This is a genomic window from Caballeronia grimmiae (assembly GCF_000698555.1).
Taxonomy (GTDB): Bacteria; Pseudomonadota; Gammaproteobacteria; order Burkholderiales; family Burkholderiaceae; genus Caballeronia; species Caballeronia grimmiae.
This window is the reverse complement of record NZ_JFHE01000035.1, coordinates 1-57,273: the sequence shown is the minus strand read 5'-3', so window position 1 is coordinate 57,273 and position 57,273 is coordinate 1. Positions and strand designations below refer to the sequence as shown.

Below are 57,273 nucleotides of genomic sequence, written 5' to 3'. Positions count from 1 at the left end.
CGTGCAGGCTGATCGTGTTGTAGTACAGCGCGACCGGCCCCTGCACTTGCGCGCGCTGCGCGTACCAGCCGGCGAGTACGCCGTAGTCCTCGCGGATCGGCGAATCGTCGAAGGAGCGCATCTGGACCGGCGCGGCGCCGTTCGGCAGGAACGGCACGTTCGGCGCGCCGGTGTTGCGCGCAACCGTCTGCGCGAAATCCCCGAAATGGCCATCGTGATTGAGCAGCACTTGCGGCGAGTAGCCCGCGAGGGCGAGCGCGCTCATAAGGTAGCACTCGGCATCGGCGGGTTCGTACAGCTTCTGGTGCGGCTCCTGCCCGCACGCCGCACGCAACACGCGCACGGCCGCCGGGCCGCTATAGCTCGCCGCCGTGCTGAAGTTGGTGAACACATAGTCGAAGTGACTGAGCATTGGATGCTCGCGCGCCTTCGATACGTCGAGATCGTTCCACGACAGCGAGCACACATGCAGCACGATGATGTCGAACTGCGCGCCGGTATCGCTCGTGAGATGCGGGAAGCTCACGCGGCGCTTCGATTCTTCGGTGCGAAAAGCGGCAAGTTCGGTGTCGTGGCCCGCCGCGCCGGGCTGCCCCGTTGCGTTGCCCGCGCGCATCTTCTCGGAAAGCGCCTGCGGCGACGTTCCGGCGGGCGAGGCCGCATTCCCCGGCAACTGGATCGCACGGCCCAGTTCATAGACCGGCGCGGTGATCAGCGCCGCGATCACGAGCGTCGACACGCGCACCCATCGATTCACCACGACATACACGACGACCGCCCCCACGCCTGCAACCAGAAGCGTTGGCGGCACGAAGCGCTGCGCCAGTTCGAGCCAGTAACCGGCGCTGAAGTGCAGCATCGCGCCAAGCTCGCTCACGAGCCGCGAGAACGGCGGCAGCTTCGACTCGCTGTACATCAGCGGCAGCGCGATTGCGAGCGCAACGACAAAGCGTGCGATGCGCGCCAGCCGCGCGCGCCAGAACGACGTGGCGCCGAGCGTCAGCGCAAACGCGAGATTGGCTAGCCAGACCGGCGTCAGATGGCCGCTCGCCCACAGATACAGCTTTAGGATGAAGTAGAGATTCCAGAACGCCATCGCTTCGTGCTCCGGTTCATGTCATGCGCGTGCTCATCGGCGTGCTCGTCGTCGTGCTTACGGGCGTGCTCATGATCGTGCTCTTGCAGCCGCGAACCACGCTCGCGTCGCGCGCACCGCATCGTGTCCGAGCCGTCCATAGCCGCGCACGCCGACGCCGACGACATCGCGCAATCCGCGCAGCGGCCTGTCGGCAAGCTCCGTGTCGTGCCATTTGATCCACGCATCCGCGCGGCCCATCGTCAGTTGCACGAGCCGCCGCTCAGCTTCGAGATCGAGCTGTTCGAGCTTGACGCCGAGTTGCGTGCCCGCTTGCCAGACCGCGCGCACCGGAAAGCTGAACTCCTGCTCGGGACGCCTCACGCACACGGACATCGGCTCGTCCCTGGCGAAACGCTGTCCCTCGGGCAGCGAGAGGCCGAAGCCGCCCATCGAACAGTCGCGCGTGGTGCAGGCGATCGAGCGGCCATCGGCGAGCACGAGCGTCGCGGGCAGGCGCATCGCGATGCGCTGATTCGCCCGCGTCTGCTTCGCCTCGCGCGCCACGCACAGCGCGCCGCCGAGCAGCACGAGGTTGTAGGTGGTCCAGAGCATGTTCATCAGCACCGTCGGCACCTCGTAGGGATCGCCCGCGACGAGCGACCAGCAGCCGACCGCGAGCGCCAGCGCGTTCAACGCGACGAGCAGGATGTACGGGCGCGACACGGACCAGTCGAAATAGCCCTGATCGATGCGCCCGCCCTTGTCGGTGACGTTGAACTTGCCGTGCTTCGGACTGAGCACGGCGATGGTCGTCGGCAGCGCGACGTACCACGCCAGCACCGACTCGTAGACTTCGGCCCAGAACGAATGCCGGAAGCCGCCCTGAAGCCGCGAGTTCGCGACGTTCGCCAGCGCGATATACGGCAGCACGTACGCGACGATCGCGGGCGCGGGTGCGTGGATGAAATGCATGTGGAAGAAGAGATAGGCCATCGGCATCGTCAGAAAGACGAGGCGCGGGATGCCATAGAAGAAATGCAGCATCGCATTGCCGTAGCACAGCCGCTGAAAGATGCTCAGGCCGCGCCCGAAAAACGGATTGTCGATGCGAAAAATCTGCGCCATGCCGCGCGCCCATCGCACGCGCTGCCGGATATGGCTCGCGAGGCTCTCGGTCGCGAGGCCCGCCGCCTGCACGGTCGGCAGATACGCCGTCGTGTAGCCCCGGCGATGCAGCTTGAGCGCCGTATGCGCGTCCTCGGTCACGGTTTCGACCGCCACGCCGCCGACCTCCTCGAGCGCGCTGCGCTTGATGATCGCGCACGAGCCGCAGAAGAACGACGCGTTCCACAGATCGTTGCCCGCCTGCACGAGCCCGTAGAACAGATAACCCTCGTTCGGCACGCGATGAAACGTCGCGAGATTGCGCTCAAACGGATCGGGCGAGAAGAAGTGATGCGGCGTCTGCACCATCGCGCATTTCGGCTCGCGCAGGAAGGTGCCCATCGTCGTTTGCAGGAACGAGCGCGCGGGCACGTGATCGCAGTCGAAAATGGCGATGTACTCGCCGTGCGTGCGCTCCAGCGCGCGATTGATGTTGCCCGCCTTCGCGTGATGGTTGTCGTCGCGGACCAGATATTCGATGCCCGCCGCGTGCGCGAACGCGCGGAACTCGGGACGGCGGCCATCGTCGAGCAGATAGATGCGCAGCTTGTCCGCCGGCCAGTCGATGCCTTGCGCGGCGAACACCGTCGGCCGCACGACCGAAAGCGGTTCGTTATACGTAGGAATATAGACATCGACGGTCGGCCATGCCGCGGGGTCCGGCGGCATCGGCACGATCGCGCGCTGGAGCGGCCAGGCGGTCTGGATGAAGCCGAACAACTGGATCATCCACGTGTACGCTTCCGCGCCGAAGAGCGCATAGCCGACGAGCGTATCGCCGGGCGAGCGAAAATCGAGCGTCGCGGTGGCGCGCCAGTAGGCATAGCGCGCGGTCATCAGCAGCGCGAGCGACGACAGCAGCAAGAGCGGCAGCCGGCCCGGCATGCGCCGAATGAGCAGCGACGCCGCGAGCGACACCGCGCCGAACTGCAACTGCGCGGTGGTCGAGAGCGGCGCGGTGCTGGCCAGCACGAAAAGCGCGCCACCCGTCAGCACGACCACGACCATCGCGAGCCGCCCGCGGCCCGCGACACGGCTTGCGCCTTCCAGTGCGGCCGATAGCGGCGCCCACGGCAGCCGCGCGAGGGCGGCATCGAAGCGGCGCTGCTGACGATGCGCGAAGGCGGTCGCCATGCTCCACACGAGCGACGCTCCCGCGATGCCCGCCCGCACCGACGTCCTCACGCCGCCCGCGCGCGCCGGTTTCACGAACGCGCGCCACAACCACACCGGCAGCGGCGCACGCGCTGGAATCTGCCACTCGCTCGCGAGCCGCGCGACGAACGCGGCGATCACGAGCTGCGGCACATCGCGGCGGCCGGGGCGCGGCGCATGAAACAGCAGCCGCACGAGCCAGTCGGCTGGCGTGCGCGTGCCGTCGAGACCGAGGCGCGGCGCAAGCCAGTTCGCGAATCTCGAACGTAGCGATGGACGGGCGGCGTGGATGGGCTGCATGGCGCATCAACCCGTTTCGGCGTGCGCGGACAGCCAGCCGTCGAGCCAGCGGGCGAGGCCGTGCAGGTCGTGGGAAATCTGCGCATGGGGCGCGGCGTCGAAGACCCACGCGCCGCGTGCGAACGCATCGGGCAACGCCGCATCGCGATGCAGCCGCTGCGGCAGGATCACCCCGTCGCCGACGCGCGCCCGCAGCAAGGCCAGCGCATCGCGATGCATCTCGTGCGTCGGATGCAACTGGTTCACGACGATGAAAAACGCCGCGCCGCCCCGCCGCATCGGTCCGATCGACGCCGCCAGCGACACGCATCCCGCCGGCTCCGGCGTCGTCACGCACAGCACGAGATCGGCGGCGCGTATCGCCTGTTCGGCCTGCTGCGACGGATAACGCGCGGCGTCAATCAGCACGGCGGCATCCGGCCGCTGGTCGATGTCGCCGAGCGCGCCCGCGAGCCAGCCGGGAAACGCGGCGAACGCGGCTTCGCTCGCACCGATCTGCTCCGCGTCGAGCGCGCCGTAGGGCACGAACATCACGCCGTCGTCGTTGCGGAACGACTCCGCGTGCCAGTCGGCGCTGCTGTCGAGCAACGCGTGGACGAGTCCGCGCGGCGCAAGCGTTTCGAGGCCCAGATACGCCCCGAGGATGTTTTGCGCGTCCAGCTCGATCGCGAAAACCTGACGCGCCCGCCGCGCGAGCAGCACCGCAAGCGCGCTGCATATCGTCGTGCGCCCCGCCCCGCCCGCCGTCGAGACCACTGCGATCACGGTCATCGCGGGTTCCCGTCTGGCTGGCTGCTTGCGCCGCCCTCGGCGCGCACGAGCCGCGTCTCGCTGACGACGCGCTCGAGCCGCGGTTCAGGCAGCGCGTCCCGGCGCGCCCGCCGTCGATGGCCGAGGAGACAGAGCGGTATCGCAATGGCGACGCCCGCGCCGACGCAGGCGAGCAGCATCCCCATCATGCGTCCACCTCTCGCCGGATCGGCAGCGCGCAGCGCTTTGCATGCCGTGATCGGCCCGGCTCGTGCTCCGGCGCCGCCACGCCAGCGACAGGCGCCCAATCCAGCACACGCGACGACGCACCGCCGCTCAATGGCGCACGCGGCATCGATGCCGGCGCGATCGGCAGCACGTCGCTGTAGTCGGGCGCGTGGGCATGGCGGGCGCGTTCGCGCATCGCCTCGATCTGCCGCGCAATGGCGCTGCCCGCGTACAGCTTGCGTTCGGCGAAGAAGCTGGCGGCAGACGCGCCGAGCATCTGCGCGAGACGTTCCTGCGCGTCGGGCGGCTCGCACGCGAAGAGAAACAGGTAGACCCGCGTGGCGTCGACGGTTGCAAGCCGCCCCGGTTGCCGCGACAGCGTGGCGCACAGCGCATCGAGATGCGACACATCGGGGCCGAGCGTCAACTCGACGAGCACATGCGGCAGCGCGAGCAGCGCACTGCGTTGCAGCACCGCCGCGACGCGATCGCAGAAGCGCGCGAGCGGCGCATAACCGCCGACCGGGTCCGGCTGCGCGGCGGCGAGCGCGGCGGCGGGATCGTCGACGGTCGCGCCGGTGTGAACATGCCCCTGCAGCGAGCGCAGCGTGCAGAGCAATCGCGAAATGGACAGGTCACGGTTGGCGAGCACCGCGTCCGCGCCTACGCGCAGCAGCAGCAATTCGTGATTCAGCGCGATGGCGTCGCTGCGTTCCGCGACGGCGATCTTGAGGGCGCCGCCGCATTGCTTGCGCAGCGCGTGGATCATCGAGCACAACTCTCCCAGCGACGACTGCGCGTCGAGCGTGAAGAACACCGAGGCGGCCCGCGCCTCGGCGCACGCCGAAAACACCGACGCGTTGTCTGCGTGCAGTTCCCAGTCGCCCGGAAACCATGCTTCGGTATTCGCGAGCGCACGCGGCATGACCACGCGATGCTCATCGTCGGTGAAGGGCTTCGAAGGAATGCGTCCATGCGACGGCGACTCCGGCTGCGCGACGAGCGCATCCGCCGCACCGAGCCGCAGCGCGCACGTCTCGTTGGCGACGAGCGTCTGCCCGGTGCGCCAGAAGTCGACGTGCCAGCGCAATTCGCCTGCCATCTCGCCCATCCGCGCGACGCCCGCGAAACGCACGTGAAGCGTCTCGGAACTAGCGTAGGCGCGCGCCGGCGGCTCGGCGCGAAACACGAGGATCATCGAGACGCGGCGCTTCGCGCACCAGCGCGCGAGGAACTCGCCCTCACGGCTGAGCGCGGCCGGATCGTCCCAACTGAACCAGCGCTCCGCGCCCTCGATGATCGACAGCGAATGCGAGCGCAAGCCGCGCTTGCACAGCGCGCGCAAGGCTGCGCGAAGCGGCGTGTCGATATCGTCGGGAGGCATCGCCAGCACGGTCAGATGGCGCGGCCAGCCCGGCGCGCGTTCGTCGGCGGACAAGCCGCGCGCGCGCAGTTGCGCTGCGATCTCCCCGCTCGCAAGCGCGCGCACGACCGTCACGTGCTCGGCCCCGGCCTTGCGCGCCGTGTTCCAGATGAGCGCATCGCAGGCGCGGGCGCCGGGCGTCGTGTAGATGCCGTGCACCCCGCCGCGTGCGAGCGTCGACCACCTGTCCGGCAAGCCGTCGATGCCCAGACGTTCCATGTGCCCCGCGTGCGGCAGGCGTTGCACCGAGGCGCGTAAGCCGGCGAGCCATCCCGTTGGCCTCGTGGTCGTCCGGCTATAACTGGCGCAGGTCGCGTCGTTCATGATTTATTTCCCTCGTTCTATGAGTTTTCGTTAGTAGCTCGAATAAAGACGGACGGGCCGCGTCTGCATGCCCGTGTCGCGTTTGCGGGCATCGAAGTCGTATCGCACGTAGACCATGCCCGCGCTCGGCATGTAATCGTGCGAATGTTCGATCGAGAGCCGCACGCCCGCGACGAGCTTCGGATTGAAGCGATACTCCAGCACGCCTCGAAACGCATACGAAAAGCCGCCGCCCGAGCCGCCCTTGAACACGTTGTTGCCGCCGCCCTGGACATTCGCCGACGCGGGCAGGCCAATCGGGAAATACGGCGAATCGCGTTCGTAAGTCCACGACATGCCGACGACCGCCTCCACGTCCCACGTGAACGCGTTGCGCCGTCCCGTCCATTCGACCGGCACGCCGAGCGCGAGATAGCGCTGCGGGCTGTAATAGCCGCCTTGTCCGTAGGTATAGAAGCGCAGGTTGTTCGTGTAGTGCCACGCATTACCGACGAGACCCGTCGATACGCGCATGTCCGGGCGCTCGTAGACCGGCACTTCGAAGCCGGCGCGCGCCGTCACTTCCTGATTGGTCTTGACGTTGTGCCCGGTCAGCACGCCGCCGCCGATGCTCGCGAACACGTTGATCTTGCCGATATCGATGGAGCCGCGCACGTCGATGCCATCGCGCCGCACGCCGCCCCACACGACGCCCGTCACCGGATCGCGCGCCCCGGCGTACGACAGCTCGCTGCTCGTTTCCGGCCGCCGCGACGCGCTGACGGTGACGCTCGCCTTGTCGGTCTCGAAGCGATACCGGAGGCCCGCGACGACGTACTGCACCGGGAAGCCGAGCGGCGTCGTGCCGAGATCGAAGCGCCACGCGTCCGACTGGTAGCCCGCCCCGATCGCGACGCCGAACGCGCGCTGATGCACCGAGGCGACGAGCGGCGTGCCGGCGGCACGCGCGGCGAAGGTGCCGAACGTGTTGCGGGTATAACTGTCGATGTCGGGATTCTGAAGCGTGCCCGCGTCGAGGTGCACGGTGTCGACGTGCGCGAACAGATGGCCCGCGTAGCCGATCGGCACCTGTCCGTACACCGGCACCTGCTGCGCGTGGTAATTGGAAATGCCCGCATCGCCCGATTTGTAGGCGAACAACAGGCCCGCTTCCACGTCCGGCTCGCGCCGCGCTTCGAGCTGATCGAGCGCGCGCTGCGCGGGCGACGTGCCGCGATCGGCGGCAAGCCCGGTCGCCGTTTCCTGCGCGATCGCCGTCTTGTAGAGCGATGCCGCTTCGTCGAAGTGATACGCGCGCTGCGCGAGCCGCCCGGCCTGCACCGTCACGTCGGGCCGCTGCGGATATTCCTGCCGCAAGCCCGCCGTGACCGCCCGCGCCTCGTCCGTCTCCTTGAGCGATGCCAGCCGGCGCACCGCGCCGAGCCGCGTGTCGACGTCATCGGGCGGCACTTGCGACAGCACGCGGCGCGTCACCGTCAGCGCCTCCGCGCGCTCGCCGCTGTCTTCGAGCACGCGGGCGAGCGCGAGTTGCGCTTCGGCATCGTCGGGGGCTTTCGCGAGCACCGGTTCGAGCTGCTCCCGTGCCACCGCGAAATTGCCCTGCCTGCGCTCGACATCCGCGAGTTCCAGCGTGTAGCGCCGGTCCGCCCGGCCCGCCGGACTCACCGACGCGAGCACCTTGCGCGCGCGTTCGAAGTCGTCGTTCTCCAGGGCTTCGTCGGTCTGTCGCAGCGCGAGCCGCAGCGCCTGATCTTCCAGACGCGCGAGCTGGCGTTTATTCAGTCCGCCGCGCTCGCGCAACGCATAGAGCCACGCCTGCAACTCGCGGTCGCGGTGCGAACTGCTCAGGAGATCGCCGTAGCGCAGGCGGATGTCGGCATCGGCGGCGTTCGGGTGTGCGTCGATCCAGTCGCGCAGCAGCACGACGCCCCGGTCCGGCTCGCCCTGATCGATATACGCCGCGCCGACCGACGCGAGCAGATACGGGTCGTCGCCCGCCTTGTCGCGTGCTTCCTTCAGCGCGGCGGCGGCGCGTTCGCGTTCTCCGTGCGATGCCGCCTCGCGCGACGTTTCCAGCGCCTCGTGCACGTCGAGCTTGCGGACCAGTTCGCGCATGCCGTCGGTGCGCTCGCTCTCGGGCAGCGGCGCGACCAGCGCCTTCGCGCTGCGGACGTCGTCGAGCGAGTTGTCGTAGAGCGCGGCGGCGTAGCGCATCGAGGGCGCCTGACTCGCAGCGAGCCCGTCTTCCATCACGCGGCGGCCCAGGTCCGGCGAACCGAGATCGCGATACAGCCGCGCCAGCGCGAAGCGCGTCCAGGCGGCGTCGGGATTGAGCCTGAGCGCGGCTTCGTAGTGATCGGCGGCGGGACCGTCACGGCCATCGGCGTGGAATCGCTCGGCCTGCTTGACGAGCAGCTCCGCGCGCATCTGCGCGATCTCCTGTTTCTCCTTCGGCGACGTGACGCGGCGCTGCAGCGAATCGAACAGGCTATCCAGCTCGGCGGTGCGGCCGGTCCGCTCGTACACGACGCGCAGCGGCGCGACCGCGTCCAGATTCGGCTTGCGCGCGGCCAGCAGACCGCGCAGGATCGGCTCCGCGTCGGTCCATCGCTGCTGGGCGACGAGCGCGTTCGCGAGCAGGAGGCGCGCGTCGTCGTTCTTCGGCTGGATGCGCAGCGCCGCGCGGGCGGCGCGTTCGGCATCGGCGGGACGGCCGTTCGCCAGCGCCTCGCGGCTTTTGGCGAGCGCGCCCCAGAGTTCGGTCGTGCGCGCGAGGCCGACCCATTTGCTGCGATTGTCCGGCGCATGTTCCGCCGCGCGCATGAAGAGCGCGTGCGCGGCGTCCTGATCGCCGGTGCGAAGGCGCAGCAGTCCGAGTCCGCCGACGGCGTCGGGATCGTCCGGACGGGCCGCCGCCGCGCGCACGAGCAACGGCTCCGCGCGCGCCAGATCGCCCTGGGCAAGCGCCGCGAGGCCATGCTGGCGCGCGATATACGCGGGATCGCGTTCGGCGCGCAGTTGGGCGCCGACAGCCGTTTCGAGCCCGGCAAGCCGCTCGCGCATCTGATCGTCGTCGGGGACCATCTCGACATACGCGCGCAACGACGGCAAAAAGACTGGCTCATCCGATCCCGCCTTCAGCACGCGCCGCCAGACATCGAGCGATACTTCGCGGCTCACGTCGTCGCGCCCGACGAGCCCATGCGCGATGCGTTCGGCTTCCGGGCGCGTCGCGCGTTCGTTGAGCAGGACGGACAGCACGAGCGCGGCGTCGACGTCGTTCGGATTCGCGGCCAGCGCGCGGCGCAGCGCGGCAACCGCCTGCGGACGGCCGGCATCGGTCGAGCCGAGAATTTTGTTGTACTCCGCGCCGAGCGGCCCGCACGGCGCGCCGTTCGGAAAGAACGCCTTCAGCCGGCGCAGGGCTTCGTCCGCGCGGCCGCTGCGCGCCAGCAGGCGGATGCCCGCCATCTCCTGACGGCCCGTGGTCGCCACCCGATATTCTTCTTCGATGCAGCGCGTCTCCACGGCATCAGGAGAACGTTTGCGCAAGCCGTCGAGAATGGCCTTCGCCGGGTCCGGCTGGCCGAGCCGCAACAGAATGCGGATCTGTTCGGCGAGCAGCATCGGATCGTCCGGGGCGATCAGCAGCGCCTTCTGGAGCTGCGACAGCGCGAGATCGTCGCGATGCTTCGCCGCCCACATCCGCGACATGTCGTAGAAGCGGCCGGCATCCTCGGGCAATGCGTCCGGCGGCGATGCGCCCGACGCTCGCCCCGCGCCCGGAGCGAGGAGCAACGCCGCGACAGCGCCTCCGCAGGCGCCCTGTTTCACCGTGGCGTGCATGTGGCGCTCCATGCGGGACGCAGCGTGCCGTCGGCGGCAAAGCGATAGCGCCCCTCGTACCAGCCGATGCCGAACAGCGTCAGCACGCTCGTGTAGTAGCCCGGTGCGCTCTCCGCGTTCAGCCGGGCGACGCGGGCGGCCTGTCCCGCCGCCAGCGCACGCTGCCCGAGTGACACGAGGAACGGCACCGCCGACGCCGAGAAGCCCGCGTTGCCGTCGTTGGCTGCTGCCGCGCCGGTCGCGGCATCGACCTTTTCGGGCGGCGTGCCGCGCGCCGCGATGAAGTCGGCGAACGGCACGAAATGGCGGCGCAGCGCGTCAGCGCGCGGGTCGTCCGCATCGAGCATTCCGGCCCACAGATAGACGCGAATTGCGTTGTAGGAGCCGGTGGTGTCGTCGGTGGCGGTTGCGTCACGGTCGAACGCATGGCCCGCGCGATACGTCGCCCAGTCGGGCGCGAGGCCGCGCGGCGCGGAATCCCGCAGCATCACGGCGCTGCCATCGACGAGTTGCTGCCAGCGGCGCTCGGCCGGAAAACGCGTCGCAAGTGCGCGCAGCACTTGCAACGGCGCGTAACTCGGATTCACGATCCACGTGTTGTCGGTCGGATGAAATCCCGTCGTGCCCGGCAACAGGAACCGCCCCACGCCCGCGACGGGAAACGTCTCGTCTTCGAGCACCCGCGCCGCGAGCCGCGCGCCACGCAGCGAATAGGCGCGCTCGCCCCACAGCGCGCCGGCTTCGAGCAGCGCGTAGGCGATCCACAAATCCGCGTCCGAAGCGGGGTTCGAATCGAGCACGGTCCACGAGCCGTCGTTCGCGCGTCCCCACAGCCACGCCGGGAGATGGCCGGTCAGGTCGCCATCCGCGAGATTGTTCTCGGTCCAGTGCATGATCCTGTCGAAGGCGGCGCGGTCGCCGGCGACCAGCGCCAAGAAGAGCGCGTACGACTGCCCTTCCGACACGGTGCGCCGGTCGGCTTCGCTGGCGTCGATCACGCGGCCATCGTCCGACAGGAAATCGCGCTTGAACTGCTCCCACGCGGGCCACGGGCCGCAGCCCTCGGCCGCTTCGGCGCGCGCGGCGGGCGCGAGGACGAGCGCAAGAAAGAGCCCGGCCACGCCGATCAACAGCCAGAAACTAAGAGGGGACGCGGGGCGGCGGTTCATCGCTCAGAACTCCTGTCGACGCTGCGCGAGACGCTGCAGGAAGTTGAACGCGCCCACCGCGAGCAGCAGGCCCGCCAGCACGCCGAGGATGCCGAGCAGCACCGGATGCCGCGACGCGAAGCCCAGCACCCGGTCGCGCCAGGGCACATGCCCCACCGCATAGCGTTCGCCGATGCGCGCGCTCTCGACGCTGTCGCGCTGGATCACGGCGACATCGTCGCGGATGAGGCCGACGAGTTGCGGGTCGTCGAACGCATCGAGCAGTTCGCGGGCGCGGGTCGCGTCGCTCGCCACCAGCGCGACGACCGAGCGCCCCTTCGCCGCAGGCGACTGGAAGCCATACACCGCCGACAGCGCCGCGTCGACGTTGAGGCGCAGCGCGCCGGCTCCCGCTTGCTGCGCCTTCGAGAAGCCGACGCGCTTCACATCGGCGGCGCGGGTATCGACGGCGAGCGGGACCGACTCGCTCCATGCGCTGACGAGCGGCGCGGCCGGCGATCCGCCGATCATCAGCACGTCCTTGTCTGCAAAGCGCGCGGTTTCCGACGGACGCGCGACCTGCACGCGTAACGCGGGATAGCCGGTCGATTTGCCGATACGGCCCAAGATCGTGAGCATGGTTTCGAGTTCGTGAGGCGCGGGATGGACGGGCACGACGACGACCGTCTGCGACAGGTCGGCCATGCGCGAGAACGGGAAGCCGCTGTTGGCGAAGTACGCGAGATTCGGCATCGATGCGTAGTGCACGAAGCGGCTGAAGTCGATGGTCGATTCGGGATCGATGGACGCGCGCGCCGGATTGCCGGTCGCGCCAGCGCACAGCGTGCTCTTCTCGGAATCGAGATTGAAGCGGAAATCGAGCTGGTTATCGCCGACGAGCTGATAGGCCGGCACTTCCAGTTCAGCCGTCGAGCCACGCGCACCGGACGATTTCACACCGGCTGTGTCGCCGTTCGGCGTCAGGCGATACGACTTGATTAACTGCTTGTTCATCTCGATCGACAACGCGGAGTTGTTCTGCACGCTCGGCGCGGTGTAGCGGTAGCGCACGTCGAGCGGCGCACCGACTTCGTTCCACGACGTGAGGTCAACCGGCACGCGCAATTCCAGGCTGATGGTTTCGAGCGCGCCGCCTAGCGATTGCAATTGTTCAGGACGCTTGACTATTTCAGCGAAACGAACGGGCCGGTCGACGGGCGTCCAGCGCGGAGCGTCATAGGGCTTGCGCTCGGGTTCGGGATCGCGGCGGCCAATGTTCGCAACCGGCCCCGACAGGCCCGGCGTGCGCAGCACCAGTGCATAGGCGGCGCTGTCGACATCCTGTGCATTCGCCCCTGTGACGATCAGCAGCTTGTGGCCGGGCGCGGCGGGGTTGTCGGTGATGACGAGCGCCGGTCCGCTGACGCCGACGGGACGAACGTTCGGCGGCAGGTCGTCGAGGCGGCCGACGAGCACGGCGTGATCGTCCTTCGGCAAGTCGGGCGTGACTGGGAAGCGGGCCTTGCGGTAATCCGCGAGCGATCCGAACCACGATGCGATCACCGATGCGGTGCGCAGAGTGGCATCGCTTGCATTCGACGGCAGCACGAACGTGAGCCGCAACGGGTTGACGTCGTGTTCGTCGAAGAACGGCGCGGGCAAGAGCGCGAGTTCGTTGGGCAACGTGATCGGAACTTCGTCGAGCACGATCTCGCTGTTTGAACTGATATCGGCCCACAAACCAGTGTTGCCCGGGTCTTCACAGTGCTCCATCGAATAGTGCGCGATCAGCTTCAGCTGCAACGCGCTGTAATCGGTCATCAGACGCGGATCGATCTCGATGTCCTGCGTCACCGTCCGCCCCGCGCTTTCAGGCGCGAACCGCAGCGTCGCGACGACCTGGTCGTTCATCGACACCTTCAGATGCGACATCGGGAACAGCAATGCTGGCGAATACGAATAAACAAGCCGCAGACGTGCAGCCTTGACGATGCGATCGCGCCTCACGCCCACGTTCACCGTGCGTACGTCTTCCAGTCCGCGAAGACTTAGCGTGCGGTATGCGCCCAGCGCAGAGAAAGGAATGTGAACTTTGCCGTCGCTCGCGTCCCCGGTCCCCGCGAGCGATGCTTGCGTAGCGTTCGGTGCTGCGAAAGCGGAAGGTGTCAGGACGGCCGCAAGCCACGCGATCATCGTGACAACCAACGAGAAGCCGAACCTTTCCGTTATCCAGACTAACGGCCGAACTGCCGGTTTAGAGCGCACGTTCGGACGCGCGCCCGCCCCGCCCCCGCGCCCCTTCCGTTTTATTTCAATCGTTAGCATGACTAATTCCGAACTCGTTTTTGCGGGCCTGTCTTCAAAGCTCTCAGTCTTTCTTACCGCTTAGCCCGTGCAATCTCGAGTTCGTTGGCGTGGGCGTCCCGGAAACAACTCTATAAACACAGGATAAGCGGCAATGTGCGGTTCCGCACACAGGCTTACGAATTGTCATTTCCTTTCGCACGTTTGTCAAAAAGAAGTGGAAAAGGTGTAAGGCGTCTTGCCTAAATCGGCAATAACGATGTGTCGTCCTAAGTGGACTGATTCGACTCCATTTACGCCGGCATTAAATGCTTGGGGCAGCTAATACCCCGCCGGATGAATCGCTCGGAGCAATCGTTGATGATAGGAAAACGACGGAAAGTAGCGCCGCGTTTAGTTTCTGTTTGCTCTGCGAAATTTTGGTGAAGTCTTTAAGCGAGCCCCAAGAACGCTCGCTTCTGTTCAGTTGTCACCGCCGCCATTTTCGCGCCATTAATCGTTGTCCTTGACATGCACCGCCCTTACCCATTCCCCTGTATCACCCGCATTAATCAACGTAAGCCGTTAAACGGTAAATCAATCGCATTTAGCGGACCGGATGACCGATTTTACGAACGCCGGGATTGCGGGCAAGGGCTCGTTACTAATGCTTGCATCGTTCCGCTCGGGTTCGGGCTACGATCTACATTCAGGTATTAACGCGTTGGCTAATTCCGTACGCACGACCGTCCTCTTAATGCAAGGTCAGACGAATAACGCCATGTCTGTGCGATACCGCGCACGGCGCAAGCGGATGCATTTTCAGGTAGTCAAACCGTTGCCTAATTTACAAACGTAAGTATCATTTGTTCGATCACTGACACAACGACACACCGCGTCCTATCCGGGAGAAAGAATGTCGCTTTCCAAAAGGTTGGTCGACGGCGCCAAGGACTGGCTGCCCGATAGCGTATTTTTGCGCATCGCCCATTTGCACAAGGTCGGCCGTTTTCCTAATATCAAAGCGCCGAAAACCTTCAACGAGAAGATTCTTTACCGCTGCCTGTATCCGGACCCGAGGTTCGTCGATCTGACGGACAAGCTGACCGTGCGCGATTATGTTCGCAGCAAGATCGGCGATGAGCACTTGCCGAAGCTCTACGCCGCGCCGGACAAGTTCACGCGCGATGTCTTCGACGCCCTCCCCGATCGCTTCGTGATGAAGGCGAATCACGGAAGCGGCTTCGTCAAGCTGGTCCGCAACAAGTCGGAGACGACCTTCGAAGAACTGCATGCGCTGGCGCAGCAGTGGCTGGCAACGGACTTTTATCGCGTGGCGCGCGAACGCCACTACCGCACCATCAGCCCGCGGATTTTCTTCGAGGAGCTGCTGCTCGAGCAGACCGGCATCGTGCCCGCGGACATCAAGATGCATTGCTTCTTCCGCGCAGGCGAGAGCAAGCCGACGGTCTTTACCGCGCTCATTTCGGACCGCTTCGGCGAACATCCGCGCGGCGATATGTACGACGGCGACTGGAACCGGCTCGACATCGCCATTGGCCATTACGCGCGCAGCGATGTGCCGCTGCCGCGTCCGGACAACTTCGACAAGCTGCTTTCGATCGCGACCGCGCTTGCCGAAGGCTTCGAATATGTGCGAGTCGATCTCTATGCACCCGGCGACAAGATCTACTTCGGCGAATTGACGTTCACGCCGGGGGCTGGCGTGTTTCCGATGCGTCCCGATGCCGTCGACTATGAATGGGGCCGGTTGATGAGCTGACGTGCGGCGGGCAGCGCATGACGCGTCGCGGTACATGCGGCGCCGCTTGCGCGATGCGATCGAGTTCATCGCGCACCGCCGTCATGTCGCACATGTCCTGGCCGTTCGTGCTGCGCACGAGCATCGCTTCCAGTCGTCGCCGGACAGCGCCATAGCGAGCGCCGGCTCTTCGATGAAGATCGGCGCGCTCGCTAAAGCGCAAGAAGGTCTGCAGCGAAGCGAGAACGGCCGCGCCCATGCTCGTCATCCCGACGATGATTCTCAACTCGGGCGACACGGCGGTCGACACCAGCGATAGAAACGACGACGTACCCGTTAGCGCGGTCATTCCGATCACTGCAAGCCCGAGGTGTCTTCCATATGCCGATAGCCGGTCCGCCATTGCATAGTGGCGGATTTGCGCATCGCGCGCGCGTCTTATCCATTGAAGCAGTAATGATCGGGTATCGTCCGGCGGATGATATCTGAGGCTGTCTTTAGCCTGTTCCGTGCTCGTCGCAAAGTCAGTCATGTTTGAAGCACTTTATGGTTAATGACTGACACCTTGCATGAGGACAGAGACATTTATCGTCTCTTATGTGCTTCGCTTGGGATGGCCTAGCGCTTGCTCTATCGGCCAGTAGTTCCATTTCATGGAGGGCCTATGTCAACACATGCAGGCGGGTCGCAGGAAGATCGCATCGCGGCGCGCGAAGGCGAGAAACTACCGTCGCAAGAGCAGGCAGGCGGCGATATGGCGGTCGAAGGCACGGAGGCGGGCAAGAATTCGAGCAGCGGCGAACTGTCCGAGGCGGGCAAGGACGTCTGGCGTCAGGGAAGCACCATCGACGAGGAAGGGCCGCTTCCGCCGGATCAAAAGCCAGACTGAGTCGGATATGGGCACAGGCCTTGCACCAGCGTTGCACTCGACAACGCTGGAGTAGCCATGCATATCGTTTGCCACATGATGTCGTCGGTCGATGGCCGCAGCCTGACCGATGGCTGGCATCTCAGCTTCGCCTCCCCCTGCTATGAAGAAACCGCTGCCACGTTCAAGGCCGACGCGTGGGCGTGCGGCCGCGTGACGATGCAGGAAATCTCACACGGCAAGGACCGGGACTATCCGCGCGGCCTGGCTAAAGAGCCGATTCCACGCACCGACCACTTCGCCACGCGCGACGCCAGTCAATACGCCATTTCCATCGATCCCAAGGGACGTGTCGCATGGAAAAGCAGCACCGCACTCGATTCTCATATCGTCGAAGTGCTTGCCGAAACGGTGGAGGACGACTATCTCGCCTATTTGCAATCCATTGGCGCGTCGTATGTGTTCGGCGGGAAAGAAGATATCGATCTCAAACGCGTCGTCGACACGCTGGAGCGCGAACTGCGAGTCGATAAGCTGATCGTCGAAGGAGGCGGCCACGTGTCGGGCGCTTTCGTGAATGCGGGCTTGGCCGACGAAGTCAGCGTACTGCTGATTCCACTCGTCGACGGACGGGAAGCGCATCCGTCGTCGTTTGAAGTCGCAATGAACAAGTGGCAAAAGCCGGCATATCTGAAACTGGAGTCAGTGCAGACGCTCGACAATGATGTCGTCTGGCTGCGCTATACACGCAAGGCCTGATGGCCTCACGAAGCGGCGGATAATCCGCCGCTTCCAGAACGACCTAGCTCTTGCGCACGGCATCCGGCAAGTCACGGCCGTGGTACTTCTTGTAGATCGTATTGAGATTGCCGTTCTGCATGTTCGTGTGAACCCAGTTGTTCACCCACTCCTTCAGACGCGGCTGGTCCTTGTTCATCGCAATGCCAAGATCGAAATTCTTCTGCTCGAATTTCATCTCGATGTGGCGTTGCGGCGCGCGGCGCTGCATTTCCTGCAGGTTCGACGGCGTGCTCGAGAACACGTCGATCTGGCCTGTCACCATCGACGTGATGAGCGTCGCGTCGTCTTCATAGCGCTGAATCTGCGCGCCCTTGGCGAGCTGCGTCGTCAGCGTGTCGTTGACGGTTGCACGCGTGAGGCCGACCGTCTTGCCATCGAGATCCGCATAGTCCTTCACCTTCGCGCTATTGATGCCGCCCACGATGATCGTGATGACCGCGTACGGCGTCGAGAAATCGACTACCTTTGCACGCTCCGGCGTGATGGAAAGATCAGCGATGACGAGGTCCGCGCGCTTCGCCTGTAAGGTCGGCACGCGCGCCGCGTTGGTGATCTGCACGAGTTCCAGCTTCACGCCGAGGTCTTTGGCAAGCGCCGCAGCGGTATCGACATCAGAGCCGGCCGGCTTGAGGTTCTCGTCGGCATAGCTGAAAAGCGGCGTGCCCATGGCGATGGCGACGCGAACCACGCCCGCTTTCTTGATGTCGTCGAGTTGATCGGCCATCGCGCTATGCATCGCGCCCGCGAACATGAAGGTTGCCAAAGCAGCGCGTGCAATGAATTTACTGGCTTTCAAGTGGTGTCTCCGTCGTTATGAATGTGCAAGAAGTTGAAGCCGATTAAAGACCGTTATCGAGGAACGCTCGCAGTTCGGGCGTGCGCGGGGCGTCCAGCATCCCGCCATCGCCCACCTCCCAGACCTTGCCGTGATGCATGTAGATGATGCGATCCGCCACGCGCTTGGCGAAGGCCATTTCATGCGTGACGAGCAGCATCGTCATGCCGTCCGCGGCGAGGTCCTCCATCACGCGCAGCACTTCGCCCGTGAGTTGCGGGTCCAGTGCGGAGGTCACTTCGTCGAACAGCATGACCTTCGGCGACATGGCAAGCGAACGCGCAATCGCCACGCGCTGCTGCTGTCCGCCCGATAACTGTTCGGGATACGCATCGGCCTTTGGCCCGAGTCCCACTTGCTCCAGCACGTTCAACGCAATGCGCCGCGCTTCGTCGCGCGGCATTTTTTTGACGTGCCGCAGCGCGAGCATGATGTTCTCTTCGACCGTCAGGTGCAGGAACAGGTTATAGCTTTGAAATACGATGCCGACTTCGCGCCTCAAGTGATGCAAATCGACCTTGGGATCATCGACGCGAATGCCGCACACTTCGATTTGCCCCTGATCCACGGTCTCGAGCCGGTCGATGCAGCGCAAGGCCGTGCTCTTGCCGGAGCCGCTCGCGCCGATCACAGCAATCATCTCGCCCTTGTTGACCTCGAAGGAAACGCCCTTGAGCACGTGATTGGAGCCGAAGCTCTTGTGAATATCGTCGACCTTAACGATTGCTGACATTGAGCTTGTTCTCCATCGATTGGCTCCAGCGCGAGAGCGGATAGCACAGCAGGAAATAGAACACGCCGACCAATCCGAAGATGAGGAATGGCTGGAAGATCGAGTTGTTGATGATCTGGCCCGCACGCGTCAATTCAATGAAGCCGATCACCGAAGCAAGCGACGTCATCTTGATGAGCTGCACGAGAAAGCCGACCGTCGGCGGCAAGGCGAGGCGCATGGCCTGCGGAATGATCACGAGCCGCAGGCTTTGCCAGCGCGAAAGCGACAGGCACTCGGCGGCTTCCCATTGCGGCTTCGGCATCGCTTCGATACAGCCGCGCCAGATATCGCCGAGATAAGCGCTCGAATAGACCATCAACGCCATGCCTGCCGCGACGAGGGCGGGCACTTGATAGCCATAGACCGACAGCCCGAAGTACACGATGAACAACAGAATCAGCAACGGGATGCCCTGAATCGCTTCGATGAACACGAGCGCCGCCCGCGCGAGCCACCGGCGCGGCGAGATGCGCGCGAGCATCACGGCGAAGCCGCCTATTCCTCCGAGCACGAACGCAAGCGCGGACAGCACCAGCGTCCAGCCGATGGATTGCACCAGATAGACGAGATGAGAGTATGTGAATCCGCCGCTCATGCCGCGCCCCCGGGAATGACCGTGTCGATGCGCTGCTGATCCGGCGGCGTCTTGCCCGCACGTTTGGCCGCAAGGCGGATCGCGCGGCGGCGCTTGAACACATGCTCGCCGATGGCCCACGCAATGAGTTTGATGAGCAAGGACAGCGCCAGATAGAGCGCAGCCACCACGATGTAAGTTTCCAGTGAGCGGAACGTATCGGACTGCACTGTGTTGGCGACGGCCGTGAGCTCTTCAGCCGATATCTGCGAGGCAATCGCGGAGGCTTGCATCATCAGCAAGAACTGGCTGGTGAGTGCCGGATACACCTTTTCGATCGACGGCTGCAGCATCACATGCCAGCCGATACGCCACTTCGGCAGCCCAAGACATTCGGCGGCTTCGATCTGTCCGCGAGGCACCGATTCGAGACCGGCACGAATGATCTCGGCTGCGTAAGCGCCGATGTTGATGGTCATCGCAAGCGCGGCAGCCGCAAAGGTCGGCATGCGTAAGCCGATGCTCGCCAGCCCGAAGTACAGCAGGAAGATCTGCACGAGAAACGGCGTGTTGCGCACGGCCTCGACATAAACGATGCAGAGGCGCGACACGACGGGTACTTTCGCGCGTTTGGCGAAGGCCACGGCCATGCCGAGTATCAGGCCGAAGAACACGGCCACGCACGTCATCTTGAGCGTGAGCCAGGCACCCAGAAGGAACGTCGGCCAGTACGGCAGCAATGGAGAGAAGTCGAGAGAAAACATGGCAGCGATGTCCTTTGACAGGGCGCAGACTTCGGTTCGGCCAGCTATGCCAAACGAGCGTAGTTGACGTATGACGACTGACTACGCGCGATGGCATTCAGCATGTTGCATGCGGCATGCATTAAACCGGCGGCAGCGGATCGAACGGCCCGATCGTCGTGAATGCGCCGCCTTGAAGGACGGCGACCGGGTCGTCGGCGGCGGGCGGCGGCGTCGCTTCCACCTTCGCGCGGAACTGCTCGGACGAGTCTCGCGGGGTGAATCCCAGATGCGCGGCGTCGCGGTTGTCCCACCAGGTGTACGCGTTCGCGGACGTCCCGAACACGATCGTGTGCCCCACGTCCGGCGTGAAAAGCGCGCGCCGCAGGAGGTCGTGGAAGTCGTCGTAGCTCATCCACGTCGCCATCATGCGGCGGTCCTTCGGCTCCGGAAACACCGAGCCGATGCGAATGCTCACGGTCTCGATGCCGTAGCGGTCGAAGTACAGCTGGGCCATGTCTTCGCCGAAAGACTTCGACAGTCCGTAGTAGCCATCGGGCCGCTTGCGCGCGCTGGCATCGATCCGTTCATCCTGCCGATAAAACCCGGTGACGTGGTTCGAGCTTGCGAACACAATGCGCTTCACGCCATGACGGCGCGCCGCTTCGTAAAGATGGAAAACGCCCTTGATGTTCGCTTCCAGAATTTCCTCGAAGGGCCGCTCCACCGATACGCCCCCGAGATGAACGATCGCATCGCAACCGGCGACGAGTGCGTCCACTGCCTGGCGGTCTGCGAGATCGCAGGGCACGACTTCCTCGTGCGGCGCGGCGTCGTTCGAGATCGCGCCCGGTAAATCCGAGATTCGAATGCCTTGTGCGAACTCGGCCACGCGATGCCGGATTGCCTTGCCGATGCCACCCGCTGCGCCCGTCAGCAGCAAGCGTGTAAAGCCGTCGCCTTGCCCTGGCGCGTCTGTTTGGTATGCCATGCGAATTTTGTCTCCTGCATTCACGACTAGGGATTACCCTGCGCGCGTTTCTTGTACGTTGTCATATCACAACATGGCGCATATCATCACTTACCGGACGATTTGTCAACGCTTGTCAAAACCACACAGGAGCGCCGTGACGCCACCGCCCGATTCGTTTGTCTTCGCCAATGCAGCGATATCACACGCGCCCGGTGCGCGGCGCAGTCTGACGACACAACTCGTCGATGCGCTGCGCGCGCAGATCGAATCGCACGCGCTATCGGCGGGTAGCAGGATCGCGACGGAAGCCGAGATGGTGCAACGCTACGGCGTGAGCCGGACTGTCGTGCGCGAAGCCTTGTCGCGGTTGCAGGCAGCGGGGCTCGTGGAGACGCGGCATGGCATCGGCACGTTCGTGTGTGAAGCGGCGGCATCACCGCTTTTGCAACTCGATCCCGCCGATGTTGCCGGCTCGATGGATGCGCTCGCGATCCTAGAATTGCGCATCAGTCTGGAGACCGAATCCGCGGGCCTTGCGGCCATGCGCAGCGATGCCGCGAGGCTCACGAAGATGCGCGCCGCGCTCGACGATTTCGCGGGCAGCGTGGACAGCGCGGCGGACACGGTCTCACCGGACTTTCGCTTCCATCTCGAGATCGCGCACGCGACGGGCAATCGCTATTTCGTCGAAATCATGGAGCATCTCGGCTTGCGCATGTTCCCGCGCACGCGGCTGACGGCCACGGCGATTCCGCACGACGAGTACGCCGATTATCTGCTGCGCGTGAATCGCGAGCACGAGCAGATCGCGGACGCGATCGAGCGCAACGACGCCGATTCGGCCCGCACCGCGATGCGTCTGCATCTCATCAACAGCAGGGAGCGACTGCGGCGCGCGCAGAGCTGACGCGTTACTTAGCGCCAGGTGCTCACAGTGCGAGCACGTTCACCGCCACATCGACGTGATGCGAACCGCCGCCCAATATCATGCCGCGCAACAACGAGACGTCGCTGTAATCGCGGCCCGTCGCTAATGTCACGTGATCGAGATCGGCAAGGACATCGTTAGTGGGATCGAGGTCGATCCATCCGCTTTGCGGGCAATGCAGTGAAATCCACGCATGAGAGGCATCGGCGCCGATCAGACGTGGATGGCCCGGCGGCGGATCGTTGCGCAAATAGCCGCTGACATAGCGCGCAGGCAGGCCCAAAGCACGCAGACATCCGATCATCACTTGTGCGAAGTCCTGACATACGCCGTGTTTGAGTTCGAATGCACGTGTGGCCGGCGTGTCGAATGCCGTCGACAAGGGACGGTATTCGAAGTCGGCATGAATGCGATGCATGAGGTCGATCGCGCCCGCAATCAGCGGCGTGCCCTTCGTGAAGCTCGCTCGTGCGTAATCGCGCAGTGCTTCATTCATCACGATGTTGGGCGACGCATAGCAGTACTCGCTCTCCGCCACGAAAGCCGCGCCCGCGCAAAAGCGCAGCCTGTGCGCGACTTCTTCCCAGGCTGGCGTCGCATTCGGATCGAGCTTGTTCCAGCGCGGACTCAGACGCACCGTGGTTTCGCTCGTCATCGAAAGGCGTTCGTGCGGCGCATCGAGCGAGAAGTAAAGCACGTCGTTGCCGAATGCATCGACACGGCTGTGCACATACGACGGCGGCGGTTCGATGCGCTCCGTATGTGCGATCACCTGCTGCCACGGACAATGCAACGGACGAATGGTCGCCAGATGCTGCGCGATTTCGACAGGCGTCGAATAGCGATAGGTCGTGCGATGGGTGACTGCAAGCGTCGTGGATTTATCGCTGGCGTCGAGCGTCCCGTTCATGATGAAACCTGCGCAGCAAGCGGGTTGGCATGACTGAAATAACGCGCGCTGATCTCGCTCGACGCGGCGCTCACCGATGCGATCATCGAGTTGCATAAGCGAACGAGATTGACATGGCGGCCGTCGTCGTCCGTTTCGCAAAGCGCTTCGAGTGGAGGCAACGCATTCAGTTCGTTAAGGATTCCAGAGAAACTTCCGTGCCGACTCCCTCCCGCCGCAGCGGCTATTTCATCGAGCTTCGCACACAGGCGTGCATAGACGCCATAGAGTCCGCGCGGATTGGTCCGATCCACCACGATCAGATCGATGAGCGCAGGCACTTCTATTCGCCCCGGATAAAGCGAGCGATACGTCAACGTACTGTCGAAGAGCTGCAATAGCAGATCGAAGCCCGCGGGCAAACCGAGCGTGCTGTGCTCGGCGGCGACGCGTAAGAAGGTCGCCATCGTCGATACGCGTTCGATCATCCGCCCGATGAAGATGAGCCGCCATGCCTGATCGCGCGTCATGCGATCGCCTTGCGCGCCGCTGATCGCAAGGAGCTGCGTCGCAAGATGTTCGAGCGCGCCGGCGAGCATCACCCGGTCATAATCGGCGCCCGCTTCCGGCGATGCCAGGCCGAGACGCGCAAGCGCATCGCGAAAGTCGTTGCGCGATGCGAGGATGGTGCGCCAGTGATCGGTCGAAAGCCTGTCGCGTATCTCGCCGCATGCGCGCGTCTGATCCGCGAGATTGCCGCCGATGCTCGTCGCCGTCGCATGCTCCGCCAGCCCCGCAACGAGCAGACGCTCGAACGCATGCGGCGAACTACGTGCGAGCGTGTCGATCGACGGGATGAGGCCGCATTGCGTCGCAAGTTCGACGAGCGTACTGAACATCGCATCGGCGTCGCTCGTATCGAGTGAACCGAGCAACAGGCGGCACAGGCGCACGTTGTTTTCTGCGCGTTCGCCATAGCGGCCTGCCCAGAAAAGATTCTCGGCGGCACGGCTCGATACGATGCGATGCTTGCGCAGATCACCGGGCTGCATCGAAGGGCGCAGCGGCGCAGCCGGTACGGCATGGCTCGACAGCACCCATGTATCGACGCTGCTGCCGCCGAACTGCATGGATACCGTCGCACGTTGATCGGCTGCAAGGCGCGTGAAGCCTCCGGGCATGACGCGCCATGTCCCGTCGATATCGGCGATCGCGTAGGCGCGCATTACGCACGGACGCGCGCCGAGCGCGCCATCGTGGAAGCGCGGCGCGCACGAGAACGGCAAGTTCTCCTGCACCGTAAACCCATCGGGCGCATGCTCGATACGCTCGCGCCATTGCGCGAGCTGCTGCACGCCCGCTTCGATACCGGGCACATGATCCGCCTGCACACCCGGCCACGTCGGCACGAGCAACGCGGCATCGAGCTGTTCGAACGCTTCACGGCGGGCCGCCTCTTCGCCGCACCACCATGTGGGAACCGTCGGCAGTTCGAGGGCTTCATCCAGCAACGCATCGGCGATGCCGGGCAAGAACGCATTGAACGCCGGCGATTCGGCGAAGCCCGCGCCCGGCACGTTCGATATCGCCACGTTGCCCGCACGCATCACCTGCAAAAGACCGGGCACGCCGATGCTCGAGTCCGCGCGCAGTTCGACCGGGTCGCAGAACGCATCGTCGAGACGGCGCAGCACGGCATGCACACGCGAAAGGCCCACAAGCGTCTTGAGGTAGAGCTTGTCCTGACGTACCGTCAGGTCCTTGCCTTCGACGAGCGTCACGCCGAGATAGCGCGCGAGAAACACATGCTCGAAATAGGTCTCGCTGAAAGGGCCCGGACTCAGCAACGCAATGTGCGGCGCATCGTTGCGATCGGCTTCGTCGTCGCGCATCGTCGCGCGTGCCGCTTGCGCGAGCGTAGCCACGAGTTGCGAATACATCGATGCGAGGCGGCTTACGCGCATCGCACGGAAAGGCTCGGTGAAGAGGCTGGCGACGATCAGCCGGTTCTCCAGTGCATAGCCCAGTCCGGAAGGCGCTTCCGTGCGATGCGCGATGACCGTCCATGCACCCGATGGCGATCGCGCGAGATCGACCGCGACGATCTGCAGGAAGCGCCCGTTCGGCGGCACGAAGCCCTTCACCGAACGCAGATAGCCGGGATGCCCGAACACGAGCGCACCCGGTAGAAGCCCGCGTTCAAGGAGCGTTTGAGGACCATAGACATCCGCGACGATGGCCTCCAACAGACGCGCCCGCTGCGCCACGCCGCGTTCGATAGCGGCCCATTCGTCCTCGTCGATCACGAGCGGCAGCAGATCGAGCGACCATGCTCGGGGCTCGCCGTTATCGGCATAGACGTTGTACGTGATGTCGTTGTCGCGGACCTGTTGCGCGACTGCGGCGACGTTATCGTCGAGACGCGCGATGCCCTGTTCGCCCAGCAGATCGAAGAAGTGACGCCACGGCTCGCGCAGCTGTCCCGATGCATCGCGCAGTTCGTCCCAGCGGCCTTCGCGAGCGGGCAACGCTCGCAATAGCGTGAGCGGGTCGATGCGCGAGGCCGTCGCATCGAATGGCAGTGTCGATTGAAACGCCAAGGTCGTCTCTTCCGTGTGGTATGCGTGCGCTGTTCGCTATGTTCAAAGACGGCGCATGTCGAGTGTGAACGGAAACTCGATACTGCGTTCCAGCGGCTCCGTCTCCACGCGCCCCGGCGTATGGCCGCTCGCGAAGAAGCGTGCTCGCCGGCGGCTTTCCGCTTCATAGGCGTTGACGGGGAACGTCGCATAGTTTCGCCCGCCCGGATGCGCCACATGATACTGGCAGCCGCCGATCGAGCGGCCTGTCCATGTATCGACGATATCGAACGTGAGCGGCGCATGGGCGTCGATTGTCGGATGCAGCGATTGCGCCTGACTCCACGCACGAAAGCGCACGCCCGCGACGTATTCGCTCACACGCCCCGTCGATTGCAGCGGCAGCCGCTCGCCGTTGACGGTCACCACATGGCGGTTATCGTTCATGCCGATGACACGCACTTCGAGCCGCTCCACGGACGAGTCGACGTAACGCACCGTGCCCCCGATCGCCCCCGTCTCGCCCAGCACATGCCAGGGCTCGAGCGCATTGCGGATGCTGAGCGAGAGGCCGTTCGTATCGTATTCACCCACGAGCGGAAAACGGAATTCAAAATGCGGATTGAACCAGTTGCGCTCCAATGCGAAGCCCGCGTCGCGCAGGTCGGTCAGCACGTCGTCGAAGTCCATCTGCACGAAAGTGCTGAGCATGAAGCGGTCATGCAATTCCGTGCCCCAGCGCGTGAGGCGCGCGGTGTACGGCGTCTGCCAGAACCGGGCGACGAGCGCACGCAACAGCAACTGCTGCACGAGACTCATGCGCGCATGCGGCGGCATCTCGAAGCCGCGCAGTTCCAGCAGCCCGAGCCGGCCGGTCGAACCGTCTGGTGAATACAATTTGTCGATGCAAAATTCCGCGCGATGCGTGTTGCCCGTCACGTCGATCAGGATGTTGCGCAGAATGCGATCGATGAGCCACGGCGGCACGGCCGCGCTGTCGCGCCCGCCGAGCAGGTCGATCTGTCGCTGAAGTTCCGCGAATGCAATCTCGAGCTCGTAGACCTGATCGTTGCGCGCCTCGTCGACGCGCGGCGCCTGACTCGTCGGGCCGATGAATAGACCGGAGAACAGCATCGACAGCGACGGATGGTTGTGCCAGTACGCGATGAGGCTCGCGAGCAGATCGGGGCGTCGCAGGAACGGACTATCGGGCGGCGTGGCGCCGCCGAGCACGAAGTGATTGCCGCCGCCCGTTCCGGTGTGCCGGCCATCGAGCATGAATTTCTCGGGACTCAGATACGACTCGTGCGCTGCGTTGTAGAGAAACTCGGTGTGATCGACCAGTTCCTTCCAGTTCGACGCCGGATGAATGTTCACTTCGATCACGCCAGGATCGGGCGTGACTTGCAGCACTTTGAGCCGCGCATCGCGCGGCGGCGGATAGCCTTCGATGATGACGGGAACCTCAAGCTCTGCAGCGGTCGCTTCGACGGCGGCGAGCAAGTCCAGATAATCGTCGATACCCGTCAGCGGCGGCATGAAGACATGAATCAGCTTGCTGCCCTGGCCGCCCTTCTCCAACGCCTGCGCTTCGGCCTTCGGGCCAGCAGCGCGTGCGGGATCGCGTGCTTCGACGCACACTGCTGTGCGTGCGACCCATGCGGCCGATTCGCCATGCGCAGGCATGCGCTCGGTGTTCGCCGTTGTCGAATCCGCTTGCATGCGGTTTTTTGAATGCCGCATGCCGGATGCCGCATTCAAATCCGCATATTGCACGCGAAGCTCGGCGGCCCGTCGCAGCGGGACTGATGGCGCGAACGGATCGTGCTCGTGTTGCCAAGGGTAGTCGCCTTCCGACACCCACGGCAGCGAATCGAGGGGCAAGCGGTAACCCATCGGGGAATCGCCCGGAACAAGGTACATGCGTTCGTCGCGCAGAAACCACGGACCGCTCGTCCATCGCGCGGGCTGCGCGGCATCGGCTTCGACGCGCGCAATCGGCAACGCATAGCCGATCACCGATGGCAAACCCGCATCGAAGACGCGGCGCAGGCGCACGCGTTCCAGTTCATCGTCGAGGCGGGAGTCGAAAGGATCGACGTTGACGGGCAGCCGGCGTTCGCGCCACAGGTAGTACCACGTGTCTTCGTAGCCGGGCTGAATGAATTCTGAATTCAATGACAGCTTGCCGGCCAGATGCTCGATGAAACGGGCGGCGTCGTCGGACGTATAGTTCGCCGGATGCCTTTCGTCGGCAAAAAGCGCGGGGTTGGTCCAGCATGGCTCGCCATCCGCGCGCCAGTAAAGCGACAACGCCCAGCGCGGCAACTGCTCACCCGGATACCACTTGCCCTGACCGATGTGCAGAAAGCCGCCATCGCCATACTGCGCGCGCAGCTTGTTCATCAGCGATACCGCGTACGCGCGCTTGGTCGGCCCGAGCGCGTCGGTGTTCCATTCGGGTGCATCGCGATCGCGTACCGAGACGTAGGTCGGCTCGCCGCCCATCGTCAGGCGTACGTCCGAGGCGTCGAGTTGCGCATCGACCTGCGCGCCCATGTGCAGCACCGCGTCCCATTCCTCCTCGCTATAAGGTTTCGTGACGCGCGGTGTTTCGAGCACGCGTTCGATCGACATCGCGTGACTGAACTCGACTTCGCACTTTTCGACGGCGCCGGACACCGGCGCTGCGCTGTCCGGTTCCGGCGTACAGGCAACGGGGATATGCCCCTCGCCCGCCAGCAATCCAGAAGTCGGATCGAAGCCGATCCAGCCTGCGCCGGGCAGGAAGACTTCGCACCAGGCGTGCAAGTCGGTGAAATCGACTTCCGTGCCGCTCGGACCATCGAGCGACTTCGTGTCGGGCGCGAGTTGCAGCAGATAGCCCGATACAAAACGCGCCGCCAGCCCCAGATGCCGCAGCGTTTCCACGAGCAGCCATCCCGAATCGCGGCATGATCCTGCTGCGCGCGCAAGCGTCTCCTCCGGCGTCTGCACGCCCGGCTCCATGCGAATCAGATAGCGAATGTCCTGCGACAGGCGTTGATTCAGTTCGACGAGAAAGTCCACCGTAGGATGTGCCGACGAGCGGTCGATGCTCTCGATGAAGGCCGCAAAGCGCGGCGTCAACTCACGCTTGATCATGTAAGGCGCGAGGTCGTGCCTTAGATCCGGCGCGTAGCTAAAGGGAAACGTTTCCGCAGACGGTTCGAGGAAGAAATCGAATGGATTGTAGACGGCCATCTCCGCGACGAGATCGACCGTCACCTTGAATTCCCGTGTTTTCTCGGGGAAAACGAGCCGCGCCTGATAGTTCGCGAACGCGTCCTGTTGCCAGTTGATGAAGTGCTCTTCTGGCTCGACGCGCAACGAATACGAAAGCACTGGCGTACGGCAATGCGGTGCGGGCCGCAAGCGCACTACTTGCGGCGAGAGGCCGACCAGGCGGTCATAGTGGTAATGCGTGACATGGTTCAACGCGACGCGAATAGACACACGCAACTCCTCGATCAGTTCTCTTTCTGTTAGCGGGCTCGGGCATCGCCGGGCGAGCGGCACGCTCCTTGCAACCATCGCGCTGGCCCACCGCGCAATATTCGGCCCGATCCCTCCTTCCGGTCCCCAACATGAAGACCTTCCATTGCAATCGATGCAATCAACTCGTGTTCTTCGAAAACACGCACTGCGAAAAATGCGGCGCACGGCTCGGGTTCGTGCCCGAGTTGAGTCAGATCAGCGCCTTCGAGGAGAATGAAGACGGCCGCTGGAAAAGCCTGCATCCGCTCGCTCAAGATTCGTTCTATAAGCCCTGTCACAACTATTCCGTGGAGAATGTCTGCAACTGGGTCATTCCTGCGGACTCCGACGATACGTTGTGCTGTTCCTGTCAGTTGACGAGCACCATCCCCAATCTCACGCAGCCCAACAACCGTCTTTACTGGTATCGGCTCGAGAACGCGAAGCGTCGTCTGCTTTACACGCTCGACGAGCTCGGCCTCGATGTAAAGTCTCGTCAGGAAGATCCGGAGCACGGGCTCGAATTCCAGTTCCTCGAAGCCGATGCGGAAGGCAAAGGCGTGATGACGGGCCATGACAATGGCCTCATTACGCTGAACATCGCCGAGGCCGACGACGCCCATCGCGAGAAGGTCCGCTCTTCGCTTCACGAACCGTATCGCACGCTGCTCGGCCATTTCCGCCATGAAACAGGGCACTATTTCTTCGATCGCCTGATCGCGGATACGCCCCGCGTCAAGGCATTCCGCACCGCTTTCGGCGACGAACAGCAAGACTATTCGGCGGCGCTCGACCGCCATTACAAGGAAGGTCCGCCGCCCAACTGGGCCGACAACTACATCAGCGCCTACGCAACGATGCACCCCTGGGAAGACTGGGCGGAGACGTGGGCGCATTATCTGCATATCGTCGATACGCTCGATACGGCCGTGTCCTGCGGTCTCGTGCTGGTGCCGGACAGTCCGAATGAACCGACGCTCACCGATCAAACGCCTATCGAAGAAACTACGTTCGATAACCTCATGACTCGCTGGTTTCCGCTCACGTATGTACTGAACAGCCTGAACCGCAGTCTCGGCATGCCGGACGGTTATCCGTTCGCGCTTGCGCCGCCCGTGATCGACAAATTGCGTTTCGTGCATCGTGTCGTGGCGGCGGCGGCCAGGCGATAAGAGCACGTTCAACTCGACGAGCTTTGCGATTGTGACTGCGACTGTGTCGGCGTCGGCGAAGACGCCGGCGCTTGCGGTGTCTCCGTCGTTTCCGGTGCAATAGGCAGCAGGAACTCGCGGCTGATCTGACTTGCGAGATCATTCACTCGCGCAAGAAAGTGAACGAGATAGGCGTGCAGATCGCCTTGCAGGATCGCGCCGATGTCGCCGTTCTTTAATTCCGCACTCAATTGCGCGGCTAAATGTGCGGCGTCCGATTCGCGGCCTTTCGTGACTCGCGCGATCAGTTCTTCGACTTCGGCGATGCTCGCGGCCATCGAACGCGGCCAGTCACGATAAAGAATCAGCAAGCCGGCGACGCGCTCCGGTGTGATGACATCGCGATATACCCTGCGATAAACCTCGAAGCCGGATACCGAACCGAGCACCGCTGTCCAATGGTGATAGTCGAAGGGCTGCGCGGATGTGTCGGCTCGCTGCTCCATCATCTCGAACTTGACATCGAGGATGCGCGCCGTGTTGTCCGCACGTTCGATGAACGTGCCCAGCCGCATGAAATAAAACGCATCGTCCTTGACGAGCGTGCCGAGCTGAACGCCGCGCGACAAGTGCGAGCGGAACTTCACCCATTCGAAGAACGTATACGGCTCGCGATCGAGGATGCCATCGGCAAGCATGCGCTGACCATCGAGCCACGTCGTATTGAGCGTTTCCCACAGTTCGCTGTTCGTCGAGCTGCGGACCGCGCGTGCATTTTCCCGCGCGGCGCGCAGGCAACTGAGAATCGACGACGGATTCATCATGTCGCGCGCCATGAAGTCAATGACCTCCCGGCTCTTCATCCCGTGATGCGCCGCCGAGTAGGTGCCGCTCAACTCGGAGATCGACAGCATTGCGCGCCAGCCGAGTTCCGCGTATTCGTCCGATTGCGGCAAGAGCGAGAGTTGATAGTTTGCGTCGAGCATGCGCGCGGTGTTCTCGGCGCGCTCGGTATAACGCGCCATCCAGAAGAGATGATCCGCGGTGCGGCTTAGCATGGGTTTTCTCGCTTTGTGTCTTGGTGGTCCATCCGCCCTTCAGCGCCTTAGTGTTCTTAGCGTTCCAACACCCACGTGTCCTTGGTGCCCCCGCCTTGCGACGAATTGACGACGAGCGAGCCTTCTCGCAACGCAACGCGCGTCAGGCCGCCAGGAACCATCCGCACTTCGGTCCCGGACAAGACGAAGGGTCGCAAGTCGATATGGCGCGGCGCGATGCCCGTTTCGACATAAGTAGGGCAAGTGGAAAGCGCGAGCGTCGGCTGCGCGATGTACTTCTCCGGATTGGCTTCGAGCACGGCGCGGAATTCTTCGATCTGCGCCGTTGTCGATGCCGGTCCGACAAGCATTCCGTAACCGCCCGCGCCGTGCGTCTCCTTGACGACCAGTTCGGGCAGATGCGCGAGCACGTACTTCAGATCATCGGGCTTGCGGCACATCCATGTGGGTACGTTGTTCAGTATCGGCTCTTCACCGAGATAGAAGCGCACCATGTCCGGGACATACGGATAGATGGATTTGTCATCCGCGATGCCCGTGCCTACCGCATTGCAAAGCGACACCTTGCCCGCGCGATACGCGGAAATCAGTCCCGCGACGCCTAAAGCGGAGTCCGAGCGAAACACGAGCGGATCGAGAAAGTCATCGTCGATGCGGCGATAGATAACGTCTACACGCTGCGGCCCTTGCGTCGTGCGCATATAGACGTAACCGCCATCGACGAACAGGTCTTGTCCCTCGACCAGTTCCACGCCCATCTGCTGCGCCAGAAACGCATGCTCGAAATACGCGGAGTTGTACATGCCCGGTGTCATCACGACGACATTGGGGTTGTCCGCTCCGGCAGGCGCCGCGGCGCGCAAGGTATCGAGCAACAAGTCGGGATAGTGCGCGACCGGCGCCACGCGATTGCGCGCAAAGAGATCGGGAAAGAGCCGCATCATCATCTTGCGGTTTTCCAGCATGTACGACACGCCGGACGGCACGCGCAGGTTATCTTCGAGCACGTAGAACTCGCCCTGTCCCGCACGCACGATATCGATGCCGGCGATATGCGCGTAGATATCTCGCGCCACGTCGACACCGCGCATCTGCGGCCGATACTGCGCGTTACCGACGATCTGCGCTTCGGGAATGATGCCCGCGCGGACGATGTCCTGATCGTGATAGATGTCGTGAATAAAACGATTCAGCGCGTTGACGCGCTGCCTGAGACCGCGTTCGAGCGCCCTCCATTCGTCTGCGGGAAAAATGCGCGGAATGACGTCGAACGGAATGGTTCGCTCGGGGATGATGCCGGGAAGATCACTCGTGCCATAAACGGCGAATGTGATGCCGACGCGGCGAAAATTCAGATCCGCTTCCGCTCGCTTTAGGTCGATTTGCTGCTCGCTTTGCGCGCTCAGCCAGTCAAGGAACTCGCGGTAATGCGTGCGCGGATCGCCGACACCCCGAAACGCCGATGGAGGCACGCCGCGCACCTCCAGAGTATTGCGCTCGAACATCTCGTTGAAGAATGCTTGCGTCATGGGCGGACTTCCCTATCAGTGCGGGCCGGGATCGTGATCCCTCTCTTATTTACTCAATCTGGTTGCACTCGCAATGATCGAAGAGCCTAACGACGCGGCAAGCCTGATGCAATCATGCACCATGCCGACATGCGGTTTTCCTTAGGCGACCTCTAAGCGCGATGCCGTATTGCGTCGGCTTCAATTGCGCGGGCGGCCCAGTGCCGATTTATCAAGAGCAACATCGATGCCATGTCGGCCTTTTGGCCCGTCGTATGCTCCACTGCACCGAAACAGCGCGGCATTTGAAGCATCTGCACACCAGTCAGCGCACGTCCATGCCGCACGTTGGTGCGCGTTCCAATGTTAAGCGTCGCCACGCCGGTATGATAGGGATCTAAACGCACGATCCCTGGACACGATGAATACACCTTCCGAAGCCGCACCTCGCCCCGCCTTGCGTGAATTGACGCCGCTGGAGGCGCGCGTGCTCGGCGTCCTCGTCGAAAAGCAGCAGACCGTCCCGGACACCTATCCGCTATCGCTGAATTCTCTTATCGCCGGCTGCAATCAGAAGACCGCGCGTTCACCGGTGATGAATGTCACCGAGGACGAAGTGCTGACGACCATCGACGGCCTCAAGCGCCTTTCGCTCGTGATCGAGGGCAGCAGCAGCCGCGTGCCGCGTTTCGAGCACAACATCAACCGCGTGCTTGGCGTGCCGAGTCAATCCGTTGCGTTACTCGCGACGCTCTTTCTGCGCGGCCCGCAAACGGCCGCCGAATTGCGGGCTAACAGCGCGCGGCTGCATGGCTTCGCGGATATATCGTCTGTCGAAAGCTTTCTCGATGAACTTGCCACGAACGATCCGCCGCGCGTCGTCAAACTGCCGCGCACGCCCGGAGAACGGGAAAGCCGCTGGATGCACCTTCTGTGTGGCGCAGTGAGTGTGAGCGACATGCCTATACGTCAGGCCGATGCCGGTGAAAGCTATGCGCCATCCGAATTCGAGGCGCTCAAGGCTGAACAGAAGCGCCTCGTGCATGAAGTCGCGGAATTACGCGCCATGGTGGAACGCATGGCGAATGAACTGGGCGTGACGTTCGAGAAGCCATCGTCGGAAGCGTGACAGGCCTTCTTAAGCCCTTATTCGACGCAGCTCAACGCGCTACCAAAAGACTAACGCGATGAACGATATCGTTGCACTCGAAGCGGTCGCACTATCGAAAGCCATTCAGACGCGCGATGTGTCGTGCGTCGAAGTGATGCAGGCTTATCTCGCTCAAATCGAGCGCTTCAATCCGCAAGTCAATGCGATCGTCGCGATGCAGGATCGCGATACGCTCATCGGCCAGGCAAGACAACGCGACGAACAGCTCGCGCGCGGAGAGAGTTCTGGACCTTTGCACGGATTTCCCCAAGCGCCCAAGGACATCTTGCCCGTTGCCGGTATGGTGACGACTAAAGGCTCCCCTATCTATGCGGGCGAGATCAGTCAGACAGACGCCATTGTTTACGAGCGCATGCGTCGCGCCGGATCGATCTTTATCGGGCGCACGAATTCACCGGAATTCGGTCTAGGCGGGCACACCTATAACCCCGTCTATGGCACGACGCGCAATGCGTTCGATCCCTCGCGCTCCGCAGGCGGAAGCAGCGGAGGCGCTGCAGTCGCCGTCGCCCTGCGCATGCTGCCCTTCGCCGATGGATCGGACATGATGGGCTCGCTTCGCACGCCCGCCGCGTTCAACAACGTGTTCGGCTTCCGCACGTCGCCGGGATGCGTGCCGTATGCGCCAGCCGACGATGTCTTCTTCCAGCAGTTCAGCGTCGTCGGTCCGATCGCGCGCACGGTCGAAGACCTCGGGCTGTTGCTCTCGACGCAGGCGGGCTTCGACGCACGCGCACCACTCTCACGCCGAAGCGACGCCCCCGCCGCATTCGCGCATTCGCTAGAACGCGATATGCGCGGCGTTCGCATTGGATGGCTCGGCGATCTCGACGGCCACTTGCCCATGGAAGCGGGCCTGGCCGATACATGCGCGTCCGCGTTGAAGCATTTCGAGGCCGCGGGTTGCATCGTCGAACCGGTTCAGGTGCCTTTCGATTTCGAACGCTTGTGGCAAGCGTGGCTCGATCTGCGCAGCTTTACGTTCGCGGGTACGAATGCGCCGCTTTACCGCGACGCCGCGAAGCGGGCGCAGCTGAAGCCCGAGGCGGTATGGGAGATTGAACGCGGCTTGCGCTTGTCGGGCGAAGACGTGTCGCGCGCCGCACGCGACAGGTCCGCGTGGTATCAGACGTTGAACGCGCTCTTTACGCGCTTCGATTTTCTCGTGATGCCTGCAACGCAAGTCTTTCCGTTCGATGCAACACTCCACTGGCCCGCCAGCATAGGTGGCCGTGAAATGGATACGTATCATCGCTGGATGGAAGCGGTCGTTGCGGCGACGATGGCTTCCTTGCCCGCGTTATGCGCCCCGGCCGGCTTTGGGCCGAACGGCTTGCCGGCCGGATTGCAGATCATCGGTCCTGCTCAGATGGATCTGGCCGTCATGCAGGTGGGACTGGCTTATGATCGTGCAAGCGGCTATTCGCGCGTGCAGAGTACGTTACTCGATTGAATTCGCAATAGAAAAGCGCGAACGGCCATGCGTCACTCCGGCTCTGTGTGCGTATTCTGATCCCACGGTGCAAGCGCAAAGGCAAGAATCATCGCCCCGCTATTGAGCGGCACACAGCTGCCTACGCGTCTTGGCCGATACACAGGTTGCCCGCGCCGGATTTTCTCGCCACTCAGCACGCATACGCCCCGCTTGCGTGCAGTGCAGAGCGCCCAGACTTGCTCGGAGTAATTGAACGACGTCGGGTCGTGCCACGATAGTGCAAGTGTCGACTCGCTCAAACGCTCCACGAGCCGGATATTGACCGAACGCGCGCAATGAGCGTCATTGCGGCTGCCATGCATATCGTGCGAGCGAACGCCACGGCTCGCTCTGTCGTCCAGCATGGCGAGGGTGCAACTCCACGGGTCCATCAGCGACGCATGCCTCATGGTTTCTCCCTGCGGATCGGCTTCGGTGACGGTTCTTAGAGTAGTACACCTGAGCAAGTCTCGTTTCGTTTTCTTGCCCGCGTTTTGTCGAGGCCGGATTCGCGACGACAATTCAAAGCAGTTTTTACGAACGATCGTTTAGTTACCGGGCACACGCATACGTTGCACATATGCCCGCTGGCGCACGTTGCGCGCTGCAAGAAGGATGCGCAAAAACGCTGAATTCTGACAAAATAAAATAAAGCGAACCGGACACTCCTGTCGAATCATGACTAGCAAGCTATCGATCAATGCCACCATATCGGCGGACCGCGCTTCGGTCAGCTTCGTCGCCTTCACGCGCGAACGGGAAATCCAATGCAACATCACCCGCAAGGCACTGGAGCAGTGTTTCTGGGCGCCCGCCGGGGCCAGCGACGAGCGCCTGTTGAAGGCATTGAGCGACGGTTACGAGCGCATCAGCGCCCGCGTGCACCGTAAATTTCTGGCCCATCCGTCGAACTCGATCCACCTCGACGTCATGGATTTTTCTTCCTGAGCGCCTTCGAATCGGAAAAAACGGCGCGCCTCAACGCGCCGCTTCCGTCGACTTCCGCATCTTCGCCACGTCTTCGACCTTTACCGCCGGCATGTTGTTGTTCCATGCGCCGCGAATGAACGTCACGACGTCGGCTATCTGCTGATCATTCAGTACCGGCGCATAGCGCGGCATCGGATAGGGCGCGGGTACGCCCTGAATCACGAGATCCTCGGTGCCGTTCAGCGTCACGTTGATCAGGGACGACGTATCTTTCTCCAGCACGTTGGGGTTGCCGGCGAGCGGCGCGAGCATGGGCGCAAACCCGCGACCGTCGGTCCCGTGACAGTGCATGCAGAACGCCGCATACACGCGCGCGCCGGACTCAGCCGGAGCGGGCCGTGTCAACGACACCTTGCTTGCCTTGGGATCATATGAATAAGGCGGGTTGCCATTGCCGCCAGCAGCCGGCAGCGACTTCAGATAGCGCGCCATTGCGGCAACATCGCTGTCGCTGAGCGCTTGCGTGCTGTTGTTGATGACGCTCGTCATCGAACCGAACGCCGTGGCATGCGCATTCGCGCCCGTTTTGAGGAACGTCGCAACCTCCTGCTCCGACCATCGCCCGAGTCCGGTGTTGTGATCGCCGGTGAGGTTTGAGCCGAACCAGTTATCCAGCAAGCCTCCGGTCAGATAGGCGCCGCCGCTTTCATCGAGTGCCTTTTCCTGGAACGCAATGCCACGCGGCGTATGACACGCGCCGCAGTGTCCCAAGCCTTGCGTCAGATATGCGCCGCGATTCCACGCGACATCCTGGTTGGCCTTGTCCTTATAGACGCCCTTGTCGAGAAAGAATGCGTTCCAGATCTTGAGCGGCCAGCGCATATTGAGCGGCCATTTCATGCCGGGCTCACGATTCGCTTGCCTGACAGGCGATACCCCATGCATGAAATAAGCATAAAGCGCCTGCATGTCCGCGTCGTTTATCTTGGCATAGGACGGGTAAGGCATCGCGGGATAGAGATTGTGGCCATCCTTTGCAACGCCTTCACGAACAGCGCGCGAGAAGTCGTCCTGACTATAACGGCCGATTCCCGTATCCGGGTCCGGTGTGATGTTCGTGGTGTAGATCGCGCCGAGCGGTGTCGCCATCGGCAAGCCGCCTGCCATTGGCTTGCCGCGCGGCGCGGTATGGCAGGCGATGCAATCGCCGGCTTTGGCCAGATAAGCGCCGCGCGAGACGAGCGCATCGCTGGCGGCATCGGCACGCGCAATCAGCGGAACCATTGCAAGCGCAACGCCCGCTGCGGCGAGCGTCACCTTGAGAGGCGTGAACATGTTCGTCATGACTGGCCTCCTCAGGCGCTGCGCAATTGATAACCGACGGGCAATTGCCTTAGCCGCTTGCCGGTTGCTGCGTGAATGGCGTTCGTGATGGCAGGCGCCAGCGCGGCTGTACCGGGTTCGCCGATACCACCCGGCGCTTCACTGCTCTTGACGATATGCACTTCGATAGGCGGCGTTTCATCGATGCGCAGCATGCGGTAGTCGGTGAAGTTGCTTTGTTCGACGCGGCCATGCTTGATGGTGATCTCACCGTAAAGCGCCCCGGTGATGCCGAAGATGATGCCGCCCTGCACCTGCGCTTCCACTGTATTCGGATTCACCACCATGCCGCAGTCCACCGCGCATACGACGCGATTCACTCTCACGCCGCCTTCCTTGTCGACCGTAACGTCCGCGACCATCGCGAAGTAACTGCCGAACGCATGCATCACCGATACGCCGCGCCCCTGCCCTTGCGGCATGGATTGCTTGCCCCAGCCTGCCGCTTGCGTCGCGACATCCAGTACGTTTCGTGCGCGCGGCGTTTTGCCTAGCAAGTCGCGCCGGTATTGAACCGGATCGATCTTCGCCTGTGCCGCGAGTTCGTCGATGAAACTTTCGACGACGAACGTCCCTCGCGTAGGCCCGACACCGCGCCAGAACGCAGTCGGCACATGGCGCGGTTCCTGACGCACGTAATCGACTACCTGATTGGGCAAGTCATAGGGAAGGTCGGCTGCAACTTCGATCGCATCGGGATCGAGTCCGTCCTTCACCGCAGGCGGCGCGAATCGTGCAAGCACGGACGAACCCACGATGCGATGCGTCCACGCGATCGGCTTTCCGTTTGCATCGAGCGCCGCAGAGAGTTTGTCGTAGTAGCACGGACGATACATGTCGTGCTGTATGTCTTCCTCGCGCGAATAAGTCACCTTCACGGGCACGCCAAGCTGTTTGCCGATCTTGAGCGCTTGCGTTGCCATATCGTATTCGAGCCGTCTGCCGAAGCCGCCGCCCAACAGATGGTTATGCACGACGACCTTCTCGGGCGGCAATCCGGTCGCCTGAACGCCTGCGCCCTGAACGCGCGTCGGCACTTGCGTGCCAATCCAGATATCGCATCCATCGGGCCGCACGTGCACCGTGCAATTGACGGGCTCCATCGTTGCGTGCGCGAGCAGCGGCTGTTGATATACAGCATCGACCCGTGTCTTGGCATTGGCGAAGCCTTTGCCTACATCGCCGTCCTTGCGCGCGACCGCGCCTGATTTCTCCGATGCCTTCGCCATCTCATCGAAAAGCATTTGAGTCGATACGTTCGCGCCCGCGCCTTCGTTCCATTGAATCGCAAGCGCCGCGGCCCCGCGTTTGGCGGCCCATGTGTGGTCGCCTACTACGGCGACGCCGTTATCGAATTTGATGACCTGACGCACGCCCGGAATTTTTTTGGCGTGGGTGTCGTCGACAGAGGCCAGCGTGCCGCCGAAAACCGGGCAGTTCACGATGACCGCATAGACCATTCCGGGCAAGCGGACATCGAGGCCGAAGACCGCTGTGCCATTGGATTTTTCGGGCGAATCCAGGCGCTTGACCGGCGTGCCGATGATGCGAAAGTCTTTCGGGTCTTTCAGCTTGATATCCTGAGGCACCGGCACATTCGCTGCCGCTTGCGCAAGCTCGCCATAGCTTGCGCTGCGGCCGTCCGCTGCATGAACGACCTTGCCGTTCTCTGCACGACACGTCGACGCATCGCATTGCCACTGCTGCGCGGCTGCGGAAACCAGCATCATGCGAGCGGCGGCGCCCGCCTTGCGCATCGGCTCCCATGCATAGCGAACGGATGTGGAACCGCCCGTCAATTGCCCGCCCAACAGCGGGTCCATGAACAATTTCTCATTGGGCGGCGCATGATCGATCGTCACGCTATCCAGTGGGACTTCGAGCTCTTCTGCAATCAGCATCGGCAATGCGGTGTAAACACCCTGCCCCATTTCCACTTTCGGCATGATCAGCACGACCTTGCCGGTCTTGTCGATCTGCACGAAAGCATTCGGCGCGAAGACACCGTCTTGCGGCGTCTCTACTCCGTCGCCGCCAATGACGGACTTGCCTTTTCCCTGATCCTGACTCGCTGCCGGCACGCTAAAGCCAATGAGAAATCCGCCGCTCGCGGTAACGCTCGCTGTCAGTCCGAACTTAAGGAACGACCGGCGCGAAAAGCCTTTAGAAGCGTGATGGCGTCCCGCTTCGAGTAATCCTCGCGACATCTCACGCCTCCTTGGCTGCTTGCTTGATCGCCGCACGAATGCGGTTATAGGTTCCGCAGCGGCAGATGTTGCCGGCCATTGCAGCGTCGATATCCGCGTCGGTGGGATGAGGAACGGTCGCGATCAGGGCTGCCGCCGACATGACCTGCCCCGACTGGCAATAGCCGCACTGCACGACGTCGAGTTGATTCCATGCCATTTGCACTTTCTTGCCCGCAGGCGTTTCGCCGACGGCTTCGATCGTCGTGACCTTGCGATCGCCGATGGCTGCAATCGGCAGCACACAAGAGCGCATGGCGACGCCATCGAGATGCACGGTGCAAGCGCCGCATTGCGCAATGCCGCAGCCGAACTTGGTGCCAGTCAGGCCGACGATATCGCGAAGCACCCAAAGCAGCGGCATATCGGGCGGCGCATCGACGGTATGAGACTGGCCATTGATGGAAAGCGTGGTCATGAGCGGCTCCGGGCTTGTGCGTTGACTAAAGCGGTGGCGCAATTGGTCGGCCGCGTGGACAGCGGCCAACGGCCTGACGGTGACATGCGTCGCGGGCTTGAGTCGTTATCAGTTCGACCGCCGCTTCACGCGATGGCACCGGCGGCTGTGCATTGCAAGGCTTCGGGATTGTAGCGCCGCTCAAAAAATCAAGCTGACATGACGACGGCCTTGCAGACCAGAGACGGTTCAATGCAAAGCCTGAATCGCGATGAATTCACTCGTCGTTTATATAGTCGGCTGATGCGAAAGACAGTTAGTTGCACGAGAAAGAGACAGACGTCGATTACACTCTTCGCTCTTCCACTCGTCCCCATTCGAACGATGAGCCAACTTCTCTCCCTGCGGCCATTCGTGCCTGCGAAAGATTTCGACGTGTCGAAGCGCTTTTATCAGGCACTCGGTTTTCGCATCACGCATGAGGACGGCGAGATCGCGATGCTCAAAGCCGAGAGCTTCAGCTTTATCTTGCAGAACTACTACGTGAAGGAGTTCGCTGAAAACTGCATGCTGCAGTTGCTGGTGAGAGACGTGGACGCATGGTGGCAGCAGATGAACCCGGAAGCGCTCGCTGGCCGCTTTCAAGTGAACGCAGCACGTCCGCCTGCCATGCAAAGCTGGGGCATGAAGGTCGGATTCGTATTCGATCCATCGGGCGTGCTATGGCATGTCGGCGAAGTGCCGTTCTAAGCACCCACGCATTCGCATTCAGTCGGCCCCGCTGCCCGTCGCCATTTCGAACAGATGTGCTCTGAGCAGAGCCGTTATGTCCGGAGTGCGATTGCTGAACTCGACACCGACGAGCACCGCACCGTCGACATGCCGGAGACTGCGTGCAATGCAGTTCAACACGACTGCATGCAGCTTGCCGTCGGCGCGCAGCCGCAGCGAGAGCTTGAAGTGCTCGCCGACGTTCACGATGACATCGGTTGCGCTCAATGCCACGCCGCCAAGACTCACGTTGACGACGGTGACGTCGAAGCCCGCCGCTATGCAGTCGTTTCGAATGAGCCTGCCCGCCAGTTCCGTCGACACCCGCACATGCTTTCGCACGATATGCGTACGCACGATGTCCGGCTGCGCGAGATAGACGAGTCTTACTGGCAACTCGCTTCGCCCGATGACCGTACTGCGGAACATATAAACCTTTCTTCCGCGCAGCGCCTTGCACTCGACTTCCACACCCGGTTCGAATAGCTCGTGTCCGGTCGTGGCGGTTAATAGAAGAGCCTGTCCGGCAATCGAGCCGACGTAATCGGTTTGCAAGGGCGCGTGCGTGTGTCCGACAATCGACAACTGCATCGCGTCGATCACCTTCGGCAAGGTACCTGCAATGCTCGTCACCGGGCTGGCGCTTTCTCGTGCTGAAGCGTCGTGCTTCGCGGTCGAGATGAGCAGATTGGCCGGCGCAGGTATGGGCGCTTCGATACGATCCGCTGGCGCAGCGTCGTCGCGGAATCCGCCTGCCGTGAGGATCCTGTCACGCTGGCTTTCCGATCGCACGCAATAGCCTCGCGTGAGAAGCAATTTGCCGGTTGCGGAGTACACCGCGAAAGGCAGGGGCGTTCCGATCTTCAGTTCGTGCGGGGCAACTTTGACAAGGTTCATGGCGCAACTGACCTGTTCTGTTTTCTGTTGCGCTACCGTAACTCACCCGCCGCACTATTTAAGTGCGTGACCGCGCATTCATCCGACGAAACTTGAACAACGCTGCGCTGACAAAAAAGCCGTCGCTTACAACGCCGATTCGCTGTTCGTCACGACGAGCACCGTGCACCCTTCCCGCGAATGAGCCCAGTGCGATGTGCCCTTCGCAAACGTCACGACCTGGCCTGCGGTCACATCTGTGCCGTCCTGGTCCGTGTACACGCCGTCCTTGATGAACAGCAGTTCCGTCGACGTATGCGTGTGGAACAGAGACTTTGCGCCTGCTTCCAGCCGCATCCAGTAACTTGTCCAGGCGCCGCTTTCATCGTCGACTAACGGGATGATCCAGAAGCCGGGGTGTCGCCTGCCTTCGATGAGCATGGGTTCCCACGCATCCTCCTCGATGGTGTGAAGCCGGCGGCCAATATTCGCTTCATCCAGGGCGATGTCTTTGTCGGTCATATGCGTCGGTTGTATCGAAACAAAGAAGGCGTTTCACGAGACCACACGTTCTTCGGCGTCTTCGCGCCAGCTCGCCATCATGTCCTTGACCTCGCTGACGAGCCACGTCCGGAACAGCTTGTATTCGGGCCGCTCGACTGCGTTTTTATGCGTGATGAGATAGTGATATCGATCGCGGAACACGAGGCTTTCTTCGACCGGGCGCACCAGCACGCCCTGTTGCACTTGCCGATGCACGAGGTGATGCCATCCGAGCAAGGTACCCTCGCCTTCCTCGGCTTGCGATACGAGCAGGCGATAGTCATTGCTCTCGAGATGATCCGTCTCGACCAGCCGCTCACCGGATTCACCCTGTTGAAACCAGTTGCGCCATACGCGCCAGTCCACGTGTTCGCACACTTGCGTGCGGCCCAAAGGCGACAGGTTCAAGGTGGGATGCACGAGCAAGTCCAGCGCAGACACCCTTCTCCCGCGATACTCTTCCTCGAAGAACCGTTTGCTGCAGACCGGGTACACGACATCATGAAACAGGCGTTCGACTTCGTATTCGGCTTCGCGCGGCGGGTTCTTCGTGATGATGATGTCAGGGTCGATAAGCCTGTCGAACTCCATGAAGTGATCGGTGACAATCACATGCAGCTTCACATCAGGGAACTGTCTTCTGAAGGCTTGCATGCGCGGCGCAAGCCAAAGCGCGGAGAACGTGTGCGACACGCAGATCGTCAGCGCGGCGCGGCCTGCTCGCCGAACCGTCTCCACGGTCTCCGCGATATTCATGATCGACAGATATGACGCGTTGTAAAGCAGACGCCCCGCCTCGGTCAGTGCGATATGTTTTCCGGAGCGATCGAACAGCGCGACTTCGAGAGAGTCTTCGAGTTCTTTTATTTGTCTGCTGATCGCCGCCTGAGTCACGCACAATACGTCGGCAGCTTGCGTGAAGTTCTCGTAACGCGCGGCAGTCACGAAGCATTTAAGGGCTCGCAGCGAAGGCATCTGCGCGAGCAACCGGTCAGTGAAGATCTGCTTCTTCTGCATGGTCTGGAACCTCTTGTCGCGCGGCGAGCATTCAACGCTCCGGGAGTCTGCCGATAGGCTCGGCAGCCTCTATATCTTACCGCGCAGCTTTTTTTATGGGGAGCCGGATCCGTGGCGCGCGCTCCGAAGCGCCCGTGTCACTTCCCATTCATGAGTCTCTTCTCGACGGCGTCCATCGCGCTGCCGACCTGATCGAAGAAGCCTTCGGATTGCAGCTTCTGTTGCATCAGTTCATTGATGCCGCCCTTGGTCGTGCACTGCTTCGCCAGTTCGCTGAACGAGTCGTTGCCGACCTGAGCCAGCTTTGCCAATCCGGAGTAATAGCCCGCAAGGAATGCGCGCGCACCCTCATAAGGAACGCCTCTTTCCGCGAGCCACTTCGCCTGTGCTTCCACGAAACCGTAGTAAGTCGACATCGTCGCAGTCGCCACCGAGAACAAGTCGAACTGCGCTTCCTCCGTCACTTCGACGGTCGTGCCGATCGCATCGAATATCGCCTTCGCTTGCGCGTTCCGAGGATAGACGACGGTGCTGCCACTTCCGTGCGCCGTCGCCGGCAAGGGAATGGCGCGGACGATCGCTGGATCGCCGCGAAGCGATCGCTTCAGGCGTTCGACCGTCAGGCCCGCCACGAAGCTGACGACGATCTGATCGGCCCGAAACGTCAGCGCTTGCAACACCGCTTCAGCGTTGTTCGGGACGACGGCAATGCACACGACATCGCTCGCATCGACCACCTGCTGATTCGATTCACGCACACGCACGCGATCATCGAGCTGCGCGAGTTGCGCGGCCACTTCGGCGTTACGAGGCGAAAGCGATATTTCATGCTTCGCGCCGCCTTCGCAAAGACCCGTGACAACTGCACGCGTGATGCCGCCTGACCCAATGAATCCAATTCGCATATTCTTCCCGTCCTCTTGGCTTAGTCTTCCAGCTTGATCCACGTGGTCTTCAGTTCGCAGTATTGGTCGTGTGCATACACCGACTTGTCTCGTCCGCCGAACCCGGATTGCTTGAAGCCGCCAAACGGCGTCGACAAGTCGCCCTCACCGAAGCAGTTGACCGTAACCGTCCCTGCTCGAATCCGCGATGCGATCTTGTGCGCATGATTGACGTTGTCGGTCCACAGCGACGCGGCCAGGCCGTAGCACGTATCGTTGGCGATACGCACGGCGTCTTCCACGTCGTCGTATTCGATGATGCAGAGCACCGGCCCGAACACTTCCTCGCGAGCGATGCTCATGTCCGGCGTGACCTTGTCGAAGATCGTCGGCTCGACGAACCAGCCGCCCGATCCGGTTTGCACCGCCTTGCCGCCGCACACCAGATTCGCGCCTTCTTTCCTGGCCTTTTCGATGTGCGAGAGCACCTTGTCATAATGACCGGATTCGATGAGCGCCCCGAGCCTGACATCGGGATCGAGCGGATCGCCGGTCCTCCAGCCGTCCAGCACCGCAAGCACCTTTTCGAGCAATTCCGCCTTCTTGCTCGACGCCACGATGATCCGCGAGCCCGCGCTGCAGTTCTCTCCCATGTTCCAGAACGCGGCGGCGACTGCGTTCTCCGCGACGGGATCGAGATTCGCGACGTCGGGCAGAATCACCTGCGGATTCTTGCCGCCGCATTCCAGCACGACGCGCTTCAGATTCGAATCGGCCGAATAGCGAAGGAATCGCTTGCCGGTTTCCGTCGAACCGGTGAAGGCGACGAGATCGACATCGGGATGGAGGCCCAGCGCCTGACCCGCGCCCTCGCCAAAGCCCGTGACGACATTGAACACGCCCGCAGGCAAGCCCGCTTCAGCCGCGAGATCCGCGATTCTCAGCGTGGAGAGCGACGTCTGCTCCGCAGGCTTGATGATCAAGCTATTGCCGACCGACAGCGCCGGACCGATCTTCCATGCGAGCATCAGCGCGGGGAAATTCCACGGCAGCACGCCCGCCACGACGCCGATCGGTTCGCGCGTAATCATGCTCACGACGCCCGCGCCGGACGGCGACAAAGCGTCATAGCGCTTATCGGTTACTTCGGCATGCCAACGGATGCACGCTGCCGATTCGGGAATGTCGAGTCCCATGCACTCGCTGACGGGCTTACCCGCTTCGAGCGCCTCGAGCAGCGCGAGCTCTTCGGCGTTCTCGTCGATGAGTTGCGCGAGGCGCAGCAAGACCGCCTTGCGATGTGACGGCGCGGCCTTCGACCAGACGCCGCTTTCAAAGGCCTCGCGGGCCGCAATCACCGCGCGATCGACATCGGCCTGCTCGCACCGGGCGATCTTCGCCAGCACTTTGCCCGTGGCAGGATTGAGTGTTTCGAACGTTGCCTCGGATGCAGCCGCGCATCGTTGGCCATTGATGAACGCGCGGCCATCGAGTGATGCGTTCGCGGCCATCTGCTTCCATTCTTCGTATGTGCTCATGTTTGACCTCGCGAAATCAAAGTTCGGCGCCTGCCGAGAGTTCCTTGAACCAAATGGCTGTCGACACAGCGATGTCAGAGATCGGCCGGCCGGGAAGCGGACGCGGTTTCGGTTGCTTCAACACCTGCTGCACGAGTTCGTTCGATTTGCCGAGCGCGTACTCGGCGATCAGCTTTCCCGCCGACGAACCGCGACTGAGCCCAAGCCCATTGCAGCCGATCGACTGGAAAATGCCGTCGTCGCGCTTGCCGAACAGCGATCCGCTATTCGCCGACAGACACAGCGCGCCGCCCCACGTGTACTCGAATTCGACGTCCTTCAACATCGGGAAACGCCGGTCGAAAGACCGCTGGTGCATCGCCCTGGCTTTGCTTATATCGGCGTCCGAAATACTTACGTCCGGCCGGAACGCGAAATGATTGCGGACACAGATGCGATCGGTAATCAATCTGCGCACCGTCGATCCGACGGGATCGGCCGGGATGAGCGCCCACGACGACAGACCGCCGAGCCTCGCCACTTCATCGCGATTCATCACGCGGGTCATCGATGCGAACGTGTACACGGGCAGCAAGCCGTTGGCGTCCTTCCCGAATCTGGCAGCATAAGAGTTCGTGCATAGAATCACCTCCTTAGCGACGATCTCCCCTTCGGCGAACGTAAGCCTTTTCACACCAGCGCCGGATTCGATGCCCTTGACCGCGCTCGATTCGAATACCTTGACGTTGTCTGGCAGTGCAGCCGCCAGTCCGCGCATCAACGCGGCGGGCTGTACCGTGCTGCATCCCGGTGTGAGGATGGCGGCTTTATAGAAATCGCTGCCCGTCACCGCGCGAATCGCCGCTTCGTCGAGCCATCCGAACTTTTCACCGATGATCTCCAGCCCCTTGGCGAAGTGCTCGAGCGCCCCCTTGCCGCGCTTGTTGACGGCGGCGTGATACTTGCCGTCGTCGCGCCAGTCGCAATCGATTCCATGTTCGATGACGGCGGACCGCACATAGTCGATTCCATGACGCTGCAAGCGGATGTCGGCTTTATCGGCTTCGACGCTGCGCGAATAGCTTTCACTGCTGATATCGTGCGGCAGGTCGACGAAGAAGCCCGAGTTGCGTCCGGCCGTGCCGCGTCCGATGCGATCCGCCTCCACGAGTGCGATCGACGAATCAGGACTGAGCTCCGCAAGACGCCGGGCCGCGCACAGTCCCGTGATGCCTCCGCCGATGACGACCCAATCGAATCGAAGGGTTGAAGCGACTTTCACCGCATTGGCCGGCGGCGGAAGACTTTCCCACCAGCCATTCACACCATCGGGAGTCGGTACGCGCCCGAAGTCCAGTTTGGAGCTCATACGATCTTCTATCTACTGTGCGTTGCGCAGCAAGGGTTGGACGACGGAAGCAAATGCCTTTCGTTCTTGGTCCGTCAGCGTGCCGAGCGGCGCACGCGCGTTGCCGACGGCCACGCCAGCGAGCTCGCAGCCGTATCGCACGTATTGAATGAATTTGCCGCTGCGTTCGAGCAGTTCGAGCACCGGCAGCAGTGCGCTCATCAGTTGACGGCCCTTCACGAAATCGCCTTGCGTGCAGGCTTCGAGCAGCTCGACGTGCGACTCGGGAATGAAGTTCGCCGCCGCGCCGACCCAGCTTTTCGCGCCCCACGCGAAGAACTCGAGCGCCTGATCGTCCATGCCGCAACTCAGCACGAGCCGGTCTTTGAAGTGAGTCGCCAGATGATGCAGATGGCCGATATCGCCGGTGCTTTCTTTCATCGCCTGAAAATTCGGGCGTTCCAGCAACTTCTCCAATACCGCGTCGCTGATTTCGGTGCCCGTTCGCGCGGGAAAGTTATAGAGCATGATCGGCAGATCGACGGCGTCATCGACCTTGAGAAAGTGCGTCAGAAGCTCTTCCTGCGTCGGCTGCGCGTAGTAAGGCGTGGCCATCAGGAGCGCGGACATGCCCGCCTGCTTCGCCGCAAGACCGAGGTGAATCACGTCCTTCGTCGTCGTTGCATTGATGCCGGCGGATAGCACCGTCTTGCCGCCGACCGCATCGACGACCGTGTGATACGTCTTCACGCGTTCGTCGAGCGTCAGCGCGTAATACTCACCCGTCGTGCCTCCGACGCCCAGGCCGCTTAACCGGCCCACTAGTCCTTTTGCGTGCCTGGCGAGCAGTGCGTGATCGATTTCGCCGTCCGCAGTGAATGGCGTTACCAGCGGTGCGTGAACTCCTTCGAAGCTGACCATCGTGTTCTCTCTCGATTCGGTTATGAAGTTGCGGTTAAGGTCCGTACGTACGCCGTTTTCAGACGAGCGCGTCGGCAGGCGAGTAGATGGGGAACTGGCTGCACAGATCGCGCACGCGGCTGCGCACTGAACGCTCGACGGCGTCGCTGCCCTGCGGATCGTTCTCGAGGGCGTCCAGCACTTCGAGAATCATCTCGCCGACCAGCTCGAATTCCCTCGCGCCGAAGCCGCGCGTCGTGCCCGCTGGCGTGCCGAGACGAATGCCCGATGTCACCGTCGGGTTTTCCGTGTCGAAGGGAATGCCGTTCTTGTTGCAGGTAATGCCGGCGCGCTCCAGTGCCTTTTCCGCTTGCGTGCCGGTGAGTCCTTTGGTGCGAAGATCGACGAGCAGCAGATGGTTGTCGGTGCCGCCCGTGACGAGACGCACGCCGCCTGCGCTGAGTACATCGCCGAGCGCGCCCGCGTTTTTCAACACCTGATCGATATACGTCCTGAATTCAGGCCGCAACGCTTCGCCGAAAGCCACCGCCTTGGCCGCGATGACGTGCATCAACGGTCCGCCTTGCAAGCCGGGGAATACCGCTGAGTTGATTTTCTTCGCGATATCGCCGTTGTTCGTCAGCACGAAGCCGCCGCGCGGGCCTCGCAACGTCTTGTGCGTTGTCGACGTGACCACGTCCGCAAAGCGGATCGGGTTCTCGTGACGCCCCGCCGCGACGATGCCCGCGATATGCGCCATATCGACCATCAGCAACGCGCCGACGCTATCCGCGATCTCGCGGAATCTGGCGAAATCGTGCGCCCTCGGATAAGCGGAATAACCGGCGATGATCATCTTCGGACGATGCGCTTCAGCCAGCCGCCGCACCTGCTCGAAGTCGATGCGATACGTATCGGGACTCACGCCGTATTGCACTGCGTTGAACCACTTGCCCGACAATGCAGGCCGCGCGCCGTGCGTGAGATGACCGCCCGCGTCGAGCGCCATGCCCATCACGGTGTCGCCAGGTTTAAGGAGCGCAAGCATCACTGCGCCGTTGGCCTGCGCGCCGGAGTGCGGCTGCACGTTCGCAAATTCCGCGTCGTAAAGGGCCTTGACGCGATCAATCGCCAGCGATTCGATCCGGTCGACGTGATCGCACCCGCCGTAATAGCGGCGCGACGGATATCCTTCGGCATACTTATTGGTTAGAACCGTTCCCTGAGCCTGCATGACCGCCGCCGAGACGATATTCTCCGAAGCGATCATCTCGATCTGCGTCTGCTGGCGGCGCAATTCCAGCGTAATTTCCGACGCAATCACCGGATCGCGGTCCTGAAGCGTCTCCGCGAAAAAACGTGCTGTTTGATTCATGTATCCGACTCCGACAACTTGCTGATAAAACGTAGTCGACATTCGATTGGCGCTGTCTTCCGGTCACGCCTCAGCGAAAGAAAGCGCCGGCGACGCTCACTGCTCGAGCCACGCTTTGACTTTCTCCGGATGCGCTTCGACGAACTTCTTCGCGGCGCCGGGCCAATCGTTGGTCGTGTTGCCTTCGTACTCGATCGACTCCACATCCGCCAGCGTCAGCTTGAAGTGGTGAAAGAAGACATCGGCGCGCGGGAACTTCGTCGCGAACTGCTTGGATGCAAAGCCGTGCACTTGTTCTTCGCCACCGAGTGCGCCTTTCGGGTCCTTCAGGTAGCGCATCTTCCACTTCTGCCACAGCCAGTGCGGGCTCCACACCGTCGTCACGACCCAGTTCTTTGACTGATATGCACGCGAGATGGAGGCGAGCATGCCGGCCTCACTCGACGACTGCAGCTTGTAGCCGGACAGGTCGTACTCCTTCATCGCCTTTTCCGATGCCTGCATCAGACCGCCGCCCGGCTCGATGCCCTGAATGGTCCCGTTCAGCTTGCTTTTGACCTCGGGCTTGTTGAGATCGGCGATCGATCCGAGTTCGCTCTCGGGGACATAGTCCGGCACCGCCCAGCCGTTCTTGCCGCCGGTATAGATGATGCCGGTGTCCGCCATGTCGTTCTTGTAACGCGAGTAATAGGCCCCGTGCGTCACCGGCAGCCATCCGCCGACCATGATGTCGAGGTCGCCGCGCGCAACGCCCTGATACTGGATGCCGATGTCGGCCTGCACGAACTTGACCGGCTGTTGCAGCTTCGTTTCGAGCACGTACTTCGCCACATTCGCGACCGCGAGCACGTCCGCCCAGTTCGTCACGGCGATCTTGATGGGCTCGGCAGCACCCGCCGATATCGCCGTCACGCCGAACGTCACGGCCAATGCCGTCTTTGCTAAAAAGCCTTTGAGGAAGCCGCCCGCCATTTTGCACTCCTTTATAGTTCGTACAGTCGTTAGATCGCGTGGTTAATCGTGAGTATTACCGTTCTTTCATCGGCTGCGCGAGGTGATTCGTCACGCTCGCGAAGCCGGACGTTCAGGTCTGCGCGGCACTGCTCGCGCCTTGCTTCAGGGACTTCGCCGACTTGCGCGGCTTCTTCTTCGACTTGACGCCGAAGCTTTCGGTGAGACGGTCCAGCACGATGGCCAGCAACACGACACCCAGGCCGCCTTCGAAGCCGATCCCGATATCGAGGCGCTGAATGCCGCTCAGAACGTACTCGCCAAGACCGCCCGCTCCAATCATCGATGCAACGACGACCATCGACAGCGCCATCATGATCGTCTGATTCACGCCCGCCATGATCGACGGCAATGCGTTCGGAAGCTGAATCTTCCACAGCAACTGCGCATCCGTGCTGCCAAACGCGCGGCCCGCTTCGAGCAGTTCCTCGCGCACCTGCTTGATGCCGAGCGTCGTCAGGCGCACCACGGGCGGCATCGCGAACACGATCGTTGCAATCACCGCAGGCACGCGGCCAAGGCCGAACAGAATGACCGCAGGAATCAGATACACGAAGGCCGGCATCGTCTGCATGAAGTCGAGCAGCGAACGCAGCACCACTTCGACTCGCCGGTTGCGCGCGCCCCAGATTCCCATGGGCACGCCGATAACGAGGCTAAAGAACGTGGCGGCTATGACGAGCGCCAGTGTCGATACCGTCTGCGCCCACAGCCCCATGTAATTGATCACGTACAGCGCCACGCCGACGAAGGCCGCGAACGCGACACCGCGGCGCCAGAGCGCGAGCGCCATCAGACTCACGAGCATGGCGATGAACGGCACCGCGGCCAGTCCATCTTCGAACAGCTTCACAAATGCGCCGAGGACGGACGAAAAGGCGTCGAATCCGCCGCGAAAATGCTCAAACAGAAAGTTGACGAGGTCTTCCGCGAACTTACCGAAAATCGATGATGACGAGTTCATGCTGCTCTCCGCTCCAACACTTGCCTGAGGATGGTACGGCACGACACGACGCCGGCGAGTTTGCCGTCACCGTCCACGACGGGAACGTCGTACTCGCGGCTGAGCGCGACGGAAGCCAGTTCGTGCAGGTCGGCTTCCGCTTGCACCGCATGCAGTTCCGGATGCAGCGCATCGCGCACGGTGCGATTGCCGGCCTTGTGCAGCCGGTCGAGCGTCACGCAACCCACGAAGCGGCCGGCCTCGTCGCAGACGTATCCGCAATCGACGTTCGAATCGATCATGTCCGTGAGATAGCGCTCCGCCGACGCGCCCACGTCGCACGCGAAGACGCCCTTCTGCGGCTTCTCCATCAGGCTCGATGCCGTCAGGAAGCGCGAGACGTCCACGTTGCGGAAGAAGTCCCGCACGTAATCGTCGGCGGGAGTCTGAATGAGTTCGGCGGGCGTGCCGACCTGAATGAGCCGGCCGTCTTTCATGATGCCGATACGGCCGCCGATCTTGATTGCCTCTTCGATATCGTGCGAAATGAAAACGATCGTGCGTTGCTCTTCCTTCTGCAAACGCAGCAACTCGTTTTGCATCTCGAAGCGGATCAGCGGGTCGAGCGCCGAGAACGCCTCGTCCATCAGCAGTACGGAAGGATTGACGGCGAGTGCGCGCGCAAGACCCACGCGCTGCTGCATGCCGCCCGACAGCTCGCTTGGCAGCAGCTTCTCGTACGAACCGAGTCCGACGCGCTGGAGCGCTGCACGAGCGGTCTCATAGCGTTCGGCCTTCTTCTGACCCGACACTTCGAGCCCGTAAGCGATGTTGTCGAGCACCGAGCGATTCGGCAGCAACGCGAACGACTGAAACACCATCGACATCTTCTGGCGCCGCACTTCCCGCAATTCGACGGTGGACATCGGGGCGATGTCGCGGCCTTCGAGAATGACGCTTCCGGATGTCGGCTCGATCAGGCGGTTCAACAGGCGAACCAGCGTCGACTTGCCCGATCCGGACAGCCCCATGATGACGAAAATCTCTCCGGCGCGGACGCTGAGACTGACATCGTCTACTGCAACCATGTTGCCGGTGAGTTCGAAGATTTCGTTGCGTCCGCGGCCTTGCCGCATCATGTCGAGCGCGCGCTCGGGCTTCTGTCCGAAGATCTTCGAGAGGTTCCTGACTTGCAGAATCTCCGCGCCGGCCGCAATGCCGGCTTCCCTGCTGGAAGCGGCGGCCGTGCCCTCAGGAACACTTACGTGTGCCAGGTTCTCCGGCGCAAGGGTCAAGTTGGGTGTCATCTTCTGTTCCGACTGATAGTCAACGAATCCGGCAGCACACTGTCCGGCGCGGCCCGCATCGAGCGCATCGTGTGGCCTTGCTGTCCGGCTTTATGCCCTGTCACCAAACGGCTTTACGCGTCTAATGTGGCGCATGCGAATCACACAGTGTTCTTATCGCCTGCAAATCAAAGCATCTGATTCGTCAGTGCCTGTCATCGGTTCAATTTATGCACGGGTCAAAGCGTATCAAGTCAAATTGGAACGCCCACTAACATTTCCTTGGCCATATGCCCTACTTTTGGTAATGCTGCTTTTGAGGGAATTCACGCGTGCAGACGCACCACGTCAGAGCTATATCGCCCGGAGCGTTATGGAGTGAGGCCTGGAGGCGTGTGGGAACCGCCCGGCTGCATCGATCGCCATGGCCGATGCCTTGCGCCTGAAACGGCGGACCTAGGGAATGTCCTTAAACGAACGACTAAGGGATCGCCCTTAGTCGGCTTACGGTAATGAACCGTCTTGCTTGAGGCATGGCGACGATTCGCGCCTACGTCGCAGTGGATGAGATAAACCGGGTCGCAAAAAGAAGAACGGCCTCGGCGTGCATTCACGCCGAGGCCGTCGCAGAGAAAGCGGTCTTCTCGTCTTATCCGGGCAAGCGCTTCGATGCTTCCACGCGATGCGCGTCGAAAGAAGGCGCGTTGTCATCCGCCGGCAGGGACGATGCCTGCGCCGCCGATACAACCGCTTCGACCGACGGACCGATCGCATCGGTGAAGGTCTTCGGATGAACGCCGATGGCGAGCACGAGCACGGCCATCGCGCCGAGCACGACGAACTCGCGCTTGCCGAGGTCCTTCAGCATCGCGACGCGCTCGTTCCTGACCGCGCCGAACATCACGCGCTTGTACATCCACAACGTATAGGCCGCGCTCAGAATCAGCGACAGCGCGGCAATCGCGCCGACCCAGAAGTTGAACCGGATCGCGCCCATCAGCACCAGAAATTCGCCGACGAAACCAGACGTGCCCGGCAAACCGACATTGGCCATCGAGAAGAGCATCGCGTAGGTGGCGAACTTCGGCATCGTATTGACGACGCCGCCATACGCATCGATCGAACCGCTACGGGTGCGGTCGAACAGCACGCCGGTACACAGCAGCATCGCACCGGACACCACGCCGTACGACAGCATTTGCACGACCGCGCCTTCGGTGCCCATCGGGTCGAACGTGAAGAGGCCGAGCGTGACGAGGCCCATGTGCGCGACCGCCGAATACGCGAGCAGCTTGCGCATGTCGGTCTGCGCGAGCGCGACGAGACTGCCATAGAGGACGGCGACGAGCGCCAGCGCGATCATCGCCGGAGCGAAGAAATGCGATGCATCGGGCACGATCGGCAACACGTAACGCAGCATGCCGTAGCCGCCGATCTTCAACATGCCGAGGAGCACCGCCGCGCCGGTCGGACCTTCCGCGTTCACGTCGGGCAGCCATGTATGGACGGGCCACATCGGCACCTTCACCGAGAACGCCGCCATGAAGCACACGAACACCACCAGTTGCGGCGCGAAGCCGATCTTCAGGTGCCGCCACGCGTCGATATCGAACGTATGCGACTGGCTCCACAGATAGATGAGCGCCGCAAGCATGGCGAGCGAGCCGAACAGCGAGATGAAGAAAAAGCGCATCGCCGCGTACACGCGACGCTCCGAGCCCCATGTTCCGATCAGCAGATACAGCGGAATCAGCGTTGCCTCGAAGAAGACGAAGAACAGCATGCCGTCGAGCGCGAGAAACACGCCCTGCATGCAGCCCGACAGTATGAGAAACGCGCCGTAATACTGCGCGACCTGTTTCGTGACGCTGCGCCATGACGCGACGAACACGATCAGCGTCGTCACCGCGGTCAGCACCGAGAACCACAGCGAGATGCCGTCGACGCCCAGGTGGTACGAAATACCGAACTGCGGAAGCCAGTCGATCCTTTCGGCGAACTGAATCGCACTCGAGGAAGCATCGAAGCGTGAGAGCAGCGGTATCACCGGCAGCAGCCCGAGCACCGCGCCGAACAGCGCGGCAGCGCGCGACAGCGTGGCGGACGGGCTGAACGTGAACACGAAGATGCCCGACACCACTGGAATCCAGATGAGAAAACTGAGTACGGACGGCAGATGCATAGTTTGAACGGTTTGAAGCGCAAAACGCCTCCCGCACGCCGCGTGGACGCGCAGGGACTGCGAAGTTGACGATGAGCTGACAGGCGGAACGGTGGCGCTGTTGATCCGAAGCCCTGAACGCAACCGAATTGAAAGCTACGTTTTATCTAGGGTTAACGAGAATAACCCAAAGAAAAAGTTTTCGGGGAATTGGCGGGGATCAAAGTCATTGCGCGTGGCGGCATTGACAAGCCGGGCCAGGTCGATTGACGCCTGACCGACGGTCCGTCTTGCTCGGTGCTTGCCCTGATTTGCGCCGGGCGGTGTGGCCCTTAGCCTAGTGGCAAGGAGACAAAGAATGAGAAAGGTATTCAACGCTGTCGTCTTTGCCGTCGTCGCTTACCTCGTGGCCGATCGCGCCATGCTGCACGCGCAGGCGCGCGACCTCGACGCCTCGTCGTGCGTGCGAGGCGCCGAGCAGGTCCGGGTGGATGCGCTCGACAAGGGCTTCAGCCACGCCGCCGCCAGCAGCCAGGGCAGCGCCTTCCGGTCGCAATGCCTGGTGACGGGCGGATCGCGCCCAGCCGCATGGCAAGCGATGCGCTGACGCGCGCCGCTAGAACTTCTCCTCGTCGGGCATCGGCCCGCGCGTCGGTCCCGGCGGCGGCGCGAGCCTGACGACGCGCCCGGAGCGCGCCGATTCGTAGATCGCCTCGATGATCCGCTGATCCTGCAGCCCTTCCTCGCCGGGCGTATGCGGCGTGCGATTGCGCACCACGCACAGCGCCATGTGATCCAGCTCGCGCGCGAACTGATCGACCGGATCGATCGTGATTTCTGTCGCCGCGTTTTTCTCTTCGATCAGCATCCCCTTGCGCAGCCGCAGCCCGTTATACGCGAACGCCGGATTCATCTCGGCCCACGCCTTCGCGCCCTGCACGCGGAAAAATCGCGCTTCGTGGGTCGCGTAGCTCGACGCGCACGTCGCGGTCGCGCCGCTCGGAAAGCGCAGGATGAAATGCACGCTTTGCTCGACCTCGCGGAAACGCGGATCGGAAGCCGGCTGCACGACGGTGCCGATGACTTCCGTCGGCTCCTCGTCCAGCAGGAATCGCGCGGCGTTGATGCAATAGATGCCGACGTCCGGCAGCGGCCCGCCTCCGGCCAGCGCGCGCTTGAGCCGCCACTGGCCGGGATCGCCCGCGTTCTGGGAATTGCCGGCGATGAACTCCGTCACCGGCCCCAGTTGCTTCTCCTTGATCCACTTCGCGACGAGGCGGTCCATCGGCTCGTACTGGCTGCGATACGCGATCATCAGCAGCCGGTTCGCGTTGCGGCATGCGTCGATCATGCGCTGGCAGTCGGCGACGCTCGTCGCCATCGGCTTTTCGCATAGCACGTGCTTGCCGATCTTCGCCGCGCGCTCCGTGTATTCGCGATGCATGCTGTTCGGCAGGACGATATAGACGACTTGCACATCGCGATTGTCGGCGAGGCGTTCGAAGCTGTCGTAGCCGTAGACGGCGGTGTCGGGCAGCCCGTATTGACGCGCGATCTTGCGAGCCTTGTCGGCGTCGCCGCTGACGAGCGCGGACAACTTCGCATATTTCGACGATGCGAGCGCCGGGAGAATCTGATTCAGCGACAAGCGCCCGAGCCCGACCACCGCGAAGCCGACGCGCTCATCCGGACGAGCGCGTGGATCGGGCGTCTCTTCCTGCTGCTCGGTCTGGGTATCCGCGATGGGCGGCAGCTTCACGGCGTTGGCATCGCCGGGCGTGCCTTGCGCTGCGTTCGCAACGCGCGCCGTGCCAGCGCCGCCTGCAAGCAGCGCGGCCGCGACGCCGGTTCCGGTGCGCTGAAGAAAGCGCCTGCGGGGAGTGTGTGAGTCGAGCGGGGCGTGCTCGTCGTCGAGAGGCGGAGTCGTCGGCATGGGAGGGATCGCTGATGGTTGGAAGGGCGCTCGATGCGAACACGTGTTCGAGCAAGCGCCGTTCCGTTACATCGCCCTGTCGAGGACACCGGGTTGGGCAAAACAACGACAAGTGCGCGGCTAACGCACGAGCGTCGACGCGAGCGGCGCATGCGCGTTCCGCACCGCTTCGACGAAGAGATTCGCGGGCATCGGCCGGCCCAGCAGATAGCCTTGCAGGATGTCGCAGCCGACTTCGGTCAGGTGCTTGCGCTGCTGACGCGTCTCCACGCCCTCGGCGACGATTCGCAGATTGAGCGTCCGCCCGAGCGCCACGACCGCCGATACGATCGCCGCGTCCTCGGTGCCGTGAGACAGTTGCCCCACGAAACCGCGATCGATCTTCAGTTCCGTCGCGGGCAGCCGCTTGAGATACAGCAGGCTCGAATAGCCGGTGCCGAAATCGTCG

The 57,273-nt window shown here is 62.6% G+C and carries 47 protein-coding genes; 10 read left to right on the top strand and 37 right to left on the bottom strand.

Annotated features, from left to right (window positions below; all coding sequences use genetic code 11):
• The 8 genes from bcsG to bcsB all read right to left on the bottom strand — a co-directional run.
• A partial coding sequence (gene bcsG, locus BG57_RS24725) for a cellulose biosynthesis protein BcsG (RefSeq protein WP_035969067.1) occupies nt 1-1,096 on the bottom strand: 1,096 nt, incomplete at its 3' end.
• Nucleotides 1,097-1,165: 69 nt separating this feature from the next.
• Complete coding sequence (gene bcsA, locus BG57_RS24720; protein ID WP_035969066.1) at nt 1,166-3,697, bottom strand: UDP-forming cellulose synthase catalytic subunit; 2,532 nt, start codon at nt 3,695-3,697, stop codon at nt 1,166-1,168.
• 6 nt (nt 3,698-3,703) lie between these two features.
• Nucleotides 3,704-4,468, bottom strand: a complete 765-nt coding sequence (bcsQ, locus tag BG57_RS24715) for a cellulose biosynthesis protein BcsQ (protein ID WP_035969059.1) — start codon at nt 4,466-4,468, stop codon at nt 3,704-3,706.
• Nucleotides 4,465-4,656, bottom strand: coding sequence for a hypothetical protein (locus tag BG57_RS24710; protein WP_152562688.1), 192 nt, complete (start codon nt 4,654-4,656; stop codon nt 4,465-4,467). Before BG57_RS24710 ends, bcsQ begins: the two co-directional genes overlap by 4 nt.
• Nucleotides 4,653-6,422, bottom strand: coding sequence for a BcsE family c-di-GMP-binding protein (locus tag BG57_RS24705; RefSeq protein WP_081850978.1), 1,770 nt, complete (start codon nt 6,420-6,422; stop codon nt 4,653-4,655). Before BG57_RS24705 ends, BG57_RS24710 begins: the two co-directional genes overlap by 4 nt.
• Before the next feature lie 30 nt (nt 6,423-6,452).
• Nucleotides 6,453-10,268, bottom strand: coding sequence for a cellulose synthase subunit BcsC-related outer membrane protein (locus tag BG57_RS24700; protein ID WP_152562687.1), 3,816 nt, complete (start codon nt 10,266-10,268; stop codon nt 6,453-6,455).
• Entirely contained in the window at nt 10,253-11,437 is a 1,185-nt protein-coding gene (gene bcsZ, locus BG57_RS24695) for a cellulose synthase complex periplasmic endoglucanase BcsZ (protein WP_081850977.1), read from the bottom strand. The genes BG57_RS24700 and bcsZ overlap by 16 nt, the downstream gene beginning before the upstream one ends.
• 3 nt (nt 11,438-11,440) lie before the next feature.
• Nucleotides 11,441-13,609 carry a cellulose biosynthesis cyclic di-GMP-binding regulatory protein BcsB gene (bcsB, locus tag BG57_RS24690; RefSeq protein ID WP_081850976.1) on the bottom strand — a complete coding sequence of 723 codons (2,169 nt, stop codon included), beginning with the start codon at nt 13,607-13,609 and terminating at the stop codon, nt 11,441-11,443.
• 1,006 nt (nt 13,610-14,615) lie between these two features.
• Here bcsB and BG57_RS24685 point away from each other — a divergent pair.
• The gene (locus tag BG57_RS24685; RefSeq protein ID WP_035969056.1) at nt 14,616-15,482 is read left to right on the top strand and encodes an ATP-grasp fold amidoligase family protein; all 867 of its coding nucleotides are present in this window, start codon (nt 14,616-14,618) and stop codon (nt 15,480-15,482) included.
• Here the strand turns inward: BG57_RS24685 and BG57_RS31805 are convergent.
• On the bottom strand, nt 15,409-15,993 hold the full coding sequence (locus BG57_RS31805) for an SLATT domain-containing protein (RefSeq protein WP_152562685.1): 585 nt from the start codon (nt 15,991-15,993) through the stop codon (nt 15,409-15,411). The genes BG57_RS24685 and BG57_RS31805 overlap by 74 nt on opposite strands.
• A 132-nt stretch (nt 15,994-16,125) precedes the next feature.
• On the opposite strand from BG57_RS31805, the gene BG57_RS24675 reads away from it, so the two are divergent.
• A complete protein-coding gene (locus BG57_RS24675; protein WP_035969052.1) occupies nt 16,126-16,350 on the top strand; it encodes a hypothetical protein in 225 nt (74 codons plus the stop codon).
• Between the two features lie 57 nt (nt 16,351-16,407).
• Nucleotides 16,408-17,088 carry a dihydrofolate reductase family protein gene (locus tag BG57_RS24670; protein ID WP_035969050.1) on the top strand — a complete coding sequence of 227 codons (681 nt, stop codon included), beginning with the start codon at nt 16,408-16,410 and terminating at the stop codon, nt 17,086-17,088.
• Nucleotides 17,089-17,131: 43 nt separating this feature from the next.
• Here BG57_RS24670 and BG57_RS24665 read toward each other — a convergent pair whose 3' ends face one another.
• The 5 genes from BG57_RS24665 to BG57_RS24645 form a co-directional block, all read right to left on the bottom strand.
• Nucleotides 17,132-17,926 (bottom strand): transporter substrate-binding domain-containing protein, encoded by a 795-nt coding sequence (locus tag BG57_RS24665; RefSeq protein ID WP_035969049.1) that lies wholly within the window; start codon nt 17,924-17,926, stop codon nt 17,132-17,134.
• A gap of 43 nt (nt 17,927-17,969) precedes the next feature.
• Nucleotides 17,970-18,698, bottom strand: coding sequence for an amino acid ABC transporter ATP-binding protein (locus BG57_RS24660; RefSeq protein ID WP_035969048.1), 729 nt, complete (start codon nt 18,696-18,698; stop codon nt 17,970-17,972).
• Nucleotides 18,682-19,335, bottom strand: a complete 654-nt coding sequence (locus BG57_RS24655) for an amino acid ABC transporter permease (RefSeq protein ID WP_035969045.1) — start codon at nt 19,333-19,335, stop codon at nt 18,682-18,684. Before BG57_RS24655 ends, BG57_RS24660 begins: the two co-directional genes overlap by 17 nt.
• The gene (locus tag BG57_RS24650; RefSeq protein WP_035969043.1) at nt 19,332-20,078 is read right to left on the bottom strand and encodes an amino acid ABC transporter permease; all 747 of its coding nucleotides are present in this window, start codon (nt 20,076-20,078) and stop codon (nt 19,332-19,334) included. Before BG57_RS24650 ends, BG57_RS24655 begins: the two co-directional genes overlap by 4 nt.
• A gap of 121 nt (nt 20,079-20,199) precedes the next feature.
• Nucleotides 20,200-21,048, bottom strand: coding sequence for an NAD-dependent epimerase/dehydratase family protein (locus tag BG57_RS24645; RefSeq protein WP_035969042.1), 849 nt, complete (start codon nt 21,046-21,048; stop codon nt 20,200-20,202).
• Nucleotides 21,049-21,184: 136 nt separating this feature from the next.
• On the opposite strand from BG57_RS24645, the gene BG57_RS24640 reads away from it, so the two are divergent.
• Complete coding sequence (locus BG57_RS24640; RefSeq protein ID WP_229753997.1) at nt 21,185-21,937, top strand: FadR/GntR family transcriptional regulator; 753 nt, start codon at nt 21,185-21,187, stop codon at nt 21,935-21,937.
• A 22-nt stretch (nt 21,938-21,959) separates the two neighbouring features.
• Here the strand turns inward: BG57_RS24640 and BG57_RS24635 are convergent, their stop codons facing one another.
• From BG57_RS24635 to BG57_RS24625, 3 genes are read right to left on the bottom strand one after another with little or no spacing between them, the layout of a single operon-like run.
• Nucleotides 21,960-22,868, bottom strand: a complete 909-nt coding sequence (locus BG57_RS24635; RefSeq protein WP_035969041.1) for a transglutaminase family protein — start codon at nt 22,866-22,868, stop codon at nt 21,960-21,962.
• Nucleotides 22,865-25,447 (bottom strand): circularly permuted type 2 ATP-grasp protein, encoded by a 2,583-nt coding sequence (locus BG57_RS24630; protein WP_035969039.1) that lies wholly within the window; start codon nt 25,445-25,447, stop codon nt 22,865-22,867. The genes BG57_RS24635 and BG57_RS24630 overlap by 4 nt, the downstream gene beginning before the upstream one ends.
• A gap of 42 nt (nt 25,448-25,489) precedes the next feature.
• On the bottom strand, nt 25,490-28,921 hold the full coding sequence (locus BG57_RS24625) for a transglutaminase family protein (protein ID WP_035969038.1): 3,432 nt from the start codon (nt 28,919-28,921) through the stop codon (nt 25,490-25,492).
• Nucleotides 28,922-29,052: 131 nt separating this feature from the next.
• Between BG57_RS24625 and BG57_RS24620 the strand changes: the two genes are divergently transcribed.
• Complete coding sequence (locus BG57_RS24620) at nt 29,053-30,114, top strand: zinc-binding metallopeptidase family protein (protein WP_035969036.1); 1,062 nt, start codon at nt 29,053-29,055, stop codon at nt 30,112-30,114.
• 8 nt (nt 30,115-30,122) lie between these two features.
• On the opposite strand, the gene BG57_RS24615 is transcribed toward BG57_RS24620, so the two are convergent.
• Both BG57_RS24615 and BG57_RS24610 read right to left on the bottom strand, forming a co-directional pair.
• The gene (locus BG57_RS24615) at nt 30,123-31,151 is read right to left on the bottom strand and encodes an alpha-E domain-containing protein (protein WP_035969035.1); all 1,029 of its coding nucleotides are present in this window, start codon (nt 31,149-31,151) and stop codon (nt 30,123-30,125) included.
• A gap of 56 nt (nt 31,152-31,207) precedes the next feature.
• Nucleotides 31,208-32,680 (bottom strand): circularly permuted type 2 ATP-grasp protein, encoded by a 1,473-nt coding sequence (locus BG57_RS24610; protein ID WP_035969030.1) that lies wholly within the window; start codon nt 32,678-32,680, stop codon nt 31,208-31,210.
• A 400-nt stretch (nt 32,681-33,080) separates the two neighbouring features.
• On the opposite strand from BG57_RS24610, the gene BG57_RS24605 reads away from it, so the two are divergent.
• Both BG57_RS24605 and BG57_RS24600 read left to right on the top strand, forming a co-directional pair.
• Nucleotides 33,081-33,788, top strand: coding sequence for a YceH family protein (locus tag BG57_RS24605; protein ID WP_035969027.1), 708 nt, complete (start codon nt 33,081-33,083; stop codon nt 33,786-33,788).
• A gap of 58 nt (nt 33,789-33,846) precedes the next feature.
• Complete coding sequence (locus BG57_RS24600; RefSeq protein ID WP_035969025.1) at nt 33,847-35,283, top strand: amidase; 1,437 nt, start codon at nt 33,847-33,849, stop codon at nt 35,281-35,283.
• 32 nt (nt 35,284-35,315) lie between these two features.
• On the opposite strand, the gene BG57_RS31800 is transcribed toward BG57_RS24600, so the two are convergent.
• On the bottom strand, nt 35,316-35,627 hold the full coding sequence (locus BG57_RS31800) for a DUF3331 domain-containing protein (protein ID WP_229754008.1): 312 nt from the start codon (nt 35,625-35,627) through the stop codon (nt 35,316-35,318).
• A 355-nt stretch (nt 35,628-35,982) separates the two neighbouring features.
• Between BG57_RS31800 and BG57_RS24595 the strand changes: the two genes are divergently transcribed.
• A complete protein-coding gene (locus BG57_RS24595) occupies nt 35,983-36,252 on the top strand; it encodes a DUF1488 family protein (protein WP_035969024.1) in 270 nt (89 codons plus the stop codon).
• Between the two features lie 30 nt (nt 36,253-36,282).
• Here BG57_RS24595 and BG57_RS24590 read toward each other — a convergent pair whose 3' ends face one another.
• Genes BG57_RS24590 through BG57_RS24580 form a run of 3 tightly spaced genes read right to left on the bottom strand, consistent with a single transcriptional unit; the run spans nt 36,283 to nt 40,281 of the window.
• Nucleotides 36,283-37,578: a cytochrome c gene (locus tag BG57_RS24590; protein ID WP_229753998.1), complete on the bottom strand. Its 1,296-nt coding sequence runs from the start codon at nt 37,576-37,578 to the stop codon at nt 36,283-36,285.
• A gap of 11 nt (nt 37,579-37,589) precedes the next feature.
• Complete coding sequence (locus BG57_RS24585; RefSeq protein ID WP_035969023.1) at nt 37,590-39,824, bottom strand: xanthine dehydrogenase family protein molybdopterin-binding subunit; 2,235 nt, start codon at nt 39,822-39,824, stop codon at nt 37,590-37,592.
• Nucleotide 39,825: 1 nt separating this feature from the next.
• Nucleotides 39,826-40,281, bottom strand: coding sequence for a (2Fe-2S)-binding protein (locus BG57_RS24580; RefSeq protein ID WP_035969021.1), 456 nt, complete (start codon nt 40,279-40,281; stop codon nt 39,826-39,828).
• A 363-nt stretch (nt 40,282-40,644) separates the two neighbouring features.
• Here BG57_RS24580 and BG57_RS24575 point away from each other — a divergent pair, with 363 nt between their 5' ends.
• The gene (locus tag BG57_RS24575; protein WP_035969020.1) at nt 40,645-41,010 is read left to right on the top strand and encodes a VOC family protein; all 366 of its coding nucleotides are present in this window, start codon (nt 40,645-40,647) and stop codon (nt 41,008-41,010) included.
• A gap of 18 nt (nt 41,011-41,028) precedes the next feature.
• Here BG57_RS24575 and BG57_RS24570 read toward each other — a convergent pair whose 3' ends face one another.
• The 12 genes from BG57_RS24570 to BG57_RS24515 all read right to left on the bottom strand — a co-directional run bounded on the left by BG57_RS24570 (nt 41,029) and on the right by BG57_RS24515 (nt 54,913).
• Complete coding sequence (locus BG57_RS24570) at nt 41,029-41,928, bottom strand: flagellar brake protein (protein WP_035969019.1); 900 nt, start codon at nt 41,926-41,928, stop codon at nt 41,029-41,031.
• A gap of 126 nt (nt 41,929-42,054) precedes the next feature.
• A complete protein-coding gene (locus tag BG57_RS24565; RefSeq protein WP_035969017.1) occupies nt 42,055-42,429 on the bottom strand; it encodes a cupin domain-containing protein in 375 nt (124 codons plus the stop codon).
• Between the two features lie 33 nt (nt 42,430-42,462).
• A complete protein-coding gene (locus BG57_RS24560) occupies nt 42,463-43,467 on the bottom strand; it encodes a LysR substrate-binding domain-containing protein (RefSeq protein ID WP_035969016.1) in 1,005 nt (334 codons plus the stop codon).
• Between the two features lie 137 nt (nt 43,468-43,604).
• Nucleotides 43,605-44,372: a pyrroline-5-carboxylate reductase gene (locus BG57_RS24555; protein ID WP_035969015.1), complete on the bottom strand. Its 768-nt coding sequence runs from the start codon at nt 44,370-44,372 to the stop codon at nt 43,605-43,607.
• A gap of 20 nt (nt 44,373-44,392) precedes the next feature.
• Nucleotides 44,393-45,889 carry an aldehyde dehydrogenase gene (locus BG57_RS24550; protein WP_035969013.1) on the bottom strand — a complete coding sequence of 499 codons (1,497 nt, stop codon included), beginning with the start codon at nt 45,887-45,889 and terminating at the stop codon, nt 44,393-44,395.
• Nucleotides 45,890-45,905: 16 nt separating this feature from the next.
• Nucleotides 45,906-47,237, bottom strand: a complete 1,332-nt coding sequence (locus BG57_RS24545) for an NAD(P)/FAD-dependent oxidoreductase (protein ID WP_035969012.1) — start codon at nt 47,235-47,237, stop codon at nt 45,906-45,908.
• A 12-nt stretch (nt 47,238-47,249) separates the two neighbouring features.
• Nucleotides 47,250-48,137 carry a dihydrodipicolinate synthase family protein gene (locus BG57_RS24540; RefSeq protein WP_035969011.1) on the bottom strand — a complete coding sequence of 296 codons (888 nt, stop codon included), beginning with the start codon at nt 48,135-48,137 and terminating at the stop codon, nt 47,250-47,252.
• Between the two features lie 58 nt (nt 48,138-48,195).
• Nucleotides 48,196-49,491 (bottom strand): serine hydroxymethyltransferase, encoded by a 1,296-nt coding sequence (gene glyA, locus BG57_RS24535; protein ID WP_035969069.1) that lies wholly within the window; start codon nt 49,489-49,491, stop codon nt 48,196-48,198.
• A 96-nt stretch (nt 49,492-49,587) separates the two neighbouring features.
• Nucleotides 49,588-50,463 carry a glycine betaine ABC transporter substrate-binding protein gene (locus BG57_RS24530; RefSeq protein WP_035969010.1) on the bottom strand — a complete coding sequence of 292 codons (876 nt, stop codon included), beginning with the start codon at nt 50,461-50,463 and terminating at the stop codon, nt 49,588-49,590.
• A 112-nt stretch (nt 50,464-50,575) separates the two neighbouring features.
• Entirely contained in the window at nt 50,576-51,466 is an 891-nt protein-coding gene (locus tag BG57_RS24525) for an ABC transporter permease (RefSeq protein WP_035969008.1), read from the bottom strand.
• The gene (locus BG57_RS24520) at nt 51,463-52,752 is read right to left on the bottom strand and encodes a quaternary amine ABC transporter ATP-binding protein (RefSeq protein ID WP_035969007.1); all 1,290 of its coding nucleotides are present in this window, start codon (nt 52,750-52,752) and stop codon (nt 51,463-51,465) included. Before BG57_RS24520 ends, BG57_RS24525 begins: the two co-directional genes overlap by 4 nt.
• Before the next feature lie 628 nt (nt 52,753-53,380).
• Nucleotides 53,381-54,913: a complex I subunit 4 family protein gene (locus BG57_RS24515; RefSeq protein WP_035969005.1), complete on the bottom strand. Its 1,533-nt coding sequence runs from the start codon at nt 54,911-54,913 to the stop codon at nt 53,381-53,383.
• Nucleotides 54,914-55,250: 337 nt separating this feature from the next.
• Here BG57_RS24515 and BG57_RS24510 point away from each other — a divergent pair, with 337 nt between their 5' ends.
• On the top strand, nt 55,251-55,499 hold the full coding sequence (locus BG57_RS24510; RefSeq protein ID WP_035969003.1) for a hypothetical protein: 249 nt from the start codon (nt 55,251-55,253) through the stop codon (nt 55,497-55,499).
• 9 nt (nt 55,500-55,508) lie between these two features.
• Here BG57_RS24510 and BG57_RS24505 read toward each other — a convergent pair whose 3' ends face one another.
• Both BG57_RS24505 and BG57_RS24500 read right to left on the bottom strand, forming a co-directional pair.
• Nucleotides 55,509-56,825 (bottom strand): Gfo/Idh/MocA family protein, encoded by a 1,317-nt coding sequence (locus tag BG57_RS24505; protein WP_052005977.1) that lies wholly within the window; start codon nt 56,823-56,825, stop codon nt 55,509-55,511.
• A 120-nt stretch (nt 56,826-56,945) separates the two neighbouring features.
• On the bottom strand, nt 56,946-57,273 hold a 328-nt coding region (locus tag BG57_RS24500), incomplete at its 5' end, for an EAL domain-containing protein (protein WP_035969002.1).

Coding starts and splice junctions, on each gene's coding strand:
- bcsA (WP_035969066.1), bottom strand. CDS start 3,697: ATGCAGCCCATCCACGCCGCCCGTCCATCGCTACGTTCGAGATTCGCG.
- bcsQ (WP_035969059.1), bottom strand. CDS start 4,468: ATGACCGTGATCGCAGTGGTCTCGACGGCGGGCGGGGCGGGGCGCACG.
- BG57_RS24710 (WP_152562688.1), bottom strand. CDS start 4,656: ATGATGGGGATGCTGCTCGCCTGCGTCGGCGCGGGCGTCGCCATTGCG.
- BG57_RS24705 (WP_081850978.1), bottom strand. CDS start 6,422: ATGAACGACGCGACCTGCGCCAGTTATAGCCGGACGACCACGAGGCCA.
- BG57_RS24700 (WP_152562687.1), bottom strand. CDS start 10,268: ATGCACGCCACGGTGAAACAGGGCGCCTGCGGAGGCGCTGTCGCGGCG.
- bcsZ (WP_081850977.1), bottom strand. CDS start 11,437: ATGAACCGCCGCCCCGCGTCCCCTCTTAGTTTCTGGCTGTTGATCGGC.
- bcsB (WP_081850976.1), bottom strand. CDS start 13,609: ATGATCGCGTGGCTTGCGGCCGTCCTGACACCTTCCGCTTTCGCAGCA.
- BG57_RS24685 (WP_035969056.1), top strand. CDS start 14,616: ATGTCGCTTTCCAAAAGGTTGGTCGACGGCGCCAAGGACTGGCTGCCC.
- BG57_RS31805 (WP_152562685.1), bottom strand. CDS start 15,993: ATGACTGACTTTGCGACGAGCACGGAACAGGCTAAAGACAGCCTCAGA.
- BG57_RS24675 (WP_035969052.1), top strand. CDS start 16,126: ATGTCAACACATGCAGGCGGGTCGCAGGAAGATCGCATCGCGGCGCGC.
- BG57_RS24670 (WP_035969050.1), top strand. CDS start 16,408: ATGCATATCGTTTGCCACATGATGTCGTCGGTCGATGGCCGCAGCCTG.
- BG57_RS24660 (WP_035969048.1), bottom strand. CDS start 18,698: ATGTCAGCAATCGTTAAGGTCGACGATATTCACAAGAGCTTCGGCTCC.
- BG57_RS24655 (WP_035969045.1), bottom strand. CDS start 19,335: ATGAGCGGCGGATTCACATACTCTCATCTCGTCTATCTGGTGCAATCC.
- BG57_RS24650 (WP_035969043.1), bottom strand. CDS start 20,078: ATGTTTTCTCTCGACTTCTCTCCATTGCTGCCGTACTGGCCGACGTTC.
- BG57_RS24645 (WP_035969042.1), bottom strand. CDS start 21,048: ATGGCATACCAAACAGACGCGCCAGGGCAAGGCGACGGCTTTACACGC.
- BG57_RS24635 (WP_035969041.1), bottom strand. CDS start 22,868: ATGAACGGGACGCTCGACGCCAGCGATAAATCCACGACGCTTGCAGTC.
- BG57_RS24620 (WP_035969036.1), top strand. CDS start 29,053: ATGAAGACCTTCCATTGCAATCGATGCAATCAACTCGTGTTCTTCGAA.
- BG57_RS24615 (WP_035969035.1), bottom strand. CDS start 31,151: ATGCTAAGCCGCACCGCGGATCATCTCTTCTGGATGGCGCGTTATACC.
- BG57_RS24610 (WP_035969030.1), bottom strand. CDS start 32,680: ATGACGCAAGCATTCTTCAACGAGATGTTCGAGCGCAATACTCTGGAG.
- BG57_RS24605 (WP_035969027.1), top strand. CDS start 33,081: ATGAATACACCTTCCGAAGCCGCACCTCGCCCCGCCTTGCGTGAATTG.
- BG57_RS24600 (WP_035969025.1), top strand. CDS start 33,847: ATGAACGATATCGTTGCACTCGAAGCGGTCGCACTATCGAAAGCCATT.
- BG57_RS31800 (WP_229754008.1), bottom strand. CDS start 35,627: ATGCATGGCAGCCGCAATGACGCTCATTGCGCGCGTTCGGTCAATATC.
- BG57_RS24595 (WP_035969024.1), top strand. CDS start 35,983: ATGACTAGCAAGCTATCGATCAATGCCACCATATCGGCGGACCGCGCT.
- BG57_RS24590 (WP_229753998.1), bottom strand. CDS start 37,578: ATGACGAACATGTTCACGCCTCTCAAGGTGACGCTCGCCGCAGCGGGC.
- BG57_RS24585 (WP_035969023.1), bottom strand. CDS start 39,824: ATGTCGCGAGGATTACTCGAAGCGGGACGCCATCACGCTTCTAAAGGC.
- BG57_RS24580 (WP_035969021.1), bottom strand. CDS start 40,281: ATGACCACGCTTTCCATCAATGGCCAGTCTCATACCGTCGATGCGCCG.
- BG57_RS24575 (WP_035969020.1), top strand. CDS start 40,645: ATGAGCCAACTTCTCTCCCTGCGGCCATTCGTGCCTGCGAAAGATTTC.
- BG57_RS24570 (WP_035969019.1), bottom strand. CDS start 41,928: ATGAACCTTGTCAAAGTTGCCCCGCACGAACTGAAGATCGGAACGCCC.
- BG57_RS24565 (WP_035969017.1), bottom strand. CDS start 42,429: ATGACCGACAAAGACATCGCCCTGGATGAAGCGAATATTGGCCGCCGG.
- BG57_RS24560 (WP_035969016.1), bottom strand. CDS start 43,467: ATGCAGAAGAAGCAGATCTTCACTGACCGGTTGCTCGCGCAGATGCCT.
- BG57_RS24555 (WP_035969015.1), bottom strand. CDS start 44,372: ATGCGAATTGGATTCATTGGGTCAGGCGGCATCACGCGTGCAGTTGTC.
- BG57_RS24550 (WP_035969013.1), bottom strand. CDS start 45,889: ATGAGCACATACGAAGAATGGAAGCAGATGGCCGCGAACGCATCACTC.
- BG57_RS24545 (WP_035969012.1), bottom strand. CDS start 47,237: ATGAGCTCCAAACTGGACTTCGGGCGCGTACCGACTCCCGATGGTGTG.
- BG57_RS24540 (WP_035969011.1), bottom strand. CDS start 48,137: ATGGTCAGCTTCGAAGGAGTTCACGCACCGCTGGTAACGCCATTCACT.
- glyA (WP_035969069.1), bottom strand. CDS start 49,491: ATGAATCAAACAGCACGTTTTTTCGCGGAGACGCTTCAGGACCGCGAT.
- BG57_RS24530 (WP_035969010.1), bottom strand. CDS start 50,463: ATGGCGGGCGGCTTCCTCAAAGGCTTTTTAGCAAAGACGGCATTGGCC.
- BG57_RS24525 (WP_035969008.1), bottom strand. CDS start 51,466: ATGAACTCGTCATCATCGATTTTCGGTAAGTTCGCGGAAGACCTCGTC.
- BG57_RS24520 (WP_035969007.1), bottom strand. CDS start 52,752: ATGACACCCAACTTGACCCTTGCGCCGGAGAACCTGGCACACGTAAGT.
- BG57_RS24515 (WP_035969005.1), bottom strand. CDS start 54,913: ATGCATCTGCCGTCCGTACTCAGTTTTCTCATCTGGATTCCAGTGGTG.
- BG57_RS24510 (WP_035969003.1), top strand. CDS start 55,251: ATGAGAAAGGTATTCAACGCTGTCGTCTTTGCCGTCGTCGCTTACCTC.
- BG57_RS24505 (WP_052005977.1), bottom strand. CDS start 56,825: ATGCCGACGACTCCGCCTCTCGACGACGAGCACGCCCCGCTCGACTCA.